Raw genomic sequence first — 57,229 nt, forward strand, 5'->3', positions numbered from 1 at the left:
CCCCCCCCCCCCCCCCCCCCCCCCCCCCCCCCCCCCCCCCCCCCCCCCCCCCCCCACCCCCCCCCCCCCCCCCCCCCCCCCCCCCCCCCCCCCCCACCCCCCCCGCGATCGTCACCGGCCGTTTGCGGCGACGTACCGCTTGCCGGAGTCGCCGGCTCGCCCTCGCTGGCCGGCTTCGCCGGTGAGCAGACCCGGCACCTCCCGCTCACCGGCCCGCAGCCGGGGTCCGCTGCGCCGCGCGCCGTCCCACCGCTCGGATCCGGACACCCCCGTGGGCCGTGCGTGGCGCCTTCCCTGGGGCTGTCGGCTGGGCCATCATGATCCGCCGTCAGCCGTTTGCCGTCGGCGAAGAGGTGAGGCCCATGGACAGGCTCCGCGCGGGTGAGGGGATTCTCCGGCGCAAACCCATCGAGCACATCGAGGAGACGGAGGTCGGCGAGGGCACCCGGCTGGACAAGTCGCTGGGGCTCTGGCAGCTGACCGCGATCGGTGTGGGCGGCATCATCGGCGCGGGCATCTTCACGCTGGCCGGCACGGTGGCGAACGGCACGGCCGGGCCCGCGGTGCTGGTGTCGTTCCTGATCGCCGGTGTCGCGAGCGCGTGCGCGGCGCTGTCGTACGCCGAGTTCGCGGGGATGATCCCGAAGGCCGGGTCGGCCTACACCTACGGGTACGCGGTGCTCGGCGAGTTCGCTGGCTGGTTCATCGGCTGGGACCTGCTGCTGGAGTACACCGCGATCGTGGCCGTGGTGGCCATCGGCATCTCCGGCTACTTCAGCTTCCTGGTTGAGCAGATGGGCGCCGACCTGCCGCAGTGGATGCTGGGCGCGCCCGGCACCGGGGCCGGGCACCGGATCGACCTGTTCGCGGCGCTGCTGTGCCTGCTGATCGCCTGGCTGCTGACCCAGGGCATCCGCAGCGCGGCCCGCTTCGAGACGTTCGTGGTGGCGCTGAAGGTGCTGGTGGTGCTGTTGGTGATCGGCGTGGGCGTGTTCCACATCAACACGGGCAACTACCGGCCGTTCTTCCCGTTCGGCGTGAGCGGGGCGTTCACCGGCGCCGCGACGGTGTTCTTCGCGGTGTTCGGCTACGACGCGATGTCCACGGCGGCCGAGGAGTCGAAGGACGCCCAGCGGCACATGCCGAAGGCGATCATCTACTCGCTGGTGATCTCCATGGTGCTGTACGTTGCGGCCTGTCTGGTGCTGACGGGCATGCAGAACTACAAGGACATCGACAAGGAGAGCGGCTTCTCCACGGCGTTCAAGTCGGTCGGTCTGGGCGCGCTGGCGGACGTGATCGCGGTCGGCGCGATCATCGGCATCCTCACGGTGATGTTCACGTTCATGCTGGGCGTGACCCGGGTGTGGTTCTCGATGTCCCGGGACGGGCTGCTGCCCCGGTGGTTCGCGAAGACGCACCCGACGCGGCACGTGCCGACCCGGGTGACCTGGATCGTCGGGCTGGCCTCGGCCGTCATCGCCGGGTTCGTCCCGATCGGCGAGGCGGCCGAGCTGACCAACATCGGCATCCTGCTGGCGTTCGTCGTGGTGTGCGCGGCGGTGATCGTGCTGCGTTACCGGCAGCCGGAGCTGCCGCGCACCTTCCGGACGCCGGGGATGCCGGTCGTGCCCGCGCTGGGGGTCCTCTTCTCGATCTGGCTGATCACGTTCCTCCAGTGGCAGACCTGGGTGCGGTTCGCGGTGTGGTTCGCGATCGGCTGTGGGATCTACTTCGGCTACTCCTACCGCCGCTCGGTGCTGGCGGAGCGGCCGGCCCCGTAGTCACTCCGCCATGACCAGGCCGTCCTGCCCGGCGCCCCGGCTGAGCACCACGTCCCTGATCCGGTCGCGCACCCCCTCCAGTTCGGCGCCCTGGGCGATGGCCTTGTTGAGGTCGACGACCCGGCCGGCGTCGAGGTCGTACAGCTGCGGGACGAACTCGGCCTTGGTGACCCGCCAGGGCTCGCCCGGGCGGGCCGGCGGGGCGAAGGTGAAGCGGCCGAGGGTGGACTCGTTGCCCCGCGGGTCCTGGGCGCCCTCGCCGTTGTACATCTCGCCGGCGATCTGGTCGCCCATCCCGTAGATCACCCAGGTGCCGTTGACCTTCTCGTAGGCCTGCGGGACGTGGGCGTGGGTGCCGAGGATCAGGTCGATGTCCGGGCGGCCGGCCGTGGCCGAGGCGGTGAGCCGCTGGGCGAGGGTGAGCTGCTGCCGGTCGGGTTCGTCCTGCCATTCGGTGCCCCAGTGCACGGAGACCACGACCACGTCGGCGCCGGCCCGCCGGGCGGCGCGGGCGTCGGCGGCCATCCGGTCGGCGTCGATCAGGTTGACCGCCCAGGGCTGTCCGGGCGGCAGCGCGTTGCCGTTGGTGCCGAAGGTGTACGACAGATGGGCGACCTTGGCGGAGCCCGCCCGCAGGAGCGTGACCGAGCGGGCCTCGGCCTCGTCGCGGGCGGTCCCGGCGTGCCGGAGGCCGACCCGGTCCATGGCGTCGAGGGTGCGCCGGATGCCGGCGGCGCCGTCGTCCAGGGCGTGGTTGGAGGCGGTGGAGCAGCCGTCGTAGCCGGTGGCGGCGAGGCCCTGGGCGATCTGCGGCGGGGACTTGAAGTCGGGGTAGCCGGCGTAGTCGCCGTCGGCGCCGTAGACGGTCTCCATGTGACACAGCGCCAGGTCGGCGCGGGATACGACCGGTTGGACGCCGGCGAGCATCGGGCGGAAGTCGTGGCCGCTGCCGCCGGCGTCGAAGGAGGCGCGCTCGATGACGGAGGTGTGCGGCAGCACGTCTCCGGAGGCGACGAGGGTGAAGCCGTCGGCGGCGGCGGGCGCCGAGCGTCCCTCCGTGCCGGACTCCCGGTGCTGGTTCTGGCAGGCGGCTCCGGCCGCGAGGACGGCGGTCAGGGCCAGGGCCACCTGCTGTCTGCGTCCGATCATCAACTCACCCCAGGATTGTCGTATATACAGACGAAGCCGTGACGGGCATATGGGTATGAATCTGAAGAGTCGGATAAACAGTCCAGGAGCTGTCCTTAGCCCGTCCGGGGTCCTGACGTACCGCTCGCCCGGGTGCTGACGTACCGCTCGTCCGACCGTTCGCCGACGCGTTCGACCGTCCGTCGCACAACCGGGTCCGCCCTCTGTCCGCCGGCCGCGCCCTGCGCTGCCATACGGCCATGACGGCCGGAACCTCACTCACCCCCGGGACGACGACCGCCGAGCACGAGCTGGCCGCGCTCCAGCGCGAGCACGGCGGACCCCTGTTCGCCCTGCTGTTCAGGCTCTGCGACGGAGACCGGCAGCGCGCCGAGGACCTCGCCCAGGAGACCCTGGTGCGCGCCTGGCAGCATCCCGAGGCCCTGCACGCCGACGGCTTCGACTCGGTACGGCCCTGGCTGCTCACCGTGGCCCGGCGGCTCGCGATCGACGCCCGGCGGGCCCGGCAGGCGCGCCCCCCGGAGATCTGCGACGAGGTCCCCGAGAACGCGCGGGTGACCGCCGACCACGCCGAGCGGGCCGCCGCGATGCTCGACGTCCGGGAGGCTGTGAAGACACTCACGCCGGAACACCGTGACGTGCTGGTACTCGTGTATTTCCGCGGGGCCACTGTGGCGGAAGCGGCGCAGACCCTGGGGATTCCACCCGGTACCGTGAAATCCCGCGCGTACTACGCGTTGCGCGCCCTGCGCCGGGTCCTTCCGGGTTATGCGGCCGACCTGCGCTGAAACCGGAAGCCTGGTCAAACCTCGGTAAAGCGCCTTGCTGTGGGCCCCGTTCGGGCATGGGCTGTCCTCATCCGCGTTCCGGCGGGGACCGGGGCGCAGTCCCGACGGGCTCGGGCGACGCGCACGCACCGGAGGAAGGCAGGAAGGGATGCTGCACAGAGGTCACGAGAGCACGGACGGCGCCGACGGCGGTGAACTGGCCGTTCCGATGGCCTGGTTGTACGCCGAGTACATCGCCGACGAGCTGCTGCGCACCGGCGATCTGATGCCACCGACGTCCTTCGAGTTCCGGGCCGGCCGGGACGCGCTGGCGCTGACCGTCTTCCTGTCCGACACCGACGGGGAGCTGTCCGGCATCCGGGTGATCTCCCAGCTGGAGAACTGGCTGTCGCTGACCGCCTACGACCAGCCGTGGCAGGACTGGGTGCGCGAGCGCATGGCCGAGCTGACCGAGCGGGCGGCCGGCTCCCGCGCGCCCTGCCCGGACCTGGCGCTGGCCGAGGACGCCTGGCGCTGGCTGGAGGAGACCGAACTGCTCGCGCCGGACCTGGACGCGGTGCCGGGCGGCGGAGCGGTGTTCGGGGAGGACGACGGGCCGAAGGTGTGGACCCCGGCCTGGCGGCTGGGGCTGCCTCTCGGGCACCTCGCGATCCACCTCTTCTGAACCTTCCGGAATTCACACCAATCCGCGGGCCGGGCCGCTCCGAATCTCTTGTCCGCGATTCTGTGCGCGGCTTGAGTGATTCGGCGGTCGGCTGCGTACGGGTGGGAGCAAGGAGTAACCCCACCCGCACCCATCGGCACGAGGATTCGGCATGAGGTCCCTGGAAAGGCATCGCGACGTCGGCGCGTACGCGCTCGGCGTGCTGGACGAGGCGGAGGCCTTCCGCTTCGAGGACCACCTCATGGAGTGCCCTCAGTGCGCGGCACACGTGACCGAATTCGGGGCCACGACCCGGCAGTTGATGCTGTACCGCCGCGCCACGCCGCGCTTCGTGCACCCCATGGCACAGCCCGGCCCACGGCTGCTGGACCGACTGCTCGGCGAGCTGGCGCGCCTGCGGCGGACGCGGCGCCGCCGGACGCTGTACGGCCTGGCCGCCTCGGTGGTGCTGGCCGTGGCGGGTCCCGGGATCGTGGCGTTCGCCGGCCACACCGACCCGGCCGCGCAGGTCGCCGCGGCGACCGATCCGGACACCGGGGTGTGGGCGCGGGTCACCTCGGCGGACCAGGACTGGGGCAGCGATCTGCGACTGGAGGTCAAGGACGCCTCCGGGGCGCACACCTGCCGGCTGGTCGCGGTCGGCCGCGACGGCACGGAACAGGTCGTCGCCGGCTGGACCAACGCGGACGACGGCACCCGGGCCACCACCACGATGGGCGCCGCAGCGATGCACCCGGACCAGATCGCCCGCTTCGAGATCCGGACCACGGACGGGAAACGGCTGGTCACGGTACGGGCACGGTAACCGCACCCCCTGCACACCGCGGCGCTCTTCGTCCACCTCGCCTCCCTGGTGCTCGGCTTCGGCGCCGTCCTGGCCGCCGACTTACCACGCCCTGCTCTGGCTGACCGGCCGGTGCTCCCTGACGGAGGCCCTGAACGGCACCCACCGGCCGCACGTGCCGATCTGGTCCGGACTCGCCGGGCTGGTGGCCAGCGGCGTCCTGCTCCACCCCGACCTGGGCGCCACCCTCACCCGGATCAAGCTCGCCCTGGTGCTCGGGCTCACCCTCAACGGCCTCCAGGCCGGACTGCTCGCCCGGCGCATGCGGGCGCGGCGGGGCGGGTCGGTCGCGCCGCGCCTGCTCGCCTGGGGCGTCGCCACGGCTCTCGTGTCCCAGGTGTGCTGGTGGGGAGCGGTGGTCATCGGCTTCCGCGACAGCCAGCGCTGAGCGCGGCGCTCATCTCAGCAGCTCAGCCCTGGTCATTTCAGCAGGCGGGACAGCCGGCGGTCGGCCAGGGGCTTGCCGCCCGTCTGGCAGGTGGGGCAGTACTGGAGCGAGGAGTCACTGAAGGAGACCTCGCGGATGGTGTCACCGCACACCGGGCAGGGATCGCCCGTGCGGCCGTGGACACGCAGGCCGCTCTTCTTCTCCGCCTTCAGCCGTCCGGCGGCCACCCCCCGGGAGCGCTCGACCGCCTCGGTGAGCGTGTCGCGCAGCGCCTCGTACAGGCGGTGGGTCTCCTCCGGGGTGAGGGAGGCGGCGAGCTTGAACGGGGACATCTTCGCGGCGTGCAGGATCTCGTCGCTGTAGGCGTTGCCGACGCCCGCGATCAGCGACTGGTCGCGCAGGGCACCCTTCAGCTGCCGCCGTTCACCCTGGAGCAGGGCGGCGAAGCGGTCCTCGTCGAAGTCGCCGGCGAGCGGATCGGGGCCGAGACGGGCGACGCCGGGCACCTCCTCCGGGTCGCGGACGACGTACACGGCGAGGCGTTTCTGGGTGCCGGCCTCGGTCAGGTCGAAGCCCTCGCCGGTCTCCAGCGCCACCCGCAGCGCCAGCGGGCCCTTGCCGGGCTTCGGCGGGCCGTCCGGCAGCCGGTCCTTCCACTGGAGCCAGCCCGCGCGGGCCAGATGGGCCACCAGATGCAGCCCGGCGTCCGTCTCGACGTCCAGGAACTTGCCGTGCCGGCGCACGGCCGTCACCTCCGCTCCCTCGATGGCGGTGACCGGAGGGTCGTACGTCTTCAGGACGCTGATGGCCACGGGCAGCACCCGCACCACCCGCCGTCCGACCAGGTGCTCGGTGAGGAAGTCCGTCAGCGCTGCTACCTCGGGCAGTTCGGGCATACGTCCAGAGTGCCATCCGGCACCGACAACGCCTCCCCCGCCGTCCCGCCCGGACCGGTGGCTACGGCACCCGGAACTCGCACCACACCGCCTTGCCGCCGCCCCGCGCCTCCACGCCCCAGCTGTCGGAGAGCCGTTCCACCAGGACCAGACCGCGGCCGGACGCGCCGATCTCGCCCGCGTCGCGGCGCCGCGGCAGGGCGCTGGAGCAGTCCTCGACCTCGATGCGCAGCCTGTGGTCGCCGCCGTCCAGGGCCCGCAGGGTGACGATCGCGGAGCCCTCGGTGTGCATCAGCGCGTTGGTGATCAGCTCGTCGGCGACCAGCTCGATCTCGTCGGCGAGGTCGTGGGCGCCCCAGGCGCGGACCGCGCCCTGGATCATGTGCCGGGCCTGGGTCAGGGCTTCCGGGTCACCGGGCACCACATGCTGCCGGAGCCGGCCGCCGGCCCGCGTGGCCTCCGGGGCGCGGCGGCGCAGCAGGAGCAGGGCCACGTCGTCGTCGCCACCCCGCTCCTCGGCCAGCTGGATCAGCCGGTCGGCGAGATCGCGCACCTCGTGAGGGCCGTCGCAGACGAGCGCCACCAGGCCGCGCATGCCGTCGTCCAGGTCGGCGCCGGGCTGTTCGACCAGCCCGTCGGTGCACAGCAGCAGGGTGTCGCCGGGATCGAGCTCGAGGGTGGCGACGGGATACTCCAGCCGCCCGAACTCGGCGGACAGGCCGAGCGGCAGCCCGCCCTCGACGGGGACCCGGGTACAGCTGCCGTCGCTGTGCCGCACCAGCGGGTCGATGTGCCCGGCGCGGACCACCTGGACGACTCCGGTGGACAGGTCCGCCTCGGCGTACAGGCAGGTGGCGAACCGGTCGGTGTCGAGTTCGTGCAGGAAGACGGAGGCGCGGGCCATCACGGTGGCCGGGGTGTGGCCCTCGGCGGCGTAGGCGCGCAGCACGATCCGCAGCTGGCCCATGACGGCCGCCGCGTGCGTGTCGTGGCCCTGCACGTCCCCGATGACCGCGCCGACCCGGCCTCCCCCGGAGGGGCTGCCGCCAGGCAGCGGGATCAGGTCGTACCAGTCGCCGCCGACGTCCCGGCCCAGGGCGGCCGAGCGGTAGCGGACCGCGACGTCGGCACCGCGGACGCTGGGGATGGTGCGGGGCAGCATGGCCTGCTGGAGGCCCTGGGCGAGGTCCTTCTCCTCTTCGTAGAGCATGGCCCGCATGAGGCTCTGCGCGATGCTGCTGCCCAGCGCGACCAGGACGGCGCGCTCCTCGGCGGAGAAGCCGCGCCGGTCGTCGTAGAGCAGGCCCATCGCGCCGATCGGGCGGGCCTGGGCGATCAGGGGCAGGTAGGCGGCCGAGGTGATGTGCAGGTCGGTGAGGTGCGGCCAGAGGATCGGGTAGCCGTCGGCGAACTCCTGGGGCGATTCGATGAACCGGGGGCTGAGCGTGCGGACGACCTCGCTCATCGGGTACGGCTCGTCGATCCGGGTGACGCGGGTCCCCGGGACGAAGCTGCCCACTGGGCCCTCGGCCACCAGCCGGATCCGGCCCGCCTCCACCAGGCCCATCACCAGGCTGGCCGCGCCGAGATGCCGGATGCCGTGGGTGTCCTTGAGGACGTCGATGACGTCCTGGACGCTGCGGGCGTGCGCGAGCGCGGCGGAGATGACCTGGACGACGCTGGTCTGCTGCCGGAAGGCCTCGTCCTGGGCGGCCCGGAGACTGCGGGCCGCGCCGTCGGCGAGTTCCTCGGTGGCGTCGCGGACGATGCCGACGACCCGGCGGGGGCGGCCGGTGTCGTCGCGCCGGATGTAGCCCTGGGTGTGCGTCCAGCGCATGGTGCCGTCGCGGCAGCGGATGCGGAAGTAGGCGCCGTAGTTCTCGCTGCCGTCCTTGATCGCCCGGGCGACCTCCGCGTCGAGCCGGGCGGCCTCCGGCGGCGGCACCCGGACGGCCAGGGTCTCCGGGCGCCCGTCGTACTCCTCGGGCAGCAGGTCGAACACCTCGAAGGCCTGGGCGTCCATGTGGAACAGACCGACGTCCAGGTCCCAGTCGAAGCTGCCCATGCGGTTCAGCGCGAGGATCGGGTCCGGGTGTGCGGGCCAGTCCTCCGGGAGTGACAGGGCGCTCGCTCCCCGATCGGCCATGGGCCCACCTTGCCAGGAACCGGCCGATTCTTCGACTTGATCGGTGACACGAGGGGCCGCTGGGGGCGGCTGGTCTCCCCGGCGACGGTCCCGGCGACACCGGGTCCGCGCTCAGCCGCCGGGTTCTCCGGAGGGGCGGGCGGGGACGGTACCGGGCGTGCCCGGCGCGGTGCCGGACCGGGCGGCGGGCGGGCCGTCCGGGATCATGCCGCCACCGTCGGGGAGGTCCGGGAGGTCGGGCACGCTGGGCGGTCCGGTGTCGGCGGAGGCGTCCAGGTCGCTCAGGCCGGTGAGGCTCAGGCCGGTGAGGCTCAGGTCGGAGGTGTCTGGATCAGAGGTGCCCGGATTGGACGCCCTCGGGTCGGAGCCGGCCGAATCGGAAGCGCCCGGATCGTAGGCGCCCAGGTTGAAGGCGCTCGGATCGTAGGCGCTGGGATCAAAGGCCCCCGGATCGGAGGCGCTCGGATCGTAGGTGCTGGGATCAAAGGCCCCCGGATCGGAGGCGCTGGGGTCGGAGGCCCCCGGATCAGAGGTACCTGGATCGGAGGCCACCGGATCAGAGGTACCTGGATCGGAAGCCCTCGGATCGGAAGCCCTCGGATCGGCGGCCCTCGGATCGGCGGCGCCCGAGTCGGAGCCGCCCGGTTCCGAGGGGGCCACCGAGAGGTCGAGGGAGAGATCGCGGGCCAGATCGGGAACGGGATCGGGATCGGGGGCGTCCTCGGCGGGCGGCGGCTCCTGCGCCGTCGTCCCGGGGTTCCGGTCCGCGAGCCCGCTGGCGCCGTCCGGGGGATCGCTACGGGCGTCCGGCACCGCGGAGCCGGGCGGGGACGGCTGCGTGCCGGCCGGGGACCGCTGCGTGCCGGGCGGGGACGGCGACGCGGCCGGGGCGTTCTCGCGCGGGCTGGGCCGGCCGGTGACCCGCGGTCCGGCGTCCGGCGGGTCGGACGGGGCCGGGCTGGGGGCGGTCTGCGCGGGCGGGGACACGACCCGGTCCCGGCGGACGTCGTGGCCGACCCGGCGCTCGATCCAGGTACGGGTCGCCGCGTCGACGATCGTGATGCTCGTGACGGCCCGGGGCGCCGGGGCCACCACGATCACCTGGTTCGGCTGGTAGCCGGCCCAGGGGGTGCCACGGGCCCCGGCCCCGCCACGGGTCGGCGCGGGCGGCTTGAGCGGGTTGCCGCAGGCGCAGCGCACCCGGGGCACGCCCCGGTCGTCGACGAGGACGGCGGTGCCGGCCTGGAGCACGGCCTGGTAGCGGGCCGCCCGACGGTCGCGGTAGCCGTGGTTGGTGACGCGGGTGTCGGCGCCCAGGACGACCGGGGTCAGGCCGCGCAGATAGCCGGGGAGCGCCGACCGGCTGACGCCGGCCACCTGGGCGAAGGCGTCGGCCTTGGCCTCGTCCGCCGCCAGATGGCCGATGTGCCGCTCGACGTCACAGGCGGCGACGTGCGAGGTGCCCCGGTACAGGCCGGGTGTGGCGCCGGACACGGTACGGGCCGCGCGCAGGGGTGCCTCGACGTCGCCGGGCTGGACCCTGGCGGTGCCATGGGGGGACTCCGGCCTGGGGGTGCCGGTGTCCGTGGCGGCGGTGAAGGGCTCGGGCCCCCGGTCGGTGGCGGCCTCCAGGAGGACCATCTCGCCCGCCCTGTCCTGCTTGACACCGGCGCCCGCGCAGCCCCCGGCGAGGAGCGCCACCGAGAGCGCCCAGGCCGCGACGATGGATCGGGTGGGTATCCGCACCGCACACTCCGCATCACTGTGGGTGATTACGCCCTATTGTTGGCATTGCTCAGGTTTGGCTGGCAACTCGGGGAACGCCGTGACGACAGCGGCGCCGGTGTCGCCGCACAGGAGGGCGCGCACAGCCGTGGACTGGTTCACCGCACCCGACTACTGGCTGAGCCGGCTGGTCTTCCAGCGGGCTCTGGCCGCCGTGTACCTGGTCGCGTTCCTGACGGCGGCCCTCCAGTTCCGGGCCCTGCTGGGCGAGCGCGGGATGCTGCCGATCCCCCGCTTCCTCGCCCGGGCGCGGTTCCGGTACGCCCCGAGCCTGTTCCATCTGCACTACTCCGACCGCTTCTTCGCGGCCTGCGCCTGGACGGGCTGCGGGGTCTCCGCGGCCCTGCTGGCCGGGGCGGACTCGGTGCTGCCGCTGTGGGCCGGGATCCTGCTGTGGCTGGTGCCGTGGGCGCTGTATCTGTCGATCGTCAACGTGGGCCAGACGTGGTACGCGTTCGGCTGGGAGTCGCTGCTGCTGGAGACGGGTTTCCTGGCCGTGTTCCTCGGCAACGGCGAGGTGGCGCCGCCGGTCGTCGTGCTGTTCCTGCTGCGCTGGGTCCTGTTCCGGGTGGAGTTCGGCGCCGGGCTGATCAAGATGCGGGGCGACGCCTGCTGGCGGCAGCTGACCTGCCTGGACTACCACCACGAGACCCAGCCGATGCCGGGCCCGCTGAGCTGGTTCTTCCACCATCTGCCGAAACCGCTGCACCGGGCGGAGGTGGCCGCCAACCACGTCACCCAGCTGGTCGTGCCGGTTCTGCTGTTCACCCCGCAGCCGATCGCGTCGGCCGCCGCCGCGCTGACGATCGTCACCCAGCTGTGGCTGGTGCTCTCCGGCAACTTCTCCTGGCTGAACTGGATCACCATCGTGCTGGCCCTGCCCGCGCTCCAGTTGCCGACGACCGCGCCGTCGGTGCCGTCGGCGCCGCTGTGGTACGAGGTGCTGGTGCTCGCGGTCGCCGCGCTGCTGCTCTTCCTGAGCTACCGCCCGGTGGTGAACATGATCTCCCGCCGCCAGGTGATGAACCGCTCGTTCGACCCGCTGCACCTGGTGAACACCTACGGCGCGTTCGGCAGCGTCAGCCGGGTCCGCTACGAGGTGGTGGTGGAGGGCACGCTGGACGACACGCCGCACGCGGACTCGGACTGGCGGGAGTACGCCTTCAAGGGCAAGCCCGGCGATCCCCGGCGCTGGCCGCGCCAGTTCGCCCCCTACCATCTGCGCCTGGACTGGCTGATGTGGTTCGCGGCGCTGTCGCCGGCCTATGCCGGGGAGTGGTTCGGCGGCCTGGTGGAGCGCCTGCTGGAGAACGACCGGGACACGCTGCGGCTGCTGCGCCGCTGCCCGTTCCCGCCGGACACCCCGCCGAGGTATGTGCGGGCCCGGCTGTTCCGGTACCGGTTCACGACCTGGCGGGAGCTGCGGGAGACGGGGGCGTGCTGGGAGCGGACGTTCGTGCGGGAGTATCTGCCGCCGACGCGGCTCGCGGGCGTGGTTCAGAGGTCGTAGACACGGGTCGCGGTGGTTTCGAACAGCGCCGTGCGCTCCGCCTCGCCGAGCCCTGCCGTCACCTCCCGGGTGAGCGCGTGGACGTCGGTGTACGTCATGGCCAGGGTGCACACCGGCCAGTCCGAGCCGGTCATCAGCCGGTCGGGGCCGAAGGCGTCCAGGGCGGTGTCGACGTACGGGCGCAGGCCGGCGGGGTTCCGGGTGTCCGGGCCGGCCTCGGTGACCAGGCCGGAGAGTTTGGCGACGGTGTTGGGCAGCGCGGCGAGGGCCCGCAGGCCGGCGGTCCAGGACGCGCGGTCCCCGGAGGCGATGGGCGGCTTGCCCAGGTGGTCGAGGACGAAGGTGAGCTGTGGCAGGGCCCGGGCCGCCGCCGCGCAGGCCGGGAGCTGGTGGGGCTGGACCACGAGGTCGTAGACCAGGCCGGCGTCGGCCACGGCGGTCAGGCCGCGCAGGACGTCGGGCCGCAGCAGCCACTCGGGGTCGGGTTCGCTCTGCACCTGGTGCCGGATGCCCTTCAGGAAGGAGCCTCCGGGGAGCGCGCGCAGCCGGGCGAGTTCGTCGGCGATGTCGGGGCGGGTGAGGTCGGTCCAGCCGACGACTCCGGCGATCAGGTCGTGTCCGGCGGCGAGGGCGAGGAACTCGGGGGTCTCCTCGGGCACGGTGATCGTCTGAACGAGGACGGTACGGTCGACTCCGACGGCCCGGGCCTCGGGTTCCAGGTCGGCGAGGGCGAAGTTCCGGCGCAGCGGCTGGAGTTCGGGGCCCTGGATCCAGTCCTGGTCGCGGACGGTGAGGTCCCAGACGTGGTGGTGGGCGTCCACGCTCATGGCAGCTCCCACACGATCGGCAGGGTCGCGGCCGCACCCTCGTCGGAGTAGTCGTGCGTCACGTCGAGCAGGTCCGCCATCCGGGTCTGCCAGGCCATGTTGACCGGGAGCCGTTCCAGCTCGGCGAGGAGGCGGGCGTAGTCCGCGCACTCCAGGACGTGGAACAGGTCCGTGCCGCTGCGCCAGATGGTCCAGGAGGTGGCTCCGGCGGCGCGGACGGCGTCGGTGAGGTCCTTCGGGACCGCGCGGTGGGCGGCCTCGTACTCCTCGATCCGGTCCGCGCGGACCTTGGTGTGCAGGGCGACTCTCATGACGGTTCCTCCGGGGGCAGCAGACCGGTCGCGCGCAGTTCCCGCCAGAAGGCGTCCGGCACCGGCGCGGCGAACTGGTCGGCGCAGTCGTGGACTTCGGCCGCCGAGCGGGCGCCGGCCAGGACGCTCGCCACGGCCGGGTGGGCGGAGCAGAAGGCCAGGGCGGCGGCCCGCAGGGTGGTGCCGTGGCGCTCGGCGACCTCCTTGATACGCAGCGCCCGGTCCAGCAACTCCGCAGGTGCCTGGGCGTAGTTGTACGTCGGGTGGCGTGTCGGATCGGCCAGCAGGCCGGAGTTGAAGGCGCCGCCGATGACCACCGACACGCCCCGCCGTACCGCCTCGGGCAGCAGCTCGACGGCCGCGCTCTGGTCGAGGAGGGTGTACCGGCCCGCGCAGAGCACCACGTCGACGTCCGTGTCACGGACGAACCGGGCCAGCATCTCCGCCTGGTTCATGCCCGCGCCGATGGCGCCCACCACGCCCTCCGAGCGGAGCTTCTCCAAAGCCGGGTAGCCCTCGCGGAAGGCCTCTTCGGCGTGGTCGTCGGGGTCGTGGAGGTAGACGACGTCGACCCGGTCGAGGCCGAGACGTTCCAGGCTCGCCTCCAGGGTGCGGCGGATGCCGTCGGCGGTGAAGTCCCAGACGCGGCGCCGGGTGGCGGGTACGGCGAAGCCGTGGGCCAGGTCGTCGCCGGTGCCGTCGGCCGGCTCCAGGCGGCGGCCGACCTTGGTGGAGACCGTGTAGTCGCCGCGGTCGTACTCCCGCAGGGCCGCGCCGAGGCGGCGTTCCGACAGGCCGAGGCCGTAGTGGGGTGCGGTGTCGAAGTAGCGGATGCCACGCTCCCAGGCCGCCCGTACGGCCGCGTGCGCCTGCTCGTCGCTGACCGGGGTGTAGAGGTTGCCGAGGGCGGCGACGCCGAGGCCCAGGGAGGTGACCTCGACGCCGCCGCGGCCCAGGGGGGTCACCGGTCCGCCGCCGGCCGCAGCCGCAGGCCCTGCATGCCGCCGTCGACGGCGAGGGCGGTGCCGGTGGTGGCGCCGGAGAGCGGGCTGGCCAAGTAGGCGATGGCGCCCGCGACTTCGGCGGCGGAGACCAGCCTTCCGGTGGGCTGGCGGGCCTCCAGGGCGGCGCGTTCGGCGGCCGGGTCGTCGGCCGCGTCCAGCAGCCGGCCGATCCAGGGGGTGTCCGCCGTACCGGGGTTGACGCAGTTGACGCGGATGCCCTCGCGGACGTGGTCGGCGGCCATGGCGAGGGTCAGGGAGTACACGGCGCCCTTGGTGGCGCTGTAGAGGGCGCGCTGGGGCAGGCCCGCGGTGGCCGCGATGGAGCAGGTGTTGACGATCGCCGCGGTGCCCGGACGGGCGGTGGCGGCGCGGCGCAGGTACGGCAGGCAGGCGCGGGCGGTGCGGACCATGCCGAGGACGTTGACGTCGAAGACGTGCCGCCACTCGGCGTCGTCGTTGTCCTCGACGGTGCCCTGGGCGCCGACGCCCGCGTTGTTCACGAGGATGTCGATCCCGCCCAGCGCCTCGGCCGCGTCCTGTACGGCCGTACGCACCGAGGTGTCGTCGGTGACGTCGGCGCGCAGCCCGAGGAGCGGCTTCTCCACCGTGGACGGGTCCAGGTCGAGGACGGCGACCTGGGCGCCCCGAGCGGCGAGGAGGTCGGCGGTGGCCCGGCCGATGCCGGACGCACCGCCGGTCACCAGGGCCCTCAGTCCCGCGAAGTCGCTCATGCGGCCTGTCCCTTCTGGGTGTCGGGGTCGGCGGCCCAGTAGGTGCCGCCGGGGAACGTGTACCGCGCGAGGGACTCCGGGCGCAGGGCGGCGGAGAAGCCGGGCGCGGTGGGTGCCGTGTAGTGGCCGTCGCGGATGACGACCGGGGTGACGAAGTGCTCGTGGAGATGGTCGACGTACTCGATGACCCGGTCCTCGGTGCTGCCGGAGACCGCCAGGTAGTCGAACATCGACAGGTGCTGGACGAGTTCGCACAGGCCGACCCCGCCCGCGTGCGGGCAGACGGGGACGCCGAACTTGGCCGCGAGCAGCAGGATGGCCAGGTTCTCGTTGACCCCGCCGACGCGGGCCGCGTCGATCTGCACGATGTCGAGGGCGCCGGCCTGGAGCATCTGCTTGAACACGATCCGGTTCTGTACGTGTTCGCCGGTGGCGACCTTCACGGGGCCGACCGCGCGGCGGATCGCGGCGTGGCCGAGGACGTCGTCGGGGCTGGTGGGCTCCTCGATCCAGTACGGGCCGAACTCGGCCAGGGCGTTGGTCCAGCGGATCGCCTCGTCCACGTTCCAGCGCTGGTTGGCGTCGATCGCCAGGCGGATCTCCGGTCCGACGACGGCGCGGGCCACCCGGCAGCGGCGGATGTCGTCGTCGAGGTCGGCGCCGACCTTCAGCTTGATCTGCCGGAAGCCGTCGGCGACGGCCTGGGCCGCGAGCCGGCCGAGCTTGTCGTCGTCGTAGCCGAGCCAGCCCGGGGAGGTGGTGTAGGCGGGGAAGCCGCGTTCCAGGAGCCGGGCCCGGCGCTCCTCGGCGCCCGCTCTGCCGCGCCTGAGCAGGTCGAGGGCCTCCTCGGGGGTGAGGGCGTCGGTGATGTACCGGAAGTCGATCTGCCGGACCAGCCACTCGGGTTCGGCGTCGGCGAGCAGCTGCCACAGCGGCTTGCCGGCCCGCCGGGCGGCGAGGTCCCAGGCGGCGTTGACGACGGCCCCGATCGCCATGTGCATCACGCCCTTCTCGGGGCCGAGCCAGCGCAGTTGGCTGTCGGCGATCAGGTCCCGGAAGAGCGAGCCGGGGTCGGCACACAGTTCCTCGACGTCGCGGCCCAGCACATGGCCCCGCAGCGCGTCGATCGCGGCGACCTGGACGTCGTTGCCCCGCCCGATGGTGAAGGTGAATCCGTGTCCCTCCAGCCCGTCGGCGGCGTCGGTGCGCAGGACGACGTAGGCCGCCGAGTAGTCGGGGTCCGGGTTCATCGCGTCGGAGCCGTCCAGCTCGCGCGAGGTGGGAAAGCGGATGTCGTGGGTGTCGACCGCGATGACACGGGCGGGGGCGTCGGACACGGATGCCCTTTCTGCTGAAGGAAGGTGACGGTTCATCAGTCCTGGGCGCGGCCCGTCGTCACACGGGCGATCATCAGGGCGACGAGGATGATGCCGCCGTAGATGGCCTGGATCCAGAACGACGGCACCTGGGCGAGGGTGAGCAGGTTCTGCACGACGCCCAGGAGGAGGACGCCGGTCAGGGCACCGAACATGGTGCCCTTGCCGCCGTCCAGACTGATGCCGCCGATCACCGCCGCCGCGAACACGGTGAAGATCATGTTCTGGCCCTGGTTGGCGCTGATCGCGCCGACGTAGCCCGTCTGCATGATGCCGCCGACGGAGGCGAGGACACCGGCGACGACGAACACCCCGAGCATCACGCGCTCCACGCGGATGCCCGCGGCGCGGGCGGCCTCCGCGTTGCCGCCGATGGCGTACAGGGCGCGGCCGACGCGGTGGTACTTGAGCACGCCCCCGGTGACGGCGAAGGCGACCGCGGCGAGCCACACGGACATCGGGATGTTCAGGAAGGTGGTGGTGGCCAGCGAGGAGAAGCTGTCGGGCATGCCGAACAGGGTCTTGCCCTTGGTGGCACCGACCAGCAGCCCGCGCAGCACGATGAGCATCGCCAGGGTCACGATGAACGCGTTGAGCTTGAACTTCACGACCAGAACGCCGTTGAAGGCACCGACGGCCGCGCCGGCGACGAGGATCGCGAGCAGGGCGACCGGGGCCGGGAACTCGGTGCCCCAGCCGGCCTGCGCCGAGGGCAGGACGAGGAGCGCCCCGACGGCGGGCGCGATGCCGACGACCGACTCCAGCGACAGGTCGAACTTGCCGGTGATGAGCACCAGCGACTCGGCGAGCACCACCATGGCGAGGGCGGCCGAGGCGCCCAGGATCGAGATCAGGTTCCGCTCGGTGAGGAACGAGTCGTTGACCACGGCGCCCAGCACCATGAGCAGCAACAGGGCTGGTACGAGGGCGAGTTCACGGGCGCGGCGGAGCAGCACCGCCCGGGCCGCCCGCTGGTCGGGAAGGCGGGGCGAGGTGAGCGGCGGGGCCTTGGTGTCAGCCATGGTCCACTCCTTCGATGGAGGCGATCAGCTCGTGGTCGCGCCAGCCGGCCGGGTGCTCGGCGACGATGCGGCCGTGGAAGAGGACGAGGACGCGATCGCAGCGGCGCAGATCGTCGAGTTCGTCGGAGACGACGAGCACGGCCGTGCCGTCCTCGCGGGCGCTGTCCATGCGGGCCAGCAGGGACTCCTTGGACTTCACGTCGACACCCGCCGTGGGGTTGATCAGGATGAGCAGGCGGGGGTCGGAGGCCAGCGCGCGGGCCATGACGACCTTCTGCGCGTTGCCGCCGGACAGGTCGGAGACGGGCTGTCCGGGGCCCTCGGTGCGGATGTCGAGGCGCTCGATCAGCTCGGTGGCGAAGCCGCGTCTGCGGTCGGTGCCGACGAAGCCGAAGCGGCCGAGCCGGTCCAGGACGCTGAGGGTGGTGTTGTCGCCGACGGTCATGCCGGGGACCAGGCCCTGCTCGTGCCGGTCGCGGGGCACACAGCCGACGCCCGCGTCCAGCGCCGCCCGCACGTCGCCGAACGGCAGCCGCTCGCCTTCCAGCAGGGCCGATCCGCCGGCCGGGGTGTGCAGTCCGGCGAGGGTCTCGGCCAGCTCGATCTTGCCGCTGCCGCTGATCCCGGCGAGTCCGACGACCTCACCGCGGCGGACGGTGAGGTCGATGCCGTCGTACGCGGTGGAGGTGAGGCCGCGGACGTCGAGCACGACCGGGGCGGCGTCGGTCACCGTGGCGCGGGACTGCGCGTGCTCGGCGATCGACTCCCCCGCCATGGCCTCCACCAGCGCCGCCCTGGGCAGCTCGGCGACGGGAGCCGTCGTGATCCAGCGGGCGTCCCGCAACACGGTGACGGTCTGGCAGACCTCGTACACCTCTTGCAGATGGTGGGAGATGAACAGAAAGGTCACTCCGGAGTCCTGGAGCGCGCGCATCCGGCTGAACAGCCGCTCGATCTCCCGGTTGTCGAGCTGGGCGGTGGGTTCGTCCAGCACGATGAACCGGGCGCCGAAGCTCAGCGCGCGGGCGATCTCCACCATCTGGCGGTCCTCGACCTTGAGGTCGGCGGTACGGGTCTCCGGGTCGACGTGGACGTCCCAGGTGGCGAGGAGGCCGGCGGCCTCGGTGCGCAGCCGGCGCCAGCTGATCAACCCCCGTGCCTGCGGCTGCCGGTTGAGGAACAGGTTCTCCGCGACCGTCAGCTCCGGTACGACCGTGGGCTTCTGGTACACACAGGCGACCTTGCGGCGCCAGGCGTCCCGGTCGGCGAGCGGGGGCGCGGGCTCGCCGTCGAAGCGGACGGTGCCCGCGTCCGGTGCCTGGAGGCCGGTGAGGATGTTCACCAGGGTGGACTTGCCGGCGCCGTTGCGGCCGACGAGGGCGTGGGACTCGCCGGGCAGTACGGTCAGCCGGCCGTCGGCGAGGGCGACCGTGGGACCGTACCGCTTGACGATGTCCGTGGCTTCGACCAGGGGCGTGGCTTCGGCCAGTGACGTCGTGCCGACCGGTGGGGTGCTCATCGGACCGTGACTCATCGGACCGTGTTGCCCCACAGCTCGGGGTCGTCGACGTTGTCCTTGGTGACCAGCGGGGCGGGCAGCTGGTCCTCCAGGATGCCGCTGGGCAGCTTGACGATCGTGGAGTCGTGGTCGGTCGGGCCGGGCTTGAACTTCTTCCCCTCCATCGCCGCCTTGATGTAGTACAGGCCGTACTTGGCGTAGGCGTCGGCAGGCTGTGAGACGGTGGCGTCGATCTGGCCCTTGCGGATGGCCTCGTACTCCTGCGGGATGCCGTCGTTGGACACGATCGCGATGTGCCCCTTCTGCCCGGCCGTCCTGAGCATGTTCTTCGACTTCAGGGTCTGAAGGGTCGGGGCGAGATAGACACCGCCCGCCTGGAGGTAGATGCCCTTGATGTCGGGGTTGGCGTTGAGGAGGGTGTCGAGCTTGGCGGCGGCGGTGTCGGACTCCCACTTGGCGGGGATCTCCAGCACCTTGAGCTTCGGGTACTTCTCCTTCACGCAGGACCGGAACGCCTCGGAGCGGTCGCGGCCGTTGACCGAGGCCAGGTCGCCCATGATCTGTACGACCTTGCCGCTGCTCACGTGCTGCCCGAGGTAGTCGCAGGCCTTCTTGCCGTAGGCGACGTTGTCGGCGCGCACCACCATGGCGACCTTGCCCTTGTCGGGCGCGACGTCCACGGCGACGACCGGCACGCCCTTGCGTTCGGCCTGGTCGAGTCCGGCCTGGATGGCGGCGCTGTCCAGCGGGGCGACGACCAACCCCTTGACGCCCTGGTTGAGTTCGTTGTCGATGTCGGTGATCTGCTGCGAGGGGTCGCTGTTGGAGTTGACCGTCTTCAGCACCTCGACGCCCTCGGACTTGGCCATCTTGGGCACGTAGTCGTTGTACGACTGCCAGAACGGGGAGGTCAGCAGCGGCAGGATCACGCCGACCTTGCCGGTGCCGCCGCTTCCCGTGCTCGCGGTGTCCTTGGTGCTGCCGCAGGCGGCGAGCACGAGCGAGGCGCCGACGGCCAGGGCCGCCACGCCGATGATCCGGGACCTGCTGCGTTCGCTCACTGTGCTGGCGGGCATCTCGCGGCTCCTCGGGGAGGGGGTTCGAGCAGACGACCGCATACTTATCAGACCACTCCGGGGGCAGAACACCCTCGTGCAGCGAAAATTCCGGCTGCGGACGCATAGTGGTCGGACCACTCGGCTGGCTAGACTGCGACGCACCCGGTGACTGGAGGAGTGGCGTGGACGAGGCAGCCCCGCAGAAGGGCACGGTGACCCAGCGCGCCATCGAGGAGATCAAGGCGCTGATCGCCGGGGGCCGGCTGGAGCCGGGCGAGCGGCTGCCCACCGAGCGGGAACTCGCGGCTCAGCTGGGCATCTCGCGCAGCTCGATGCGGGAGGCGATCCGCGCGCTGACGGTCATGGGCGTCCTCGAGGCCCGGCACGGCTCCGGGATCTACGTCACCGCGCTGGAGGCCGGCGACCTGCTGGAGAGCTTCGGCGTGGTCGCCGACCTGTCCCGGGGCCCGCGTCTGGTGGAACTGCTGGAGGTGCGCCGCATCCTGGAGTCGACGGCGACCGCGCTGGCCGCCGCACGCATCACCGACGACCAACTGACCGCCGTGGAGAAGCACTTGGCGGCCATGAACGCCACCGACGACCCCGAGGAGATCCTCGCCCACGACCTCGCCTTCCACCGGGAGATCGCGTCCGCCGCCGGCAACGAGACCATGGCCGCCATCCTGGACGGTCTGTCCTCGCGCACCTTCCGGGCCCGCGTCTGGCGCGGCTACCAGGAGGAGGGCGCCTTCGCCCGCACCCGCCGCGAACACGCCGCCATCCACCGCGCCCTCGCCGCCCACGACCCGGAGGCGGCCCGGGCGGCGGCAGCGGCCCACGTGGGCGAGGTGGAGGAGTGGCTGCGGGCCCAACTCGGCGGCTAGCCCGCACCCCCACTCCGTTCAGGCCCTCCGGAGCCGCAGTGTCATCAGCCCGCCTGAAGCGTGTCGTGGACGAACATGTCCGCCCCGCCGTGTACCCGGGTCGGTGCCGCTGGAGGTCGCGGTGCGGCATGCGCCGGGCGAGCCGGCCCCGGTCGAGGAGGGCCTGGCCGCCGAGCCCCTCGCGGACGCGGCGACCGGATCACCGTCCGCCTGCGCCCCTTCCCGCTCGGGCGCTCCCTGCGGTCCCGGGTGACTACCAGGGATGGGTCACGGTCACGGGGGTCGAGGCGTTGTACAGCTCCCCCACCGCGCGCAGTTCGAATCGTGCGGCCGTCTCCCCCTGTTCGGGCCGCTGGCCGGCGAGGAAGTAGGCGCGCTGGCCGGTGGCGCCGAGGAAGCGGCGGGTGCCGTCGGGGAGGAGGCGGTGGACGGTGTAGTGGCGGACGGCGCCGGGGGCGGCGGTCCAGGCGAGGCGGAGGTCGCCGCCGTTCGCCGCGGTGACGCGGGCGCCGGAGGGGGCGGCGGGGGCGGTGACGGTGTCCCGTACGGCCAGGCCGCCCAGCCGCCAGCGGACCGGGCCCTCGGTCGCGGTGAGCCGGATGCCGAGGGCGTGGACGGTGCCGGAAACACCTGTGAGCGGCACGGTCACGGTCTGCCAGCCGTTGACCGACCGCACCCGCGCTCCGTTGTTGACCGGGTTCACAGCCAGATATGTGTACGGCGGTGTCGCCCCCGGCGCGCTCGGTTCGGCTGTCGCCACCGCCAGCTCGACGTTCACCTCCCCAGACTCGCTCCGGGACGTCAGCTCGACAACCGTGTTCACACCGATCGGCAGCCTGGTCGCGTACAGATCCACGACCGCTGGTTGATCCAGTTCACCCGCGACCAGCACACTGCTCCCGCCCCGCCAGGCGTCGGCGAAGTCGAAGGAGACCGCAGGCCGCTCCCCCGCCGTGCGGACCGCCCACCGCCGCGACGGCAGCCGGTCCTGGAGCCCGAGGTGGTTCCAGGGTGCCTCCGAGGTGACGGCCCCCTCCTCGTACCACCGCAGTCCGTGCCCGGTGTTGAACACGCTCGCGAACGGCACCGAGGTCACCGTCGACCGGTCCGCCACGGACACCGCCGGCGCCCGCCATGGATCGCTCGTGTCCGGCCGTGACGGGTCCAGCGACCGCCCGGTCCAGAACCTGTCGTCGGCCGCGTGGAAGTTCTCGGGGGCGCGCTGGTCGGCGGGCAGGTGGTTGCGGGTCCACTCGGGCCGGTAGAGGCCGATCGAGGTGACGTGCGGCTTGCCGGTCGGCACGATCGCGTCCCAGTTCACGGACGTACCGGACCCGTTGGACTCGACGTCGACGCCCGCCCACAACTCGTAGCGGCTGCGCCCCAGTTGGTCCGCCTTCGTGCCGGAGGCGGCGAGGGTGGCCGCGCTCCACCGGAAGTCCACGAACATGTCGTCGGCGGCCTGGAAGAACGCCTGGTTCTGGCTGTCGAGGGCGCCCTGCCAGCTGACGGTGCCGTTCACGGTCATCGCGTCGTACCAGGTCACCCGTTGCCCCTTGGCCGCCGCGAGTGCCTTCAGCTCCTTGACGAAGCCCAGCATGGCCGTGCCGAGCGCGGTGTTGCCGCCGCTGGTCTCGGCGTTGACGAACCAGCCGTCGAAGCCGTACGCCGCCGCGACGGCGACGAGTTGAGCGGCGAGCGGGTAGTGGCCGGTGGCGTCCTTCTGCACCAGGTCCCGGGTCCACTGGAGTTGTCCGCCGTAGGCCACGGGGGGCAGGAAGATGTTTCCGAGGACGGGGACGCCGTGCCGGTGGGCCGCGTCCACGATGGGCGCGTTCGGGGCGAGGATCAGGCCTTCGCCGGCCGAGCCGCCCCAGAACACGAGTTCGTCGATGTAGGCCCAGTGGGTCAGGGCGTAGTAGTCGGCGGTGGCCGAGCCCTGGGAGGGGTTGGCGGAGGTGGGCCCGAAGGAGACGAGGGCCTGGACGCGGGCCTGTCCGGAGCGGGCGGTGGTGTTCGCCGGGGTCGGGGTGAAGCGGGCGGCGAGGGGTACGGAGGCGGCGTTGAACGCGAGGTCGGGGTCGTCGGCGGCGCGCCAGCTCTTCAGGCTGCGCCAGGTGATGCCGGGGCCGGGACTGCCGGCGGGCAGCGAGTCCGGGTACCAGTAGGAGGCGTACGGCGGGGTCGCGGCGGCGGCTCGCGGGGCCGCCTGCGCGGGCAGCGCGGGGGTCAGGGCGGCGGTGCCGGCGGCGATCAGGACCGTGCGTCTGGTGGGGTTCACGAGCGGAGGCCTCCATGAGGGATGGGATGTACCTGCTGTGACGGCGTCGCCGTGACATCGTTGTCGGGGCCTTCCGCGGAAGTCAATGACGGTGCACGGCCTCTCGACGTGCGGCCTCCCGAGCGGGCACAGTTCTCCCTGCCCGTCTTCCGTACCGATGAGTAACGAGGAGCGCCCGTGAGCAGCTGGGCCGGCCGGAGTGCCGCCGAGATCGCCGCCGCCGTCCGCGAGAAGCGGGTGACACCGAGGGAGGTGGTGGCCGGGCACCTCGCGCGGATCGAGCGGTCCGACGGCCGGATCGGGGCGTTCCGGAAGGTCCGGGCGGAGGCGGCGCTCGCCGAGGCCGACGAGCTGGCGTCCCGGTCCGATCTGACCGAACTACCGCTCGCGGGCGTGCCGTTGGCGGTGAAGGACAATCTGGCGGTGCGCGGCGAGTCGTGCCGCAACGGCTCCGCCGCCACCTCGGACGTCCCGGCCGCCGAGGACCATGTGACGGTGGCGCGGCTGCGGGCGGCGGGCGCGGTGGTCGTCGGGCTGACGAACGTGCCCGAGCTGTGTGTCTTCGGCACCACGGAGGGCCCGTACGGCATCGCCCGCAATCCGTGGGACCTCTCCCGCACGGCGGGCGGCTCCTCCGGGGGCAGCGCGGCGGCGGTGGCCGCGGGGCTCGTGCCGCTCGCGCTGGGCAACGACGGGATGGGCTCGCTGCGCATCCCGGCCGCGAACTGCGGTCTGGTCACGCTGAAGCCGGGGCACGGGGTGGTGCCGGCGGGGATCGGCGACGGCGACTGGTTCGGCATGTCGGAGAACGGCCCGCTGGCCACGACGGTCGAGGATCTGCGGCTGATGCTGGCGGTCCTCGCGGACACGGAGTTCGTACGGCCACGGGAAGGGGCGCGCCGGAAGATCGCCGTCGGTCTGCGCAGTCCGCTCGCCGGGGTGAGCGTGAACCGGTCGTATACGGCCGCGGTACGGCAGGCGGCCGGGGTGCTGGCGCGGGCCGGTCATCAGGTGCGGCGGGCCGAGCCGCCGTACCCGCTCTCCCTGGGCGTGACCGCGCTCCGGCACTGGACGGCGGGTACGGCGGTGGACGCCGGGAGTCTGGACCGGGCGCGGCTGGCCCGCCGGACCCGGGTGCACGCGGCCGTGGGCCGCCGGTTCGTCCGGCCGGTTCGCACCGGCGCCGCGCGCGAGCGGCTGCGCGCCCGGCTGACGCCGTTCCTCACCGAGTACGACGTGCTGCTCACCCCGGCCCTGGCCCGCCGCTCCCCCGAGGCCGGCCCGTGGCACGAGCGCGGCTGGCTGCGCAACGTGCTGGCCAACACCGCCTACTCGCCCTTCACCCCGCCGTGGAACCTGACGGGCTGGCCTGCGATGTCCGTGCCGGCCGGCAGCCTGCCCTCGGGCGCCCCCTGTGCCGTACAGCTCGTGGGGCGGCCGGGCACGGAGGCGATGCTGCTGGAACTGGCGCGGGAGTTGGAGGAGCTGAGCCCGTGGCGGCGCACGGCACCGGCGGCGGATCAGGGCTAGGCCCTGTCGTTCGGATCATCCCGGCGTCGCGGGGCCCAGGGGCCGACGCCCGGTGGATGCTGCGCGGTAGGTGAGGCCCGCGGCCGTCCCTCGGCCGCGGCTTCTCCGATCCGCGTGGGCGTGCGGCTGTCACGCCCACGCGGGCGGCGATCGCGACGGAACCGACCCGGGGGGTCAGTCCACGCTCGGCAGGATGTGGGGCTCGGCGAGGTCGTCCTCGTAACCCGCGAGGCGGATCGGGGCGGACCGGGCCCACACGTCGAGGCTGCCGAGTTCTCCGGGCCGGCGGCCCCCGCGCTCCGTGCGTTCCTTGGGGCGCTGCTCGCGATTCGTCTTCTCCGGTGTCACCGCGCACTCCTTATGTGTCGGGTCACCCTCGGGGCGTACCGGACAGTCTGCGCTCCGGCGCTCGACGCCCGCTCGGGTCTGGATGGAAGGCCAGTTCGGACGCGGTGGCGCCGGTTCCTCTGTCAGAGCAGGCCGTTGTCCGGCGGCTCGCCCCAGGACGGACGGTGGGTGTGGGTGGAACCCCGGTGCTGGTGTCCGTCAGCACCAGATTAACCAAATGAGCGGGCATCCGCTCGATAGGGAGTGCAAACAAGCTGTAACCGATACGCTTCCTGCGGCTCCTCAATACCCACCAATATGGGGCCTTTTGAAACAAGACGCTCACTCGGACGACACCGTGAATCACCCATGCGGCCTACAGGAGCGAACACCTCTTCAAGTCCCGTTGGCCCGGCGGCAAGCTCGTCATGTTCTGCTGACGAGGCAACGGCTGACTCGCGGAAGGACTGACGCGTGGAACTGCGCAGCGTCGAGGAGCTGATGGATCTGCTGTACGCCGGCCGGCGCCAGCACGCGCTGCGGACCGCGGCGCTGCTGCGCCGCAGCCGTCCCGCGGACAAGGAACTCCAGGTGGCGGGGCTGGTCCAGGGCATCGGGCCGGTGCTCTGCCCGGGGGACGAGGCGGCCCGGGCGCGCGGCGCGGCCGAGGCGGTGCGCGCCCTGCTCGGGGAGCGGGTGTTCCGGCTGGTCCGCGGGGACGCGGACCCGGCCGACGACGACGATGTGCTGCGGCTGCGCCAGGCCGGCGAGGAGGGCCGTACGGCCGGCTTCGACGCGGGCGTGCTGGAGGACTGGCGCACGGTGCTGGAACTGGTGGCGGCCCGCCACGCGCGGCTCGGCGCGGTCGACTGAGGTCCGGCGGTCGACTGAGGTCCGCGGTCGACTGAGGTCCGGCCGCCGCCGTAGCACGCTCCAGGGCCCCGGAGCCGCCGTAGCACGCACCCCGGCCCGCGCCGTACCCCGCTCCCGCGCTGCGTCACGCGCGCGGCGGCTCTACCGTGTGTCTACCACTTGCCGGGCGCGTAGTCCTTGAGGAAGACGCCGTACAGGTCCTCGCCCGCCTCGCCGCGCACGACCGGGTCGTAGACGCGGGCCGCGCCGTCGACCAGGTCGAGCGGTGCGTGGAAGCCGGCCTCGGCGAGGCGCAGCTTGTCGTAGTGGGGACGCTCGTCGGTGATCCAGCCGGTGTCGACCGAGGTCATCAGGATGCGGTCGGTCTCGAACATCTCGGGGGCGCTGGTCCGCGTCACCATGTTCATGGCGGCCTTGGCGGCGTTGGTGTTCGGGTGGCCCGCGCCCTTGTAGCCGCGGCTGAAGACGCCCTCCATGGCCGAGACGTTCACGATGTACGCCCGTCCGCTCGCCGCCTTCCTGGCGGCGTCGGCCATGGCCGGGCGGAGCTTGCTGATCAGGATGAACGGCGCCGTGTAGTTGCACAGCTGGGTCTCCAGCAGCTCCACCGGGGAGATCTGCTCGATGGTCTGCACCCAGGTGTTGGACTCCACGACGTCGGGGAGCAGGCCGCCCGCGTCGATGGCGGTGCCGTCGAGGTGCCGGGCGACGCTGGCGTTGCCCGCCACGAGGGCGAGGTCGGCGACCTTCTGCGCGTCGAGGCCGCTGGTGCCGAGGGGCAGCGCGGCCAGGCCGTCGACCGCGCCGGAGTTGAAGGCGCCGATGACGTGGTGGGCGGGCAGCTCACCGGCGGGCAGCGGGGCGGTCTCGCCGTCGACCAGGGCGGCGTAGGCGGAGGGCAGGCGGCGCACGGTCTGTGTGGCGTTGTTGATCAGGATGTCCAGCGGGCCGGCCTCGGCCATCTGATCGGCCAGCGCGACGACCTGGGCCGGGTCGCGCAGGTCGATGCCGACGACCTCCAGGCGGTGGATCCAGTCCGCCGAGTCCTCCATCGCCTTGAAACGGCGGATGGCGTCCTTGGGGAACCGCGTGGTGATGGTGGTGTGCGCGCCGTCACGCAGCAGGCGCAGCGCGATGTACATGCCGATCTTGGCCCGGCCGCCGGTGAGCAGGGCGCGCTTGCCGGTGAGGTCGGCGCGGGCGTCCCGCTTGGCGCGGTTCTCGTCGGCGCACTTCTGGCACAGCTGGTGGTAGAAGTAGTCGACCTCGACGTAGCGCTGCTTGCAGATGTAGCAGGAGCGGGGGCGCTGGAGTATGCCCGCGATCCGGCCGGACTCGACCTTGGAGGAGGGCAGGATGCCCTCGGTCTCGTCGTCGATGCGCTCGGCGGAGCCGGTGGCGGTGGCCTCGGTGACGGCGCGGTCGTGCGCGGTCTTGGCGGCCCGGCGCTCCTGGCGGCGGCGCTGCTTCACCGTCCGGTAGATGTGCGAGGTGGCCCGGCGGACCGCGATCGCGTCGGGGTGGTCGACGTCGAGCCGGTCCAGTTCCTCCAGCACGCTCAGGCAGACGGCAAGCCGCTCCGGGTCGATACCGGGCCCGTAGACCGCCTCGTCCATGGCGGCGTCCGTGGGCACGTCCATCGCCGCCGAGCCGTCCTCTGTCACCGTCATCGCGCTGCCGCTTCCCTGATCACCCGCGCAGCGCTCCGACTCGCGCCCGCCTTCGAACAGCGAATTTTACGGAGCACCGCCCAGGTCACCAAACCGCTGCCCTGACGAGCGCGAGCCGATCACAGCCGACGGGTCGGGCCGACCGCCGCGGGGAGTGCGCGCGCTGGGCGGCATGCGGGCGCGTACCGATCACGGACGACGGGCGGGGCGGCTCCGTGGGGAGTGCGCGCGTTGAGCGGCATGCGCGCACGTATCGATCAGGGACGACGGGTCGGCCCCGTGGAGAGTGCGCGCGCTGGTCCGCATGCGGGCGCGTACCGATCACGGACGACGGGCGGGGCAGCCTACGTGGAGAGTGCGCGCGTTGGGCGACAGGCGGATGCGGGCATGGCGCGGACGGCGGACGGGGCAGCCTACGTGGAGAGTGCGCGCGTTGGGCGACAGGCGGGTGCGGGGCGGCACGGACGGCAGGGCGTGGAAAAACGGCTCGCAGCGCCGGGAGAAGCGACGGCCGTGGCCGTGGGCGGGGCGCTGGTCCTCGCGGGACGGCTGCGGCGCACGGGCGAGGGCGGCGACCCGGGGGGCTGGCCGCGGCGTGTGGGCGAAGGCGGCGATCCTCATGGGACGGCTGCGGCGCACGGGCCAGGGCGGCGATCCTCCTGGCACGGCTGCGGCGCTTGGCGGGGCCGGTGGCCGTGGTGGGAGGCTGCGGCGCACGGGTGAGGGCGGCGACCCGGTGGGACAGGCTGCGGCGTGTGGGCGGGGCTCGGTGGCCTGGCGGTGCGGGTCGGGGGGCTGGTGGTCTCGCGGTGGGCGTTCACAGGCGGGTGGGCCGGCGGTTCGGGCTGACGAGCCGGTGGTCTCGCGGTGGGGGGCTGACAGGCGGGCGGACTGGCCGTGCGGACTGAAAGGCCGCTGATCTCGCAGTGGGGGCTGACAGACGGGCGGACTGGCCGTGCGGACTGAAAGGCCGCTGATCTCGCAGTGGGGGCTGACAGCCCACCCGCACCGCCGACTGTTCCATCCCGTCCGCCGAGCGCCCACCACCCACCCGCAGCCGCCGGCGGCGCGTATGCCCCGCGGGGGCCACCCGCACCCGGCGACGAGAGTTGCACGGGTGGGCGGGTGGGCACGTCTCCCCGGTGCTCAGCCGTCGCAGACGGCCAGGAGTGTCCGCACCTCCGCCGACACCGCGCGAGCGAACCGGTCCAGGTCCGGCACGGCCTCCGCGTCGGCGACCAGCCCGTAGTGCACGCGCCCCCGATACGTCGAGATCGCGACCGCCAGTGCCTGGCCGGGCGCGAGCGGGGCCAGTGGATACACCTCGGTCAGCTCGTGGCCGCCGAGCCGGAGCCCGAGCCCGGGCAGCGGCACGCTGGTGACCAGGATGTCGAACCACAGCCGGGCCGCCTGACCGACCAGCGGCCCGCCCAGCCGGTGCCCGAGCGCCGGAACGTGGTCGGCGAGCAGCGCGACCGCGCCGGCACCCCGGTTGGGACCCGCGTCCTTGTTGCGGACCATCGCGGTCCGCACCGTTTCCAGACGGCCGAGCGGGTCGGGCTCGTTCACCGGAAGCCGTATCAGGTACCCGGAGAGCCGGTTGCCCTGCGGCTGGGCGGTGTGCGGACGACGCCGGGAGACGGGGATCAGGGCGCGGGGCGCCACACCCTTGCTGCCGTCGCCGCGCTCGTCCAGCCAGCGGCGCAGCGCGCCGGCGACGACGGCGATGAGGACGTCGTTCACGGTGCCGCCGGCGCTCTTGCGCACCCGGTGCACGTCGTCGATGTCGAGGACGACCCCGGCGGTGCGGCGGGTGCCGCTGGGCGCGGAGGTCAGCGCGGCGGACGGCCGCATGCCGAGGGTGGACAGGGCGAGCGAGGCGCCGATGTCCAGGGCCCGGCCCACGTCGGACAGCGCACCCCGGACCAGCTCGGGCACCCGCGCGGGGAGCCGGCGTACATCGGAGAGCAGGCCGCGCGGCGGCTCGACGGCGCGGGGGGCGCGCTCGGGCAGGTCGACGGGGTCGAGGACGCCGGCGGCTAGCTTCAGCGCGCGCAGCCCGTCGGCGAGGGCGTGGTGGAACTTGAAGAGCACGGCGAAGGACACCCCGTCCTCGCCGGGCAGCACATGCGCCTCCCACGGCGGCCGGCCGCGTTCCAGCGGGCGCTCCATCAGCCGCCCGGCGGCCGCGTGGAAGTCGTCGGTCGGGGCGTGCAGCCGTACGTGGTTCAGCGGGTCGAAGTCCGGGTCGGTCTCGCGGGCGGCGCCGCCGAAGGCGAGCGGCTGCCAGAGGTCGCGGATGCGCATGCGCAGGCCGGGTACGGCGGCGGCCCGGGCGGCGAGCAGGTCGGCGGCGTGGGCCCCGGCGGTGGGCGAGTGCGCGGCGAAGACGCCGAGCGCGCCGAGGTGCATCGGGTGCCGGTCGGACTCCATGTTCCAGAAAGCCAGGTCTAGTGGAGCGAGCAGGTCGGAAGTCAAGGGCTTGCCTCACGCGTCGACGACGGGTGGATCAGCAGTCAATCCCTGCTGAGCGATTACGGTCAAGTACGATCACGCTACGCACAGTTAACGCCAGGTTAAGTCCCGCCTCTGGCGAAAGGGACGGGACACAGGCGACAGCCGAGGTCACCTCAGGACGGGCGGCGCCGCTTCGGGTGACGTACCCCACTCCGACGGGCGCGGGCCGACCGTGAAGGCGAGGGAGCGCAGGGAGCGCAGCGCGCCGGTCGTCAGATAGGTCCGGCCGTGCGGCCTGCCGTCCGTGCGCACGGCCTGGACGTAGCGGTCGGCGGCCGAGGTGCCGGGGGCGGTCACCGTCAGCCGGCCGGCGGGCCAGTGGCGGCGGTCCAGGGTGAGGTCGACGCGGTCGAAGACCGGGGTGGTCAGGCCCCAGGTGTCGTAGCCGGGCTGGACCGGGAAGAGGCCGATGGACGACAGGACGTTCCAGGCGGACATCGTGCCGAGGTCGTCGTTGCCGGTCATGCCGGTGGGGCTGTCGGTGAACAGGGTCAGCGCGGCGTGCACCACGTCCGTGGTCTTCCAGGGCTGGCCGGTGGAGAGGTAGGTGTAGGGCGCGATGAGGTCCGGCTCGTTCATCGGGTTGTAGACGGCGGCGTTGTAGTACGCGTACGGGTCGCCGTGCACCCACACCTCGCGGGCGGTCCCCTCCGGGTCCGCGAGCAGCCGGTCGTAGGCGAAGAAGGCGTCCAGGCGGGCGTTGGCCGCACGCGTCCCGCCGATCAACCCGACCATGCCCGGGACGTCCTGCGGGACGAGCCACTGGTACTGCCAGGCCGTGCCCTCGTGGAAGCCGGTGCCGCGGGCCGGGTCGGGCGAGCCGGTGAAGGCGCCGGAGGTGTCGCGGGCGCGGAAGAAGCCGGTGCCGGGGTCGAAGACGTTCCGGTAGTTGCGCGAGCGGGCGGCATAGCGGGCGGCGTCGTCCTCGTGGCCGAGACCGCGGGCCATCTGGGCGAGCATGGCGTCGGCGAGCGCGTACTCCAGGGTGACGGAGGCGCCGTGGTGGTAGTCGGAGTCGCCCATCTTGGCGTACGGCCGGCCCTTGACGTAGGGCGCGAAACCGTCGGCGACGTACTCGGCGTTGGCCTCCCGGCCGATGCCCGGGTGCTCGGCGGGCGGCACGCCGTCGGCGTTCTTCTTCAACGCGCGGTAGGCCCGCTCCTCGAAGCCCTTCAGGAGCCCCATCCGGTAGGCGGTGGTCAGGAACGGGGTGACCGGGTCACCGCTCATGATGTTCGTCTCGACCGGGCCGTAGCCCCACTTGGGCAGCCACCCGCCGTCCTCGTCGATCGCGACCACCGACCGGGCCATGTCCCGTGCCTCGCGCGGGGCGAGCAGCGCGAGCAGCTGGGCCTGGGTGCGGTAGGTGTCCCACAGCGACCAGTTCTGGTAGTAGGTGAAGCCGCGGGCGCGGTGGGTACGGCGGTCCCAGCCGAAGTAGCGACCGTCGGCGTCGCTGCCGATGTTGGGCGCGAGGTGGGAGCGGTAGAGCGAGGAGTAGAAGGTCCGGCGGAGCGTGGGGGTGCCGCCGCGCACCCGTACGGCGGCGAGCCGCCGCTCCCACTCCTCGCGGGCCCGGTGGCGTACGGCGTCGAACGGCTGGCCGCCCTCTGCCCGCAGATTGCCGGCGGCGCCGCGCGAGTCGACGTACGACAGGGCGGTGGTCGCTTCGACCGTGCGGTTCCGGGTGGTGTCGAAGCGTACGTAGGCGCCGCCCGGTCCGCTCCGGGCGCCCGGGGTGACGGTCCCGCCGTCCCAGGTGCCGTAGGCGGTGAAGGGCCGGCTGAAGCGGGTGATCGTGTAGACCGTGTAGGGGCCGGTGTCCCGGCAGAAGCCGTGGCCGGTGATCTCCGTGCGCACGGTGCGGTCGTCCAGGATCTGTACCGCGCTACTCACCGGCTTGTGCAGCGACTGGGCCGCGTTCAGCAGGACGTTGGCCTTGTCGGTGGCCGGGAAGGTGTAGCGCTGCACGCCGGTTCGGGCGGTGGCGGTGAGTTCGGCGCGGATGCCGGAGGCGAGGCCCACCCGGTAGTAGCCGGGGCTCGCCTCCTCGTCGTCGTGCGAGAAGGCCGCCGCGTACTGAGCGTCATCCGTCTGGGTGACGTCGCCGGTGGTGGGCAGCACGGGCAGGTCGCCGCCGATCCGGCATCCGACGCCCGAGAGGTGGACCAGCGAGAAGCCGCGGATACGGTTCTGCGCGTAGTCGTAGCCGGTGCTGTGCCCGGTGTCCGGGGAGAGCTGCACCATGCCGAAGGGCACGGCCGCGCCGGGGAAGGTGTTGCCCTCGTTCTGGCTCCCGATGAACGGGTTGACCAGGTCGGTGAGGTGGCCGTCGGTCCGCTCGGCGGCGCGTGCGGCGGGGGTGGCGATCAGCGTGGACGCTGCCATCACCCCGGCCAGGCACAGCCGCGTGCGCCGGGTCCCTCTCATGTCGGATGACCTCCGCAGGTTGGACATCGTTGCCTGCATCCTGAACGGCGAACGGTGCAAACCCGGGCATTCCGAGAGGGTGATGTGGAACGCGTCGCGCCCGGAGGGTCGCTGACGCCCTGTCCGTCAGGGCACCCGCTGCCCCTTCCCCAACGCGATGACCCCGCCCTTGGACACGGTGTACAGCTCGGCGTCCCGCTCCGGGTTGACGCCGATCGTCGCGCCGGGCGGCACCTCGACGTTCTTGTCCAGCACGGCGCCGCGGACCACCGCGCCCCGGCCGACGTGGACGTTGTCGTGCAGGACCGAGCCCTGGACGACCGCCCCGGGGTCGACGCGGACGCCCGGCGAGAGCACGGACCGGGTGACCTGGCCGCGGATCAGGCAGCCCGCGCTGATGATGGACTCGCTCGCGATGCCGCCCGCGTTGAAGCGGGCCGGCGACAGCTGGTAGGAGTGCGTGTAGATGGGCCACTGCCGGTTGTAGAGGTTGAAGGCCGGGCGCTCGGCGATCAGGTCCATGTGCGCCTCGTAGTAGGCGTCCAGGGTGCCCACGTCCCGCCAGTAGCCCTGGTCGCGGCTGGTCTCGCCGGGGACGTGGTTGTCGCTGAAGTCGTACAGCTGCGCATCGCCGCGCGCGGTCAGCTGGGGCAGGATCGAGCCGCCCATGTCGTGCACGGACTGGCTGTCCTCGGCGTCCCGCTGCAACGCCTCGATCAGGGCCTTGGTGGTGAAGACGTAGTTGCCCATCGAGGCGAAGACCCTCTCCGGGTCGTCCGGGAGCCCCGGCGGGTCCGCCGGCTTCTCCAGGAAGCGCTCGACACTACGGCCGTCCGCTCCCGGTGTGATCACGCCGAAGGAGGAGGACTCCGCACGCGGTACCCGGATGCCGGCCACCGTCACCCCCGCGCCGCCCTCGACGTGCTGCCGGAGCATCTGCCCCGGGTCCATGCGGTAGACGTGGTCGGCGCCGAACACGGCCACGTACTCCGGCTGTTCGTCGTGGACGAGGTTCAGCGACTGGAGGATCGCGTCGGCGCTGCCCAGGTACCAGCGCGGGCCGAGGCGCTGCTGGGCCGGGACCGGGGTGACGTAGTTGCCGAGCAGGCTGGACATCCGCCAGGTGGTGGTGATGTGCCGGTCCAGCGAGTGCGACTTGTACTGGGTCAGCACACAGATGCGCAGCACGTCGGCGTTGACGAGATTGGACAGGACGAAGTCGACGAGGCGGTAGGTGCCGCCGAAGGTCACGGCTGGTTTGGCGCGGTCCGCGGTCAGCGGCATCAGGCGTTTGCCCTCGCCGCCGGCCAGCACGATCCCGAGTACGGAAGGCCCTCCACGACGCATGGCCGCTCCCCTCACCCTGGTTGAACCATGGCTGCCCCGAGCAGGCCGGACTAAGCCTGCTTGACGATCTCCTCGTAGAGCCCCGCCGTACGGCGGGCCACCGCGTCCCAGCCGAACTCCCCCACCGCGCGGGCCCGTCCGGCCTCTCCCATCCGCCGGGCCGCGTCCGGATCGCCGAGGACGGTGTCCAGCGCCCGGCCGAGCGCGGACTCGAAGCCGTCGTCCACGTCGACCAGGAGGCCGGTACGGCCGTCGTCCACGACCTCGGGGATGCCGCCCACCCGGGACGCGACGACCGGCGTGCCGCAGGCCATCGCCTCCAGGTTGACGATGCCGAGCGGCTCGTACACCGACGGGCAGGCGAACACCGTGGCGTGCGTGAGGAGTTGGATCACCTCCGTGCGCGGCAGCATCTGCGGGATCCAGAACACGCCCGCCCGCACCCGGCGCAGCTCCTCGAACAGCTCCTGGAACTCGCGGTCGATCTCGGGGGTGTCGGGCGCGCCCGCGCACAGCACGACCTGGGCGCCGGGGTCGATGTCCCGTACGGCGCGCAGCAGATGGGGCACGCCCTTCTGCCGGGTGATGCGTCCGACGAACAGGACGTACGGGCGGGCCGGGTCGATGCCGTGCCGGGCGAGCGCGTCGGTGCCGTGATCGGGCCGGTACAGGCGCGTGTCGATGCCGTTGTGGACGACGTGGACGCGGGCCGGGTCGAGGGCCGGGTAGCAGGCGAGGATGTCGTCGCGCATGGCGCCGGAGACGGCGATCACCGCGTCGGCGGCCTCGATCGCGGTGCGCTCGGACCAGCCCGACAGCGCGTAGCCGCCGCCGAGTTGCTCGGCCTTCCAGGGGCGGAGCGGCTCCAGCGAGTGCGCGGTGACCACGTGCGGAATGCCGTACAGCAGCTTGGCGACATGGCCGGCGAGATTGGCGTACCAGGTGTGGGAGTGGACGAGTTCGCGGCCTTCGAGGGCGGCGGCCATGGCGAGGTCCACGGAGAAGGTGCGCAGCGCGTCGTTGGAGCCGTCGAGGACGGACCAGGGCCGGTGGCGTACGACACCGACGCCACGCCCCTCGCCCCAGCAGTGCACCTCCAGGTCCACCAGGGCGGTCAACTCACGGGCGAGGAACTCCACATGGACACCGGCGCCGCCGTACACATCCGGGGGGTACTCCCGGGTCAGCAGTCCCACTCGCACCCGACAACCCCCTGGTCTCGGTGGCAGGTTCCCCTCATGGTCACCCAGATGCGGCGCCCGGGGAAGAGCGCGGGGACGAGCGCGGCGGGCGGGTGAGGCAGCAGTCGCCGCAGAGCCCGCCGCCGGGCACCCGGTAGTACAGGCAGCAGCTGCGGCGCCGGAACGCCGTTCCGGTGCGGGTGCCGGTGGCGCTCAGCAGAGGATGGGCGAAGAGTTCGCCGGTGAGCGCGCGGGTGCGGGCCGCGACGTCGGTACGACCGTGGGCGCGGGCCCAGCGGCTCAGCTCCCGGGCCGTCGCGGCGAGCGCGGAGCCCGCGTTGCCCCACAGCAGGCCCGGCGCGACGCCGTAGCGGACCCGCAGCACCGCTGTCAGGGGCTCCAGATGGCCGTGCAGCACGGTGCCGGCGAGCGTGGCCGCGTCCCCGGGCAGCGGCCGCAGCTCGGTGAGCCACAGATCGTCGGGGACGGCCGCGCGGGCGTCCCAGCGCAGCAGGCGCGGATCGAGGTCGGGCAGCCGGCCGTACAGGACGGCACAGCCGAGGGCCGCCGACCACAGCCGGGCGGCCAGCCCCTGCTGGGCGAGGGAGGCGGCGACCCGGGTCTCACCGGTCCGGAGCCGGTCCGCGACCGTGGCGACGCGCAGCATCACCGGATCGCGGCCGGCCTCCTCGGTCGCCGCCGCGTAGCCCTCCGCGAGGGTCGGCAGCCGTTGTACGTCGGTGCCGCCGACGGCTCCCGGGAGGGTGCGCAGGGCGAAGAAGCCGCCGAGCGGGCGCAGCGCTGCGAGATCGGGGTCCAGGTCCACGACAGACACTCGTACCAGGCCCGGCGCAGGGGTGATCGGGCGGGTGTCCACCCGCCATCACCCCTCCCAAGGATGATCACACGGCTGGTGTACTCCATCGGCAGTAGGACGCATTGCGTGCTCAGGTACGACGACGGGAAGGGAGCGGGCGGGCAGAGTGTTGGCCATGGAAGCCGACCGTATGCCGCGCCGGGCCCAGGACGCCCGTCGCCCGCAGAGGAGACACCGATGAGCGCCCTGGCGTTGTCCGTGCTCCTGTCGGTCGTCTCCGCCCTCGCCTACGCGGGCGGAGCGATCGTGCAGGAGCAGGTCGCGGTGTCCTCTCCCGACAGCGGGTACCTCCCGCTGCGCCGGCCGGGCTGGTGGGGTGCGCTGGCGCTCAACGGTCTCGGCGGCGTGCTGCACGTCGTGGCGCTGGCCTACGGGCCACTCAGCCTGGTCCAGCCGCTCGGCGCGCTGACCATCGTCTTCGCGCTGCCCATGGCGGCGCTGTGCGTCGGCCGCCGGGCCGGCGCGACCGCCTGGCGCGGCGCCCTCATGGCCACGGTGGGCCTCGCCGGTCTGCTCTCCCTGGTCGGCTCCTCCTCCGCGCACTCCCTCACCCCGGCCCAGCGGCTGGCGGTCGCGCTGGTCACCGGCGGGGCGGTGGTGGCGCTGATGTTCGCGGGCCTGGCCGCGCACCGGCATCCCGCCGTGCGCAGCGTGCTGCTCGCCACCGCCTCCGGCATCGCGTTCGGCATGTCTTCGGTGTTCACCAAGACGGTGGCCGTCGACTGGAGCCACGGCATCGAGCTGGGCGACCTGCCCTCGCTCGCGGTGATCGGCCTGTTCGCGGTCGCCGGCGTCCTCTTGTCCCAGGCCTCCTACCGGGGCGGCGGCCTCGCCGCACCGCTGGCCACGCTGACGGTGGTCAATCCGGTGCTGGCCGCCGCGGTCGGCATCCTGATGTTCGGCGAGACGTTCCGCTACGGCACCATGGGCACCGCGCTCGCCCTGGGCTGCGGGGTGGTGGCGGCGGGCGGCCTGATCATGCTGACGACGGAGCGGATGACAGGCGAGACGGCACCGGCTGTTCCGTCGCCGGCTGTCCTGCCGTCAGCGGAGGTGCCCTCCGCACAGGGTGTGCCGGTCGCCGCGTCGGCGTGCGCCGCCGAGGACACCCGCCTCGCCATGCCGCAGCAGCGCGTGGGCGCGGACGCGGCGCCAGACCGGGGCAAGCCCACCGAGACCGACCCAGGGCCGACCGAGCCGCTGGTGAGCGCTGGGACGGCCGAGTCGGGCGTCCACGCCGGGTCGGTCGAGCGGGTGGTGCTCGCCGCGTCGGCCGAGCCCCTGGTACGCGCCGGGTCGGTCGTGCACGCCGTGTCGGCTGAGCCCTTGGCACGCGCCGGATCGGCCGAGTCCTTTGTACTCGCCGGGTCGGCCGAGCCGGGCGTCCACGCCGGGCCCATCGAGCAAGTGGCGCACGCGGGTCCGGCCGAGCCCTCGGCACGCGCCGGATCGGCCGGGTCGGTCGTGCTCGCCGGGTCGGCCGAGCCAGCCGTCCACGCCGGGCCCATCGAGCGGGTGGCGCACGCCGGTCCGGCCGAGCCCTTGGCGCGCGCCGAGTCGGGCGAGTCCGTTGCACTCGCCGGGTCGGCCGAGCCAGGCGTCCACGCCGGGCCCATCGAGCAAGTGGCGCACGCCGGTCCGGCCGAGCCCTCGGCACGCGCCGAGTCGGTCATGCTCGCCGGGTCGGCCGAGCCAGGCGTCCACGCCGGGCCCATCGAGCAGGTGGTGCACGCCGGTCCGGCCGAGCCTGGGCTGCGCGCCGGATCGGCCGAGTCCGTCGTGCTCGCCGGAGCGGCCGAGTCGGGCGTCCGTGGCGGGTCGGTCGAGCCGGGTGTGGCCGAGTTGCTGGTGTCCGGCCCGCCGGGAAGCGGGGCGGACGCCGAGGGCGCCGGGCCGTCGGCCGGTGGTGTGCTCCCGGCGTCGTACACCCCGCTGCCCGCAGGCGTCGTCGTGCCGCTGCCGGTCGTGGACCGGCACCGCACCCGCGTCAGATCCTGACGCCGCCGGCCCGCAGATAGGCGAGCGGGTCGACGTCCGAGCCGAACCCGGGCCCCGTCCGCACCTCGAAGTGCAGATGCGGGCCCGTGACGTTCCCCGTGGCACCGGAGCGGCCGATGCGCTGGCCCGCGGTGACGGTCTGGCCGTTCCGCACGGCGATGGCCGACAGGTGGGCGTACTGGGTGTAGCGGCCGTCGGCGTGCCGGATGACCACCTGATAGCCGTACGAGCCGCCCCAGCCCGCCGCCACCACCCGCCCGGCCGCCGCCGCCTTCACGGAGGTGCCGGTCGGCACGAGGAAGTCGACGCCGGTGTGGTAGCCCTTCGACCAGTGCGAGCCCGCCACGTGGTAGCCGGTGCCGACGGACGCGGTCACCGGGGCGACGAGCGCGTGCCGGGCCGGCGGCGTCGTGCGGTGTGTGGTGGGGCGCTCCGAAGGGGTCTTCTTCTTCGGAGCCTTGGGGGGCGCGGAGCGGGTCGGGGTGCCGTTCAGGCTGAGCCGCTGCCCCGGCATGATCAGGTCGGGATCGGCGCCGATCGTGGCGCGGTTGCCCGCGTACAACGTGCGCCAGCCGCCCGTCACGTGGTGGTCGCCGGCGATGCCGGAGAGGGTGTCGCCGTGCACCACCGTGTACATCTCGGCCCGGCCGGCCCGGGACTGCGGGGTGGTCTGCGGCTGCACGTCCTTGACGGAGCCGGAGTGCTCGGAGCCGGAGTGCGCGGAGCCGGACTTCGCCGAGCCGGTTTGCGCGGGACGCGTGGAGCTGGTCTCGGTGTGCACGTCGGGGGCGGCTCCGCCCCGGGTGAGCCCGGCCCGTACCGAGCACACCGGCCAGGCGCCCGGCCCCTGCCCGTCGAGGACCTTCTCGGCGACGGCGATCTGCTCGGCCCGGGTGGCCAGGTCGGCGCGCGCCGCGAACCGGGTGCCGCCGTAGGCCTCCCAGGTGGACTGGGTGAACTGCAACCCGCCGAAGTAGCCGTTGCCCGTGTTGATGCCCCAGTTGCCGCTGGACTCGCAGGCGGCGACCTTGTTCCAGGTGGCCACGTCGGCGGCGTCCGCGGTGCCGACGGCGACCAGCGGGATCGCGAGGCCGGCGCCGCCCGCCGTGACGGTGAGTGAGGCGCGGTTGATCCTGTTCGGCTGGTACCGGCGGTGCCGACCGCGTACGGCCATGTCCGAATTCCCCTCGGCATGCGTCAGGAGCGGCAAAGGTAAGCGCCACGAACAGGCCATGACAAGACAGGAAATCGGCCTCCCGTGCGGCTCAAGTGGCCGGGAACGGCCCCTGCTTGATCCGAGGGGCCGGTGAGTGAGGCGGACGGCGGCCCCGCTGCGTACACATGCGTGGCGGGTCGGATGTGCGCTCGCCGTAGCGGCACGCAAGGATGGGCAGGGACCCGTACTGACGGAGCCGTAGTACACGAGGCAACCAGGGAGCAGGCGGTATGAGCACTTCAGCGCAGATCGGTGTCACGGGCCTCGCGGTCATGGGCCGCAACCTCGCCCGGAACTTCGCGCGCAACGGCTACACGGTCGCCGTGCACAACCGTACGGTGTCGCGCACGAAGGCGCTGGTGGAGGAGTTCGGGGACGAGGGCGACTTCGTCGCGGCCGAGACCGCCGAGGAGTTCGTGGCGGCCCTGGAGCGCCCTCGCCGGCTGGTCATCATGGTCAAGGCGGGCGAGCCGACGGACGCGGTGATCGAGGAGTTCGCCCCGCTGCTCGAGCCCGGCGACATGATCATCGACGGCGGCAACGCGCACTTCGCGGACACGCGGCGCCGGGAGCGGGAGCTGCGCGAGCGGGGCATCCACTTCGTCGGCACGGGCATCTCCGGCGGCGAGGAGGGCGCGCTGCACGGCCCGAGCATCATGCCGGGCGGTTCGAAGGAGTCGTACGAGTCGCTGGGCCCGATGCTGGAGAAGATCTCCGCGAAGGCGGCGGACGGGGCGCCGTGCGTGACGCACGTGGGTCCCGACGGTGCCGGGCACTTCGTGAAGATGGTCCACAACGGCATCGAGTACGCCGACATGCAGCTGATCGGCGAGGCGTACCAGTTGCTGCGCGATGTCGCCGGGTACTCCCCCGCGCAGATCGCGGACATCTTCCGCACCTGGAACACCGGCCGGCTGGACTCCTACCTGATCGAGATCACCGCCGAGGTGCTGTCCCACGTGGACGCGGCCACCGGCAAGCCGTTCGTGGACCTGGTCGTGGACCAGGCCGAGCAGAAGGGCACCGGCCGCTGGACCGTGCAGATCGCGCTGGACCTGGGCGTACCGGTGTCCGGCATCGCCGAGGCGGTCTTCGCCCGCTCGCTGTCCGGCCACGCGCCGCTGCGGGCCGCTTCGCGGCACCTGTCCGGCCCGAAGCCGTCCCCGCTGAGCGAGTCGGAGGCGGCCGCCTTCGCCGACCGGGTGGAGCAGGCGCTGTACGCGTCCAAGATCGTGTCGTACACGCAGGGCTTCCATGAGATCGCCGCGGGCAGCGAGGAGTACGGCTGGGACATCGACCTCGGTGCGGTGGCCTCGATCTGGCGGGGCGGCTGCATCATCCGGGCCGCGTTCCTGGACCGCATCCGCGCCGCGTACGACGCCCGGGCCGACCTGCCGAGCCTGCTGTCGGACGAGACGTTCGCACGCGAGATCGCCGAGGCGCAGGACGACTGGCGGGAGGTGCTGATCGCGGCGACCCGGCAGGGCGTGCCGACGCCCGGCTTCGCGGCGGCACTGGCGTACTACGACGCGCTGCGGGCGGAGCGGCTGCCGGCCGCGCTGACGCAGGGGCAGCGGGACTTCTTCGGGGCGCACACGTATCGGCGGGTGGACCGGGAGGGGTCGTTCCACACGCTGTGGGGCGGAGACCGGAGCGAGGTGACCGCGTAGCGCGGTTCGGCTCGGAAGGGCTCGGCGCCCGGTCGTCTCGGTCGGGGCGCGGGTGCGGGTGCGGGCCGTGCGTGGCTGGTCGCGCCCACGCGGAGCCGCAGCCGGCACCGCCCCGCGCCCCCTCGCAGGAACCTGGCCCCTCTCATGTTCCAGGTGCCCGGCCCCTCCCGTGCCTCAGGTGAGCGGGGGTCCCGGCTCCGGGTTCGGTACGGGTTCCGGGCCCGGAGGGATGGGGGACGGGGACGGCTCCGGGGGGCCCGGGTGGGGCGGCGGCGGGGTCGGGTCGGGGCCCGGTGGGGGCGGGGTGGGCTGCGGGACCGGTTCCGGAGTCGGGACCGGGCTGGGATACGGATCCGGCGGGGTCGGGCCCGGACCCGGTGTGGGGCCCGGCGGTACCGGGTCGGGGTGCGGGTTCGTCATGGTGTCCTCCGGGCAGTCACGGGACGTCGCCTCTGGACTACTCCCCCGCCTACCCGACGGCCGCGCGGCCACTCACCCGACGGCAGCACCGAACGGGTCCGGGTGGGTGGCCGACGGGATGACGAGCGGGCGCTCGACCAGGCGGGCGGCCTCAGAAACGGTCCGGGTGGGCGCGCAGCCAGTCCTTCGCGGCCGACAGCAGCCGGGGGTCGGCGGGCGGGGCCGCCTCGGGGTGGCGTTCGGCCCACTTCACGACGTACGAGCAGAGCGGGGCCACCGGGACGCCCTCGCGCTCGGCGAGGTCGTACAGCTCGCGGGCGAGCGATCCGGCGATGCCCTTGCCCTCATGGGCGGGCTCCACGATCGTGTGGACGGGGACCAGGGCGCGCTCGGGCGCCTCCAGGACGAAGTACTCGATGTGACCGACGACTTCACCGTCGCCGACGGCCTCCAGGCGGCCCGCCGCCCGGTCGTGGCGGATCTCGGTCTCGCTCATGGGCACGCACGCTCCTGGTCCTCGTCCTGATCCTGGCCCTGATCCTGCTCAGCCGGTCAGGCCCCTACGGCCTGCGGGCTGCGCTGCTGGTCCGAGCCGGGCACCGGTTCGGACGGGTCGGCGCCGAGGGACACGATCCGGTTGCCGGCGTCGACGTGCACGACCCGGGGCCGCAGCGCGCGGGCCTCCGCGTCGGTGACCTGAGCGTAACTGATGATGATCACAAGGTCGCCGGGGTGGACGAGGTGGGCCGCGGCCCCGTTGATCCCGATGACCCCGGACCCACGCTCGCCCTCGATGACGTACGTCTCCAGCCGGGCGCCGTTGGTGACGTCCACGATGTGCACCAGTTCCCCGGGCAACAGGTCGGCGGCGTCGAGAAGATCGGCGTCGATGGTCACCGATCCCACGTAGTGCAGGTCGGCCTGGGTGACGGTGGCTCGGTGGATCTTGGACTTGAACATGGTACGCAACATTGGGGCACTCCCACGAGTAGGCTCCCTGCCTGCGTTTTTGCAGGTCAAGGGCTGTTCAACACCCTACAACGAGTCGCACGTTCGGGCAGCTGACGCGCCGTCAGACCACTGGAGGAGGGGGCGAGCGCTCCCCCGCCGCGACGGCAGCACAAGCCTACGCAGCACCCCCTCAGAGGCATCCGTGATGACCGTCACTCGGGCGGTCTGGACGGCAGTCAGAGGCAGCGACGCTCGACCGGGAACCGGACCGCGCACCGCCGTGGGTCAGCTGGCCCGAGCGCCTCCATGCAGCTCACAGCTACTTCGGGCGGCAGGACACCGAGCTGGCTGTGCCTCCATCGGGAAGAACGGGGGGCCGGGCCTCTTGGGCCATCAGGCGTCGTGGTCGATCGTCCCGAAGCAGTCCCGGATATCGACCTCGAACACCGTTCCCGCCGCTGGTTCGGGGCAACGCGCACGGCCTCGCACGCGTCGATCGCGGACCGCTTGGGCCGGATTTCGTTGCTCGCCTCGGTGAACGGGGCCTCGAAGACCGGTTCCAGGACCAGCTTCGCGGCCGTCATCAGCACCCGGTCCGCCGCCGTGGGAATCGACAGCGGCCGCAACTCCCCCGGGCGCCCCGGTTTGGGGATCTGGACCCGCCGCAACACCGACGGACGATACGTATGCGTCCGCGGTTTCTCCGACAGGTCCTGGAGCCACCCCGAGGACTCCACCGCGTCGACGGTCACGCCGTCCACTCCAGGGGCTCCCCGGTTCGCACACACCGGCCCATGCCCGCCGACACGATGGCCGGTGCCGACACCGAGCCGTCAGACGGGCACGCCTGCCCAGGCGGATTCGTCGGGGTCCAGGATCTGCTCTGCCCAGATGGTCTTGCCTGCGGGGGTGTGCCGGGTGCCCCAGCGCTGGGAGCATTGAGCGACCAGGAAGAGTCCACGGCCCCCTTCGTCCGTGGTGGCCGCTCGGCGGATATGGGGAGCGGTGCTCGCGGTGTCGCTGACCTCACAGATCAGTGTCCGGTCACGAACCAACCGGAGCTGTATCGGATCACGGCCGTAGCGGATGGCATTGGTGACGAGTTCGCTGACGATGATTTCCGTGGTGAAAGCCAGGGGTGCCAGGTCCCACCGGTCGAGTTGCCGTAGGACGAGCGAGCGCATGTCGCCAACGGCTGCCGGGACAGGGGGCACGGTCCATGTGGCCACCTTCTCGGAGTCCAGGAAGTGCGTCCGGGCGAGGAGGACGGCCAGGCCCTGCTCCGCGGTGAGATGGGGAGCGACCAGATCGGCTATGGAGCGGCACGTTTCGTCAAGGGGGCGGCTGTCACCGGCGACAACGGTGCCGAGTCGGTCGGCGACTGCGTCGGGCGTGTCCGCGCCGAGCAGGAGGCCCTGGCTGGAGAGGACGAGGGTACTGCCTTCGGCGAGCTCCACGTCCCACGGCTCGAAAACCGGGTCGCCGAGGCCGAGCGGCTCGTTGGCCGGCAGGTCGGGAACGGTCACCTCCCCGTCGCGGCCGACGATCGCGGGTGAGGGATGACCGGCGCTCGCCATCACGCAGCGCCGCGAGACGGGGTCGTAGACGGCGTATAGGCAGGTCGATCCCATCAGCGCCGCCACGACGGGCGCGGACCGGCTGGCGTGCTCGCGCGCCAGCAGCCGCGGCACCATGTCGTCTATCTGACCGAGCAGCTCATCGGGTGCGAGGTCCAGCTGAGCCAGTGTGCGTACCGCGGAGCTGATGTGTCCCATGCAGGCGGCCGCCTGGAAGCCCGTGCCGGGTACCGCGCCGACGACGAGGGCGACCCGGGCGCCGGAGAGGGGGATCACGTCGAACCAGTCGCCGCTCACCTCCGCGTGCACGTGTGAGGGCTGGTAGTGGTGCGCTGTCTCGACTGCGCTCTGATCCGCGACGCTGCGGGGCAGCATGCTCGCATGGAGGGTGAGGGCCGCCCGGTGTTCGTTGGTGTAGCGGCGAGCGTTGTCCACGCAGACGGCGGCCCGCCCGACGATGTCCTGGGCGAGAACGAGATCGTCGGGTTCGAAGGGTTCCCCAGGACGCGTCCTGTACAGATGTACGAAGCCCAGGGTCGTCCCCCTGGCGCTCAGCGGTACGAGCATCAAGGAGTCGACGCCGTATGTGCGCATGGCCTGGATCCGCGGGTCGGAAGAGTCCCGCATCCACGAAGTGTCGGGGTCGATGACAGGGATCAGCCTCGGCCGGCCGTCGGCGAGGGTCTGCACGTGAGGTGAGTCGGGAGGGTAGTTCTGCACTTCGCCGGGCGGCGGGACCCCGCCGACGATCACCGAGTCGTCGGCTTTGCGGGCGAGGCAGCGCAGCGCGACCGGATCCTTGCCCATCGGCTCAGGTTCCGCGCCCGCCATCACCTTGTCCAGGAGGTCTATCGTCGCGACATCGGCGAGCCGCGGAACCAGCATGTCCACCAGTTCCTCCGCGGTGCGCTCTACGTCAAGGGTCGTGCCGATACGAGCTGTGGCCTCGCTGACAAGGGAAAGACGTTCACGCGAACGGTGGCGTTCCGTGATGTCAATGATCAGATCAGTCACCCCGAGGACGCCGCCATCCGGTCCGGTCAGGACCACGGAGGACACATTCCACACGTGGTCTCTGCCCGGGTCGGCGGGGGTGCGCCCGTGATGGACGGCATTGATGACCGGCTGCCCGGTCTCCATCACCCTCCTGAGCCTCGACTCGATCGCGCTGGTATCGAGCCCCGGAAGGACATCGCCGACGGAACGGCCGAGGGCCTGCTCTTTGGGGAAGCCGTGGATACGCTCCAAGGCGGCGTTGACCCTTGCGAAGTGCAGATCCCGGTCGTAGACGGCGATACCGACCGGCGCCTGGGCGAAGAGCGCCTCCTGGATCGCCTGCCCCTCCGCCGCCGCCGATAGAGAGGCGGGGACCGCGATGACCAGGGAGACCTCGCCCGGAGAGCCGCTGGGTCCGAGCAGTCGTGAGCTGTGAAAGACGAACTGGGCGGGTTGCCCCGCCCGGCGGTCGCCCACGGTGCCGTGGCCCGCGACTGCCGCCTGTGCCGAACCGGCGGAGTTCGAGGAGCGTTCGGTGAACGCCTCCGGCCACAACTCAGCCGCCGGCCAGCCGATGGCATTATCGGCGCCGCGCCCGAACAGCTCCTCCGCCGCGACGCTCCACGCCGAGATCACGCCGTGGCCATCGACGACGAAGCCGGCGATGCCCTCACCGCCGGCTGCTCCTGAGAGACAGTGCGCGGGAGAGTCCTCAGAGGGATTGCCCATCATCAGTCCCGTCACGCGAAGTGACGCCCACGGGCCCGGCGTCGCCTGCAAGTCGGATGACCGGGTGGTTCGTCGTGTGGCAGGACCACCGGCTCGTCCCTGGCCAGCCTAGCCAGAGTTCCAGGGTTGCGCCTGGTCGTCGTCGGCCCGGCGTTTCCGCTCGCCTCGGCCCGAGGGGCCAGGCCCCCGGGCTCGGCCGCGTGGGCTCAGACCAGTCGCTCGTGTCCCCAGAGCAAGGCGAACACGGCGGGGCCCCCGAATTTGGCCGTGGGCAGCCGGTCCCCGGGCACCAGCATGCCCGACCGCAACGCCTGTTTGGCCTGCTGGACGAACTGCTGGTACGCAGCGATGCCGCTCTGCCGGTCGATGCGGAATTCCACGCTCCCCATCACCACCATTTCAGTAATTCGCCAGTCAAGCGCTGATGGCGGGGGCGCCACGGCGGTCTCAACTTGCCCCGGCCGCCCCGCAGTGGGCGGCACCGCAGGTATCAGGCAGGCAGTGTGAAAAGCCGGTACTCGGACACCCTCGCGAATCCGAAACGCCGGTACAGCGGCTCGCCTGCGGGACTGGCAAGGAGGGCGGCCAGGCCCATCCCGCGCTCCTGTCCGGTCCGCAGCGCGGCTGCTGTCAGTGCTGCTCCGATGCCCCGTCGGCGGTGCTGCTCCGCGACGTGGACGAGGAAGATACCGGCGACTCCGTGTGCCGTGACGACCACCGTCGTCCCGACCACGCGCCCCTCGGCAACGGCGGCGAGCCGTACGATGTCGGCGTTGTCCGGGTGCTGGGCCTCGATCCGCACGATGCCCGGCTCCACGCCGGGCGTGACGCCCATGGAGGTGCTGTAGACGCCGACCAGCTCCGTCAGCCGGCCCCCCGCCTGGGCTGCCTCGATGCTCAGGCCAGGGGGAGGTCCTTCCAGGTCGGCGACGTGGTCCAGCGACCGGGTCATCAGGGGCAGCACCCCGAGCTGTACCGCCCCGCGGGCGACGAGGGCGGTGGAGGTGCCCTCGGGACTGTCCGGACCGGCCCACCACCACCAGGGGACGTCTGCCAGCCGGGTCCGCGCGGTCGCCACGGCCTGGTCGATCGCGTCCAGGGACCGCACCCGCACCACACCGTTGAACTGCGGTTGCGCGAGCCCGCTGCGGTAGTAGTCAAAGTCGCCTGTGGAACGATCCGCCTGGCCCCAGCCCATGAGGTACTGCCGGAAGTTCGCAGTCACCCGCGACGTCTCAGCGCTCGGAGCGCCTGCCGATTCCATATGTCGGTGATCTCCATATCCCGGGCGCCGTCATTCTCTCTATTGCGGACCCGGCTCGTCCGCCGGGAGCGGTGGCGGTCATTCCTTGGGGCCTTTCCTGGCGGGGAGTGGCGATACGGCGGTCTGTCGCGGCCTGCGGCAGCGGACAGCTCGTCGGGCCGTCTCCCGGCACTGCCCTTGTTCCGCCTCCAACCTTCCCGACCGAGTCCCGTGCGTGGCAGTACCCTCGTGTTCCTGGGAACGACAGGGACAGTCACCCCGCCGAGAACGGAACCAGCCTGCGAGAGCGGAACCAACCTGCTTGGTGGACGGCTCCCGGCTCCCGGCGGGGCAGGGTCACTGGGGACCTCGGCCCGACAGGGGAGCCTCCTGCCCACTGCCGTGCCCGTCTGACCAGCGTCTTCCCGCTCACCTCACGAGCTGTACATCACCGACGTTGACCATACTCCCCTCCTCCATCCGAGCTGAGGACCGCCTCCGGCGCCCGGGATTGGATGCGCCGATTGCGAGCTCATGCATTTCAATGAGGAGTGCGGGCCCATCATGGGCGGGCCGTTCCGCCCGTGTGCGGCGCGGGTTTTGGGCAGTGGAAGCACGTGGAGTACAGGGAAATACGAGAAGGGGGAGGGATACTGTGACGGCGACACTGATCACCGGGGCGAACAAGGGCCTGGGGTTCGAGACCGCCCGCCGGCTCGTGGCCGCGGGACACACCGTCTACGTCGGCGCCCGGGCCCCAGAACGCGGGCAGAGGGCCGCCGAGGAGCTGGGCGCCCGCTTTATCCAGCTCGACGTCACCGAGGACCCCTCCGTCAGCGCCGCGGCTCAGTTGATCAAGGACTACGGCGGCCTGGACGTACTGGTCAACTGCGCGGGCATCGAGCCCCGCACGGCGGACGGCGGCTTCGTTCCCGCCTCCGAGGTGACCGCCGACTCGATGCGGACCGTGTTCGAGACGAACGTCTTCGGACAGGTCCGGATGCTCCACGCCTTCCTGCCCCTGCTCGAGCAGTCGGACGCCCCGGTCGTGGTCAACGTCAGCAGCGGCACCTCGCTGATGCGCGACCTGGTGAATCCCGACTCGCCCGGCCACTTCTACCCCGACATCGCGTACCCATCCTCCAAAGCCGCGGTCAACATGCTCACCGTCCAGTACTCCAAAGCCTATCCGGGCATCAGGATCAACGCCGTGGATCCCGGATTCACCGCTACCGACCTGAACCGGCACGCCGGTACCCAGACCGTCGAGGAAGGCGCGGAGATCATCGTCCGGATGGCCCAGATCGGCCCGGACGGCCCCACCGGGGGCTTCTTCGACGCAGCCGGAACCATCCCCTGGTAGCCGACAGCCCTCCCTCAGGCGTGGCCGCTCCCGTCAGACCCCGCCGGACTCGTTCCGGCCGCCACTCCGCTGCGGACCGGTGGCGTCAGGCCCCTGATCGCCGCGCTCGGGGCGGGAGGCCGCCGCCTGGCCGGACGCACTCAGGCTGCCCAGCAGACCGAGCAGCTCGCACTCCGGCTGCCCGGCTCGGCGTGGAACACCACCAGGATCATCTCGTCGGTGCCGCCGATGGTGAGCTTGTCCGACCGCAGGTCGAGATCCCCGACCTGCGGATGGCTCAGCCGGCTCACCCGGCCGACCTTCGGGCGTACGTCGTGGCGGCCCCACAGATGCCGGAACCGGTCGCTGCGCACCGACAACTCTCCCACCAGTTCCACCAGCCTCGGATCATCCGCATCCGGTCCGGCATGAGCCCGCAGGCTCGCCACTCCCTCGCGGGTGGCCTCCTCCCAGTCCCGTCGAAGCTCGCGCTCCGCGGGATCCAGGAACACCAAGGTGTTGACGGCGAGCAAGTCGCAGAACTTGTTCTGCACGTACGCGGGGTGAGCCGGCGGATGCTGACCGGCACCCGTTCCGGCCGCGCGGCTCGGCGGCGGCGCGGTACGGGCTGCGCCAGCCGGTGCAGGTAGGCCGTGGCGTCGGAGTCCAGCCGGAGCACCTCGGCCAGCGCGTCGTCCCGACATCCTGCGGCCCCACCAGTTCGCGGCGTGCCCTGAGGAAGTCACCGAGCGCGTTCGCGCCTTCCATGACTCCCACCGTAGTTCCGGTCCGGCCGGATGTGGGTGTCCCTGTCATTCCCAGGAGCCAGGGGGTACTGCCGCCTGCGCCGACGGGCGCGCACGGTGGAGATCAGTCCCTCTGTGGCACCCCCACCGAGGGCATCGCCATCACTGCGTAAGGATCACGCTCATGAGTATCGCGCTCGTCACCGGCGGTAACAAGGGACTCGGTCGCGAGGTCGCGCACCGCCTGATCAAGCTCGGCCACACCGTCTACATCGGTGCCCGCGACGCCGAACGCGGCCGGGCGACCGCCGACGAGATCGGCGCGGAAATGCTCCTGCTCGACGTCACCGACGACGCCTCCGTCGCCGCGGCGGAGGCGTCGTCGGTGACGGAGGCGTCGACGCCTCCGTCGCCGCGGCGGCCGAGGACCTGCGCCGCCGCGAGGGCCGACTCGACGTGCTGGTCAACAACGCCGGCGTCTTCGAGGGCATGGTCAGCGCCACAGCCGCCACGGCAGCCCACTTGCGGACCGTACTCGACGTGAACGTCGTCGGCCTCATGGGCGTGACACACGCCTTTCTGCCGCTGCTCCAGGAATCTGCGTCGCCGGTCATCGTGAACGTCAGCAGCGGACTGGGTTCATTCGGTGTCGTCACTGACAGCGAAAGGCCCGAGTCGCACTACGTCACCCCGGTGTACTCCGCCTCGAAGGCGGCGGTGAACATGCTCACCGTCCAGTACGCCAAGGGCCTGCCGCACATGCGCGTCAACGCCGTGGAACCCGGATTCAGCGCCACCGACCTCCACGGCATGACCGGACAGGGAATCCAGTCCCCCGAGGAAGGCGCTGAGGCCATCGTGCAGTACGCCACGATCGGCCCCGACGGTCCGACCGGCACCTTCGCCGACCGCACAACCCCCCTGCCCTGGTAAAGGCCCGAATCCCTACCAGCCCCCAGCGGCGAAGTCACCCCCGAGCGCAGCCGGTGCGGCGCAAGCCGCAGGCACACTTGCCGCGTCCGGCCGCAAGGCCTTCGCGACGATCCGGGATAGCGGGCATGGCCGCCGGCCTACGACGCCGGCGGCGCCGAGCGGCAAGGTGCCCGCGTCGCGGAGCAGCACCGGCACACGATTTCCCGTAACTACTGGCTCGGCTCCGCGTTTGTTACAGCATGGGTTCCGCAAGCCGGTCGCGTTGGACCTCGGCGACGGTCACGTCCAGCGCGGGCGGTGGCGGGGCGGCTGAGGTCAGAGGAGCGGGTGTCGGTGGTGTCCGCCTGCCGCAGGGCCAATCTGACGTCGCGGCAGGTCGGCCCAATGTTCGGGATCTCGAAGTCCCAAGAGCCACTGGTTCTCCAACCAACCAGCGCAGTTCGTGATCGGCGCCGATAGCCGGCTTGTGATCGCCGTGTCGGCTATGCCGGCGTTCCTGACAGCGGCGGGGCGACTGCCTGGCGTCGGCGGCGCCCGTTCGACGCCGGTGCGTACGTCCTGACCGACGACCTCGGAGTCGTGGACACCGTGACGGGCCGCCTGCAAGCCGAACTCAAACGCCACCGGTGGCACTACATCAACCCCGATCACGTTTGCCACCAGCGCCACCGTTGGACCAGCCGCAATCCCGGGGCACGCTCCACTGGCGGCAGTAAGGGCCTGGGAAGGCAGTAGCACCCTGATCCGGCTCATGCCGAGGGAGGTGCCTACGGCGAAGTCTTGCCATACCGCAGAGAACCCTTCGCCCCAAGCGGCTGCACCCATGAACGCCGGTCCGGCCGGCCCGGAGGCGACCGGATACAGTGCGCGAGACGGCAGCCTGGTCAGGGAGGGGAAGCGTGACCGACACCAGTAACACCCGGCCCGCCGAGGGTGAAGCGCAAGCTCCGCGGCAGAGCCGACTGCACCGCCTGATGCGCCACATCCCCCTGATCGCCCCTGTCCTGCTGTGGGCCGTGCCCTGCTGGGTGCTGCTGTACACCGGCCAGCACTGGCCGCTGCCCGCCACACTGATCTGCACCGCCCTGTTCGTCCTCGGCCTGATATGCATGCCGCTCGCGATGGTGCGCGGCCACGGCAGGTGCCAGCAGGACCGGGCGGCGATCATCGGTGACACCCTGCTGGGCACCAGCTGGATTCTGTTCACCTGGTCCGTTCTGCTCGGTGTCCTGCTGCGGCTCGCCCTGACCGTGGCCGACGTCGAGGACGGTCAGGACCGGGCCCGCATCGTCACGTGGGCCGTCCTCGGCGTGACCGCCGTACTGCTCGCCTGGGGGTACGCCGAGGCCCGCCGCGTGCCCCGCGTGCGCCGACTCGACGTACGACTCCCGCGACTGGGTGCCGGGCTCGACGGCCTCCGCGTCGTCCTCATCACCGACACCCACTACGGCCCACTCGACCGCGCCCGCTGGTCGGCACGGGTGTGCGAGACCGTGAACACCCTGGAAGCCGACCTGGTCTGCCACACCGGCGACATCGCGGACGGCACGGCCGAACGCCGCCGCGCCCAGGCCGTCCCGCTCGGTACCGTGCGGGCCACCCGGGCCCGTGTGTACGTCACCGGCAACCACGAGTACTACAGCGAGGCCCAGGGCTGGGTGAACCTGATGAACGAACTGGGCTGGGAGCCGCTGCGCAACCGCCATCTGCTGATCGAACGCGGGGGCGACACCCTCGTGGTCGCCGGCGTGGACGACGTCACCGCCGAGTCCTCCGGCCTGGCAGGCCACCGCGCCCACCTCGCCGGAGCCCTGGACGGCGCCGACCCCGACCTGCCCGTCCTGCTCCTGGCGCACCAGCCCAAGTTCATCGACCGGGCGGCAGCCGTCGGCATCGACCTCCAGCTCTCCGGCCACACCCACGGCGGGCAGATCTGGCCCTTCCACCACCTGGTCCGCCTCGACCAGCCCGCCGTCGCCGGCCTCAGCCACCACGGCACCCGCACCCTCCTCTACACCAGCCGTGGCACCGGCTTCTGGGGCCCGCCGTTCCGCGTCTTCGCCCCCAGCGAGATCACCCTGCTCATGCTCCGCTCCCCACACCGGTCCACCACGCCGTAGCACTAGGCGGGCCGACACATCCGCTTGGAAGTGCGCCACCGACGCTTGACGCGTGTACCGCCAGCAGACAAACCTGCTGACCTCAGCATCGAATCAGGCCGCTTCCCACAAGCCTGCGTCCAAAATGCGAGCCGCCTTGGCGATGCTCCCAGGCACTTAGAGGCGAAGTAGTGCCGGAAGCTGAACATGCCGACACCCTCCTCCGCGGGGAGGTCCTTGAAGAGCTTCTGCACACGGCGGCGTTCCATCGGCTCGGTGTAGTAGCCGCTTGGGCCGCGCAGGAGACAGCCATCCTGCGTGGTGCCGTGCTTCTCCTCAAACCACTCCATCGCTTCCGCACCGAGCGCGGCAGGGGGACCTCCCGGAACTCCCCCGCCTTGCGGTGCTTTGGTAGACGTCATCCGCCACAACATTGTTGATGATCACTGCCCGGGCTTCCCCGTTTCGCAAGCCACAGCCCACCATCATGACGGTCTCAAGCGCGAGACGTAGGCGAGCGGCGGGATAACACCTAGCTGTCGAGCCACGCATCAAGCCTTCCGAGCAGGGCGCCGGGCGGGGCAGTAGGTCCCAACCGCGGGTGCAGGTCAGCAAGCCGGACACCGTCTGGCCTGATGCTGACCATTTGCTGACTCGGAGGCGGCAATCAAGGCCCTGACCAGGGGAACACCCAAACTCCTGAAAGACGGCTCCCTGCCTGCTTTGTGCAGGTCAAGGGCGGTGTTCACTGTACAACTGGCACGTGCCTGACTCGAAGATTGTGAGGAACATCGCTTCACTCCGAGGAGGGGGCGCCTGCCTGAGCTTCCGTGCGGACCAGGCCCTTGTGACGCCACCGCACAAGCGCCTGTTCGAACGCCCGTCGCACGCGTCCCGGGAGCGCTTGGAAGTGAGCGAATACCGGTACCACCGCATCCACGGCCTCGTCGCCGAAACCAAGACCCAAGGACCCAAGCGGCGTCTGGGCACCGACGCCCTCGACCTGGTCCCGGGTGCGCCAGGGCACCGTACCGGCGAGCGCGGCGAGCCAATGCCCCGTCCTGGTGGACCACCGAGACGCTGACGATGTCACCGCCGTTGTCGGCGGCGTTGGTACAGCGGTGAAGACTGCCGCGCACGCTGGGGCCAGAGTCTGACCGTGGCTCAGCAACATGGTGGCCGGTGGGCCACGGCCCGCGTTCGCCGGGCCGCGCGCCCGCCGTTCAGAAGGCGGAGTTGGCGAACCAGTGGGCCAGCAGGTGCTCGTCTCCCTCGTGAGTCAGGGACTCGGCGCGGTAGGGAAGGCGGCCGTAGACGAGGAGGAGCATGTCGGCCGCGGTTCCCCGGACGGTCGCGTCAGCGGTGTCCGTGGCCGCGTCGGCCGGGTCCAGGCCGAAGCCGTCGGGCCGCAGGCGGACGAGCCAGGTGTCGTCACCGTCGGTCGTGCGGAAGCGGATGGACCGGTCGGGACCACGCAGGTCGGCCACCTTGGGGGCGAAGGAGGCGGCGAAGGGCAGGTTGACGAGGAACTCGTCGATCCCGTCTACGGCGAGGGAACGATCGATCGCGGGCCGCAGACCGAGGGCGAGTTCGGCGTCGGCCCGGTGCAGCAGTGTCTCGAAGAGCATGCGGCGGGCCCAGAAGCGGGCGTGCTGGTCGACGCCCCACGCCCACATCGGCAGGTCCGGGTCGGTGGCCGCGAAGGCCTGGGCGGCCACGGTCGCGCTCTCGGCCAGCCAGTCGGCGTATGCGTCCTCCCGCTCCGGGAGTTGCAGGTCAACCTCACGGGTGCGCGGGGGCTCCTGGATGCGTGTCCGCAGCAGGACCGAGAACCAGCGCTGGACGCTGCCCGTGTGCTTGACCAGGTCGGCCAGCGTCCAGCCGGAACAGCTGGGCACCGCGGTGGCCAGGTCGGCGTCCCTGACGGTGGCGACGAACCGTGCGGTCTCCGCCGCGACCGCCGCCCGGTGATCGACCGGCGGGACGGCGGAGGCGTGCTGGGTGGGGGCGGAGGTGTTCATCGTGAGATGCCTTTCCAGGAAGGTGCGGGGTCAGCCGGACGGCTGGTCGAGGACGGCCCGGGAACCGCTCTCGGCGGCCTTCCGCACCAAGGGCGCACGAGGGGCGTGCGCCGACTTGATGCCGACGAGCGGAACGGCGACCACCAGGCCGAAGGCCACTCCCGCGATCGTGAAGCCGATCGTGAACTGGCTTTCCTGAGGCAGTGCGGGCATGCCGTCCGGCAGCGGGATGGTCTTCGACGCCAGCAGCGTGGTGATCACCGCACTGGCGATGACGCTGCCGACCGAGCGGGAGATGGAGTTGATGCCGTTGGCGATGCCTGACTGGTGGGCGGGAACGCTCGCCAGAGGGTGAGCCACCCGGCACTCATGGGGCACGTTTTCCGGATGTACGGCGCTCAGACGCCGGCGGGCCTGCCCGGACCGGGCACGTTACGGAAGCGGAACGGCTCCGGGTCGCGGCCGGCCTGGATGAACCAGCACTCCCCCGTGCCCTCCCCGGTGACAATCCGCAGCACCGTGTCCGCCACGAGCTCGGCCGGGATGACCGGCAGCCCCTGCTCGGAGAGCATGCCGCGCAGGTGGTCGATGATGCGCGACTCGGCGAACCCCGGGCAGACCGCGTTGAAGCGCACGTTGTCCGGCGCGAGGGCCGGGCCCAGGGAGCGGGCGAGGCCAACGACCGCGTGCTTGTTGGCCGCGTACAGCGGATCGAACGGCACCGCCGCCAGACCAGCCAGGGACGCGGTCGCCACGATCGAGCCTCTGCCGCGCGCCCGCAGCGCGGGCAGGACCGCGTGAGTGCCGAAGACCACGCCGTCCAGGTTGGCGCCCATCGCCCGCCGGTAGCGCGCCGGGTCGAAGTCGTCGCCGACGCCGCATCCGGTGGCCACGCCGGCGTTGAGGAACGCGATGTCGACACCGCCGTACTGCTCCTGGGCGAAGTCCACCAACGCACGGTTGGCGTCGAGGTCGGAGACGTCGCAGGCACGGAAGTGGCCGTCGATCATCTCGGCCACCTCGCGACCGCCCTGCGCGTCGAGGTCCGCGACCACGACCCGCGCCCCCGCCTTCGCCAGCGCCAGCGCCGTGGCCCGGCCCAGTCCGCTGGCGCCGCCGGTGACGATCGCCACCTTGCCGCGGAGTCCGGCCCCGCTGCCCGCGGCCGTCATGCCAGCTCCAGGACGAGCTTGCCGACGTTCTCGCCACGGAAGAGCATGTGCAGCGTCTCGGGGAAGTCGTCCACGGTGCCCCGCACCACGTGCTCCTTGACCTTGATGCGGCCGGCGCCGATCCAGCCGGAGATCTCCTGTGCGGCCTCCGCATAGCGCTTCGCGTAGTCGAAGACGACGAAGCCCTCCATGCGGGCGCGGCGCACCAGCAGCGAGAGGTAGTTGGAGGGGCCCTTGACCGGGGTGGCGTTGTTGTACTGGCTGATCGCGCCGCAGACCACGACGCGCGCGTGCATCGCCAGCCGGGTCAGGGCTGCGTCGAGGATGTCGCCGCCCACGTTGTCGAAGTAGACGTCGATGCCGTCGGGAGCGTGCTGTCGCAGCGCCTTCCTGACGTCCTCGGCCCGGTAGTCGATCGCCGCGTCGAAGCCCAGTTCATCGGTGAGCAGGGCGCACTTCTCCGGCCCACCGGCGATGCCGACGACCCGGCAGCCCTTGGCCTTCGCGATCTGACCCGCGATGCTGCCGACCGCTCCGGCCGCCCCGGACACCACGACCGTCTCACCATCCTTCAGCGCCCCGACATCCAGAAGGCCGAAGTAGGCGGTCATGCCGGGCATGCCCAGGGCGCCGAGATAGGTCGAGGGCGGGGCAAGGGAGGTGTCGATCTTCATGGCGCCCCGGCCGTCGGAGACCACGTACTCCTGCACGCCGAAGGTGCCGGCCACGTGGTCGCCCGGCTGGAAGTCGGGGTGGTCGGATGCCGTGACCTCGATGACCGATCCGGCGCGCATGACCTCACCGATGCCCACCGGGGGCAGGTAGGAGGGACGGTCGTCCAGCCAGCCCCGCATGGCCGGGTCCAGGGAGATGACGCGGGTCCGGCCCGCGAACTGGCCCGGGCCCGGTTCGTCGACGGGCCTCTCAGCGTGCTCCCAGTCCTCGGGTTTCACCTCGCCCACAGGGCGGGCTGCCAGACGGATCTGGCGATTGGTCGCAGACATAGCGCCTCCTGTCGTCGCGGTTCCCTGCGACCATACCGACCAGTAGGTACGTCAGATGCAGTGACGTTCGCCACAGTTCGATCCGGCCGTCGGACGCCTATGGTTCGCAGGCCGTCGAGCCGCCGGCCGCCACTGCGGTTCAGATGCAATCTCGAGTTCGAAACGTAACGTCCGACTGGCTTATCAGGCATTCCAACCAGTCGGTATCGTGCGCCGCCCACGTTCTTCTCAAGCCCCAACGGTCCCCGCAGATCGGAAGGCCTCGCGATGACACATCCCGACGACGGGCGGTATCCGCAGCCGGCATCGCCGGAATGGACGCAGCCGCGGACCGAGCCGTCCGGCCGCGCCCCACGACATGACGCGTACGGGCGAGCCCCGTGGCAGGAGTCCTCCGCGCCCGGATACGACAACGCTCCGTTCCGGAACGGCAGCCACGGGCACGGCGGCCCTCCGTACGGCAGGTACGGAGCGGCCATCCCGCAGGATCCGTACGCGCACGAGCGGCACGGCGGTGACCTCGTCGCCCTCCGCTCGGCCTACCGTGTGCTCCGCCGGGTCTCCACGTTCACCGCGCTCGGCTCGTTCGTGGTGTACGTGGTGCTGTCCTGCTGCGCACCGGACCTGATGGGGTCCAAGATCACCGGGGAGCTGAGCCTGGGCATGGCCCTGGGGGTCCTGCAGCTCGTCGTCACCTTCTGGGCGGTCTTCTGGTACGGACGCAGCGCGCGACGCTCGGTGGACCCACTGGCCGGCGCCGTCAGGGAGCGGGCGGGCGGCCGGGCCGCGGGGGTGGCGAGATGAACGACTTCGGCTCCGGGACGCAGACCATCGTCCTCGTCCTGTTCACCGCCCTGGTCACCGTCACGCTGCTGATCTGCGTGATGACGGGACCGGACCGCGACGACCTGACGAACTTCTACACCGGCTACCTCTCGCTCACCCCGGTCAAGAACGGCCTGGCCATCGCGGGCGACTACATCTCCGCGGCCACGGTGCTGAGCACCACCGGCATCATCGCGCTCGCCGGATACGACGGCTACGTCCTCGCGGTCAGCACCGCGCTCTCCCTCGTGCTGCTGATGTTCCTGCTGGCGGAACCCCTGCGCAACGCCGGGCGGTTCACCATGGGCGACGTCCTGGTCCGCACCCTGCCCGGGCGTGACGGGGCCGTGCGTGTCGCCGCCTGCCTGGTGACGCTGGCGGCGACCCTGCCCTTCCTGGTCGTCCAGCTCTCCGGTGCCGGGTCGCTGCTCACGTTCATCCTGGACATCCCGCACGGGGAGGGTGCCCGGACCGCGTGCATCGTCATCGTGGGCAGCCTGATGATCATTTACGCGGCGCTCGGCGGGATGAGGGGCACCGCGCTCCTACAGATGATCAAGATCGTCAT

At 72.1% G+C, this 57,229-nt stretch carries 47 protein-coding genes and 2 pseudogenes (1 of these 49 cut by a window edge); 17 read left to right on the top strand and 32 right to left on the bottom strand.

The window, feature by feature from the left end; genetic code table 11:
• Positions 1–111: 111 nt before the first annotated feature.
• Entirely contained in the window at positions 112–267 is a 156-nt protein-coding gene (locus tag ACZ4WH_RS16635) for a hypothetical protein (protein WP_468180928.1), read from the bottom strand.
• Positions 268–362: 95 nt separating this feature from the next.
• Between ACZ4WH_RS16635 and ACZ4WH_RS16640 the strand changes: the two genes are divergently transcribed.
• Positions 363–1,784: an amino acid permease gene (locus ACZ4WH_RS16640; protein ID WP_468180930.1), complete on the top strand. Its 1,422-nt coding sequence runs from the start codon at positions 363–365 to the stop codon at positions 1,782–1,784.
• Here ACZ4WH_RS16640 and ACZ4WH_RS16645 read toward each other — a convergent pair whose 3' ends face one another.
• The gene (locus ACZ4WH_RS16645) at positions 1,785–2,933 is read right to left on the bottom strand and encodes a CapA family protein (RefSeq protein WP_468180932.1); all 1,149 of its coding nucleotides are present in this window, start codon (positions 2,931–2,933) and stop codon (positions 1,785–1,787) included.
• Positions 2,934–3,172: 239 nt separating this feature from the next.
• On the opposite strand from ACZ4WH_RS16645, the gene ACZ4WH_RS16650 reads away from it, so the two are divergent.
• The 4 genes from ACZ4WH_RS16650 (at position 3,173) to ACZ4WH_RS16665 (ending at position 5,617) form a co-directional block, all read left to right on the top strand.
• Positions 3,173–3,721 carry a sigma-70 family RNA polymerase sigma factor gene (locus ACZ4WH_RS16650; protein WP_468180934.1) on the top strand — a complete coding sequence of 183 codons (549 nt, stop codon included), beginning with the start codon at positions 3,173–3,175 and terminating at the stop codon, positions 3,719–3,721.
• A gap of 148 nt (positions 3,722–3,869) precedes the next feature.
• The gene (locus tag ACZ4WH_RS16655; protein ID WP_468180936.1) at positions 3,870–4,385 is read left to right on the top strand and encodes a hypothetical protein; all 516 of its coding nucleotides are present in this window, start codon (positions 3,870–3,872) and stop codon (positions 4,383–4,385) included.
• 151 nt (positions 4,386–4,536) lie between these two features.
• A complete protein-coding gene (locus ACZ4WH_RS16660) occupies positions 4,537–5,190 on the top strand; it encodes a zf-HC2 domain-containing protein (protein WP_468180938.1) in 654 nt (217 codons plus the stop codon).
• Positions 5,191–5,344: 154 nt separating this feature from the next.
• Positions 5,345–5,617: a hypothetical protein gene (locus ACZ4WH_RS16665; RefSeq protein WP_468180940.1), complete on the top strand. Its 273-nt coding sequence runs from the start codon at positions 5,345–5,347 to the stop codon at positions 5,615–5,617.
• A 32-nt stretch (positions 5,618–5,649) separates the two neighbouring features.
• Here ACZ4WH_RS16665 and ACZ4WH_RS16670 read toward each other — a convergent pair whose 3' ends face one another.
• The 3 genes from ACZ4WH_RS16670 to ACZ4WH_RS16680 form a co-directional block, all read right to left on the bottom strand.
• On the bottom strand, positions 5,650–6,513 hold the full coding sequence (locus ACZ4WH_RS16670; protein ID WP_468180942.1) for an Fpg/Nei family DNA glycosylase: 864 nt from the start codon (positions 6,511–6,513) through the stop codon (positions 5,650–5,652).
• Between the two features lie 61 nt (positions 6,514–6,574).
• Positions 6,575–8,659 (bottom strand): SpoIIE family protein phosphatase, encoded by a 2,085-nt coding sequence (locus ACZ4WH_RS16675; protein ID WP_468180944.1) that lies wholly within the window; start codon positions 8,657–8,659, stop codon positions 6,575–6,577.
• Positions 8,660–8,770: 111 nt separating this feature from the next.
• Positions 8,771–10,405: a DUF6777 domain-containing protein gene (locus ACZ4WH_RS16680; RefSeq protein WP_468180946.1), complete on the bottom strand. Its 1,635-nt coding sequence runs from the start codon at positions 10,403–10,405 to the stop codon at positions 8,771–8,773.
• Between the two features lie 127 nt (positions 10,406–10,532).
• On the opposite strand from ACZ4WH_RS16680, the gene ACZ4WH_RS16685 reads away from it, so the two are divergent.
• On the top strand, positions 10,533–11,954 hold the full coding sequence (locus tag ACZ4WH_RS16685; protein WP_468180949.1) for a lipase maturation factor family protein: 1,422 nt from the start codon (positions 10,533–10,535) through the stop codon (positions 11,952–11,954).
• On the opposite strand, the gene ACZ4WH_RS16690 is transcribed toward ACZ4WH_RS16685, so the two are convergent.
• The 8 genes from ACZ4WH_RS16690 to ACZ4WH_RS16725 are packed head-to-tail and all read right to left on the bottom strand — an operon-like array spanning position 11,942 to position 19,820.
• Positions 11,942–12,781, bottom strand: coding sequence for an amidohydrolase family protein (locus ACZ4WH_RS16690; protein ID WP_468180951.1), 840 nt, complete (start codon positions 12,779–12,781; stop codon positions 11,942–11,944). The genes ACZ4WH_RS16685 and ACZ4WH_RS16690 overlap by 13 nt on opposite strands.
• Positions 12,778–13,092 carry an L-rhamnose mutarotase gene (locus ACZ4WH_RS16695; protein WP_468180953.1) on the bottom strand — a complete coding sequence of 105 codons (315 nt, stop codon included), beginning with the start codon at positions 13,090–13,092 and terminating at the stop codon, positions 12,778–12,780. The genes ACZ4WH_RS16690 and ACZ4WH_RS16695 overlap by 4 nt, the downstream gene beginning before the upstream one ends.
• Positions 13,089–14,057, bottom strand: a complete 969-nt coding sequence (locus ACZ4WH_RS16700) for an aldo/keto reductase (RefSeq protein WP_468180955.1) — start codon at positions 14,055–14,057, stop codon at positions 13,089–13,091. The genes ACZ4WH_RS16695 and ACZ4WH_RS16700 overlap by 4 nt, the downstream gene beginning before the upstream one ends.
• Complete coding sequence (locus tag ACZ4WH_RS16705; RefSeq protein ID WP_468180957.1) at positions 14,054–14,827, bottom strand: SDR family NAD(P)-dependent oxidoreductase; 774 nt, start codon at positions 14,825–14,827, stop codon at positions 14,054–14,056. Before ACZ4WH_RS16705 ends, ACZ4WH_RS16700 begins: the two co-directional genes overlap by 4 nt.
• Positions 14,824–16,200: an L-fuconate dehydratase gene (locus tag ACZ4WH_RS16710; protein ID WP_468180959.1), complete on the bottom strand. Its 1,377-nt coding sequence runs from the start codon at positions 16,198–16,200 to the stop codon at positions 14,824–14,826. Before ACZ4WH_RS16710 ends, ACZ4WH_RS16705 begins: the two co-directional genes overlap by 4 nt.
• Positions 16,200–17,225 carry an ABC transporter permease gene (locus tag ACZ4WH_RS16715; RefSeq protein WP_468180961.1) on the bottom strand — a complete coding sequence of 342 codons (1,026 nt, stop codon included), beginning with the start codon at positions 17,223–17,225 and terminating at the stop codon, positions 16,200–16,202. Before ACZ4WH_RS16715 ends, ACZ4WH_RS16710 begins: the two co-directional genes overlap by 1 nt.
• Positions 17,218–18,744, bottom strand: coding sequence for a sugar ABC transporter ATP-binding protein (locus ACZ4WH_RS16720; protein WP_468180963.1), 1,527 nt, complete (start codon positions 18,742–18,744; stop codon positions 17,218–17,220). The genes ACZ4WH_RS16715 and ACZ4WH_RS16720 overlap by 8 nt, the downstream gene beginning before the upstream one ends.
• Positions 18,745–18,755: 11 nt before the next feature.
• Entirely contained in the window at positions 18,756–19,820 is a 1,065-nt protein-coding gene (locus ACZ4WH_RS16725; protein WP_468180965.1) for a sugar ABC transporter substrate-binding protein, read from the bottom strand.
• 164 nt (positions 19,821–19,984) lie between these two features.
• Here ACZ4WH_RS16725 and ACZ4WH_RS16730 point away from each other — a divergent pair, with 164 nt between their 5' ends.
• Positions 19,985–20,686 carry a FadR/GntR family transcriptional regulator gene (locus ACZ4WH_RS16730; RefSeq protein ID WP_468180967.1) on the top strand — a complete coding sequence of 234 codons (702 nt, stop codon included), beginning with the start codon at positions 19,985–19,987 and terminating at the stop codon, positions 20,684–20,686.
• A 253-nt stretch (positions 20,687–20,939) separates the two neighbouring features.
• Here the strand turns inward: ACZ4WH_RS16730 and ACZ4WH_RS16735 are convergent, their stop codons facing one another.
• Positions 20,940–22,967 carry an endo-beta-N-acetylglucosaminidase gene (locus tag ACZ4WH_RS16735; RefSeq protein ID WP_468180969.1) on the bottom strand — a complete coding sequence of 676 codons (2,028 nt, stop codon included), beginning with the start codon at positions 22,965–22,967 and terminating at the stop codon, positions 20,940–20,942.
• Positions 22,968–23,144: 177 nt separating this feature from the next.
• On the opposite strand from ACZ4WH_RS16735, the gene ACZ4WH_RS16740 reads away from it, so the two are divergent.
• Complete coding sequence (locus ACZ4WH_RS16740) at positions 23,145–24,497, top strand: amidase (RefSeq protein WP_468180971.1); 1,353 nt, start codon at positions 23,145–23,147, stop codon at positions 24,495–24,497.
• A gap of 174 nt (positions 24,498–24,671) precedes the next feature.
• Here ACZ4WH_RS16740 and ACZ4WH_RS16745 read toward each other — a convergent pair whose 3' ends face one another.
• Complete coding sequence (locus ACZ4WH_RS16745; RefSeq protein ID WP_133918774.1) at positions 24,672–24,845, bottom strand: hypothetical protein; 174 nt, start codon at positions 24,843–24,845, stop codon at positions 24,672–24,674.
• 453 nt (positions 24,846–25,298) lie between these two features.
• Here ACZ4WH_RS16745 and ACZ4WH_RS16750 point away from each other — a divergent pair, with 453 nt between their 5' ends.
• Positions 25,299–25,697, top strand: coding sequence for a hypothetical protein (locus ACZ4WH_RS16750; protein WP_468180973.1), 399 nt, complete (start codon positions 25,299–25,301; stop codon positions 25,695–25,697).
• 152 nt (positions 25,698–25,849) lie between these two features.
• Here the strand turns inward: ACZ4WH_RS16750 and ACZ4WH_RS16755 are convergent, their stop codons facing one another.
• From ACZ4WH_RS16755 to ACZ4WH_RS16780, 6 genes are all read right to left on the bottom strand, one after another.
• A complete protein-coding gene (locus tag ACZ4WH_RS16755) occupies positions 25,850–27,367 on the bottom strand; it encodes an SDR family NAD(P)-dependent oxidoreductase (protein WP_468180975.1) in 1,518 nt (505 codons plus the stop codon).
• Positions 27,368–28,513: 1,146 nt separating this feature from the next.
• Positions 28,514–29,845, bottom strand: coding sequence for a wax ester/triacylglycerol synthase family O-acyltransferase (locus ACZ4WH_RS16760; RefSeq protein WP_468180977.1), 1,332 nt, complete (start codon positions 29,843–29,845; stop codon positions 28,514–28,516).
• A gap of 147 nt (positions 29,846–29,992) precedes the next feature.
• A complete protein-coding gene (locus tag ACZ4WH_RS16765) occupies positions 29,993–32,314 on the bottom strand; it encodes a GH92 family glycosyl hydrolase (protein WP_468180979.1) in 2,322 nt (773 codons plus the stop codon).
• A gap of 126 nt (positions 32,315–32,440) precedes the next feature.
• A complete protein-coding gene (glgC, locus tag ACZ4WH_RS16770) occupies positions 32,441–33,661 on the bottom strand; it encodes a glucose-1-phosphate adenylyltransferase (protein WP_468180981.1) in 1,221 nt (406 codons plus the stop codon).
• A gap of 50 nt (positions 33,662–33,711) precedes the next feature.
• Positions 33,712–34,863 (bottom strand): glycogen synthase, encoded by a 1,152-nt coding sequence (gene glgA / locus ACZ4WH_RS16775; RefSeq protein WP_468180983.1) that lies wholly within the window; start codon positions 34,861–34,863, stop codon positions 33,712–33,714.
• Between the two features lie 40 nt (positions 34,864–34,903).
• Positions 34,904–35,668 carry a (2Fe-2S)-binding protein gene (locus ACZ4WH_RS16780; protein WP_468180985.1) on the bottom strand — a complete coding sequence of 255 codons (765 nt, stop codon included), beginning with the start codon at positions 35,666–35,668 and terminating at the stop codon, positions 34,904–34,906.
• 228 nt (positions 35,669–35,896) lie between these two features.
• Between ACZ4WH_RS16780 and ACZ4WH_RS16785 the strand changes: the two are divergent.
• Positions 35,897–36,728 (top strand): annotated as a pseudogene (locus ACZ4WH_RS16785) (DMT family transporter); the annotation flags it as partial.
• A 978-nt stretch (positions 36,729–37,706) separates the two neighbouring features.
• On the opposite strand, the gene ACZ4WH_RS16790 reads toward ACZ4WH_RS16785, so the two are convergent.
• Entirely contained in the window at positions 37,707–38,891 is a 1,185-nt protein-coding gene (locus ACZ4WH_RS16790) for a transglycosylase family protein (RefSeq protein ID WP_468180987.1), read from the bottom strand.
• A 272-nt stretch (positions 38,892–39,163) separates the two neighbouring features.
• On the opposite strand from ACZ4WH_RS16790, the gene gndA reads away from it, so the two are divergent.
• Complete coding sequence (gndA, locus tag ACZ4WH_RS16795; protein ID WP_468180988.1) at positions 39,164–40,603, top strand: NADP-dependent phosphogluconate dehydrogenase; 1,440 nt, start codon at positions 39,164–39,166, stop codon at positions 40,601–40,603.
• Positions 40,604–41,174: 571 nt separating this feature from the next.
• Here gndA and ACZ4WH_RS16800 read toward each other — a convergent pair.
• From ACZ4WH_RS16800 to ACZ4WH_RS16820, 5 genes and pseudogenes are all read right to left on the bottom strand, one after another.
• The gene (locus ACZ4WH_RS16800; protein WP_468180990.1) at positions 41,175–41,519 is read right to left on the bottom strand and encodes a GNAT family N-acetyltransferase; all 345 of its coding nucleotides are present in this window, start codon (positions 41,517–41,519) and stop codon (positions 41,175–41,177) included.
• Between the two features lie 56 nt (positions 41,520–41,575).
• The gene (gene panD, locus ACZ4WH_RS16805) at positions 41,576–41,995 is read right to left on the bottom strand and encodes an aspartate 1-decarboxylase (RefSeq protein WP_014676382.1); all 420 of its coding nucleotides are present in this window, start codon (positions 41,993–41,995) and stop codon (positions 41,576–41,578) included.
• An 812-nt stretch (positions 41,996–42,807) separates the two neighbouring features.
• On the bottom strand, positions 42,808–45,291 hold the full coding sequence (locus ACZ4WH_RS16810; protein ID WP_468180993.1) for a SpoIIE family protein phosphatase: 2,484 nt from the start codon (positions 45,289–45,291) through the stop codon (positions 42,808–42,810).
• A gap of 245 nt (positions 45,292–45,536) precedes the next feature.
• Positions 45,537–45,674: pseudogene (locus ACZ4WH_RS16815) on the bottom strand (GntR family transcriptional regulator); the annotation flags it as partial.
• Positions 45,675–45,766: 92 nt separating this feature from the next.
• Positions 45,767–46,501 carry a GNAT family N-acetyltransferase gene (locus ACZ4WH_RS16820; protein WP_468180995.1) on the bottom strand — a complete coding sequence of 245 codons (735 nt, stop codon included), beginning with the start codon at positions 46,499–46,501 and terminating at the stop codon, positions 45,767–45,769.
• Positions 46,502–47,174: 673 nt separating this feature from the next.
• Here ACZ4WH_RS16820 and ACZ4WH_RS16825 point away from each other — a divergent pair.
• Entirely contained in the window at positions 47,175–47,882 is a 708-nt protein-coding gene (locus ACZ4WH_RS16825) for an SDR family NAD(P)-dependent oxidoreductase (RefSeq protein ID WP_468180997.1), read from the top strand.
• 140 nt (positions 47,883–48,022) lie between these two features.
• Here the strand turns inward: ACZ4WH_RS16825 and ACZ4WH_RS16830 are convergent, their stop codons facing one another.
• Positions 48,023–48,415 (bottom strand): MmyB family transcriptional regulator, encoded by a 393-nt coding sequence (locus ACZ4WH_RS16830; protein ID WP_468180999.1) that lies wholly within the window; start codon positions 48,413–48,415, stop codon positions 48,023–48,025.
• Positions 48,416–48,791: 376 nt separating this feature from the next.
• Here ACZ4WH_RS16830 and ACZ4WH_RS16835 point away from each other — a divergent pair, with 376 nt between their 5' ends.
• From ACZ4WH_RS16835 to ACZ4WH_RS16845, 3 genes are all read left to right on the top strand, one after another.
• Positions 48,792–49,151 (top strand): SDR family NAD(P)-dependent oxidoreductase, encoded by a 360-nt coding sequence (locus ACZ4WH_RS16835; RefSeq protein WP_468181001.1) that lies wholly within the window; start codon positions 48,792–48,794, stop codon positions 49,149–49,151.
• Positions 49,037–49,540 (top strand): SDR family NAD(P)-dependent oxidoreductase, encoded by a 504-nt coding sequence (locus ACZ4WH_RS16840; protein WP_468181118.1) that lies wholly within the window; start codon positions 49,037–49,039, stop codon positions 49,538–49,540. The genes ACZ4WH_RS16835 and ACZ4WH_RS16840 overlap by 115 nt, the downstream gene beginning before the upstream one ends.
• 899 nt (positions 49,541–50,439) lie before the next feature.
• Positions 50,440–51,660 carry a metallophosphoesterase gene (locus ACZ4WH_RS16845; protein WP_468181003.1) on the top strand — a complete coding sequence of 407 codons (1,221 nt, stop codon included), beginning with the start codon at positions 50,440–50,442 and terminating at the stop codon, positions 51,658–51,660.
• A gap of 1,202 nt (positions 51,661–52,862) precedes the next feature.
• On the opposite strand, the gene ACZ4WH_RS16850 is transcribed toward ACZ4WH_RS16845, so the two are convergent.
• The 4 genes from ACZ4WH_RS16850 to ACZ4WH_RS16865 are packed head-to-tail and all read right to left on the bottom strand — an operon-like array spanning position 52,863 to position 55,836.
• Positions 52,863–53,660 carry a maleylpyruvate isomerase family mycothiol-dependent enzyme gene (locus ACZ4WH_RS16850; RefSeq protein ID WP_468181005.1) on the bottom strand — a complete coding sequence of 266 codons (798 nt, stop codon included), beginning with the start codon at positions 53,658–53,660 and terminating at the stop codon, positions 52,863–52,865.
• A gap of 30 nt (positions 53,661–53,690) precedes the next feature.
• Complete coding sequence (locus ACZ4WH_RS16855) at positions 53,691–54,020, bottom strand: hypothetical protein (protein WP_468181007.1); 330 nt, start codon at positions 54,018–54,020, stop codon at positions 53,691–53,693.
• 38 nt (positions 54,021–54,058) lie between these two features.
• Entirely contained in the window at positions 54,059–54,832 is a 774-nt protein-coding gene (locus ACZ4WH_RS16860) for an SDR family oxidoreductase (protein WP_468181008.1), read from the bottom strand.
• Entirely contained in the window at positions 54,829–55,836 is a 1,008-nt protein-coding gene (locus ACZ4WH_RS16865; protein WP_468181010.1) for an NADP-dependent oxidoreductase, read from the bottom strand. Before ACZ4WH_RS16865 ends, ACZ4WH_RS16860 begins: the two co-directional genes overlap by 4 nt.
• A 267-nt stretch (positions 55,837–56,103) precedes the next feature.
• Here ACZ4WH_RS16865 and ACZ4WH_RS16870 point away from each other — a divergent pair, with 267 nt between their 5' ends.
• Both ACZ4WH_RS16870 and ACZ4WH_RS16875 read left to right on the top strand, forming a co-directional pair.
• A complete protein-coding gene (locus tag ACZ4WH_RS16870) occupies positions 56,104–56,640 on the top strand; it encodes a DUF485 domain-containing protein (RefSeq protein ID WP_468181012.1) in 537 nt (178 codons plus the stop codon).
• Positions 56,637–57,229: the 5' portion of a sodium/solute symporter gene (locus tag ACZ4WH_RS16875; protein WP_468181014.1), read on the top strand. The gene runs 1,030 nt beyond the window's last position; only the first 593 of its 1,623 coding nucleotides appear in the window; its start codon is at positions 56,637–56,639; its stop codon lies off the right edge, out of view. Before ACZ4WH_RS16870 ends, ACZ4WH_RS16875 begins: the two co-directional genes overlap by 4 nt.

This window comes from Streptomyces sp. NPDC029138, assembly GCF_055564375.1.

Excerpts from the sequence above, each read along its gene's own strand:
- ACZ4WH_RS16640 (WP_468180930.1), top strand. The coding sequence starts at position 363 with ATGGACAGGCTCCGCGCGGGTGAGGGGATTCTCCGGCGCAAACCCATC.
- ACZ4WH_RS16645 (WP_468180932.1), bottom strand. The coding sequence starts at position 2,933 with ATGATCGGACGCAGACAGCAGGTGGCCCTGGCCCTGACCGCCGTCCTC.
- ACZ4WH_RS16650 (WP_468180934.1), top strand. The coding sequence starts at position 3,173 with ATGACGGCCGGAACCTCACTCACCCCCGGGACGACGACCGCCGAGCAC.
- ACZ4WH_RS16655 (WP_468180936.1), top strand. The coding sequence starts at position 3,870 with ATGCTGCACAGAGGTCACGAGAGCACGGACGGCGCCGACGGCGGTGAA.
- ACZ4WH_RS16660 (WP_468180938.1), top strand. The coding sequence starts at position 4,537 with ATGAGGTCCCTGGAAAGGCATCGCGACGTCGGCGCGTACGCGCTCGGC.
- ACZ4WH_RS16670 (WP_468180942.1), bottom strand. The coding sequence starts at position 6,513 with ATGCCCGAACTGCCCGAGGTAGCAGCGCTGACGGACTTCCTCACCGAG.
- ACZ4WH_RS16675 (WP_468180944.1), bottom strand. The coding sequence starts at position 8,659 with ATGGCCGATCGGGGAGCGAGCGCCCTGTCACTCCCGGAGGACTGGCCC.
- ACZ4WH_RS16690 (WP_468180951.1), bottom strand. The coding sequence starts at position 12,781 with ATGAGCGTGGACGCCCACCACCACGTCTGGGACCTCACCGTCCGCGAC.
- ACZ4WH_RS16695 (WP_468180953.1), bottom strand. The coding sequence starts at position 13,092 with ATGAGAGTCGCCCTGCACACCAAGGTCCGCGCGGACCGGATCGAGGAG.
- ACZ4WH_RS16705 (WP_468180957.1), bottom strand. The coding sequence starts at position 14,827 with ATGAGCGACTTCGCGGGACTGAGGGCCCTGGTGACCGGCGGTGCGTCC.
- ACZ4WH_RS16710 (WP_468180959.1), bottom strand. The coding sequence starts at position 16,200 with ATGAACCGTCACCTTCCTTCAGCAGAAAGGGCATCCGTGTCCGACGCC.
- ACZ4WH_RS16715 (WP_468180961.1), bottom strand. The coding sequence starts at position 17,225 with ATGGCTGACACCAAGGCCCCGCCGCTCACCTCGCCCCGCCTTCCCGAC.
- ACZ4WH_RS16720 (WP_468180963.1), bottom strand. The coding sequence starts at position 18,744 with ATGAGCACCCCACCGGTCGGCACGACGTCACTGGCCGAAGCCACGCCC.
- ACZ4WH_RS16725 (WP_468180965.1), bottom strand. The coding sequence starts at position 19,820 with ATGCCCGCCAGCACAGTGAGCGAACGCAGCAGGTCCCGGATCATCGGC.
- ACZ4WH_RS16755 (WP_468180975.1), bottom strand. The coding sequence starts at position 27,367 with ATGACGGTGACAGAGGACGGCTCGGCGGCGATGGACGTGCCCACGGAC.
- ACZ4WH_RS16765 (WP_468180979.1), bottom strand. The coding sequence starts at position 32,314 with ATGAGAGGGACCCGGCGCACGCGGCTGTGCCTGGCCGGGGTGATGGCA.
- glgC (WP_468180981.1), bottom strand. The coding sequence starts at position 33,661 with ATGCGTCGTGGAGGGCCTTCCGTACTCGGGATCGTGCTGGCCGGCGGC.
- ACZ4WH_RS16790 (WP_468180987.1), bottom strand. The coding sequence starts at position 38,891 with ATGGCCGTACGCGGTCGGCACCGCCGGTACCAGCCGAACAGGATCAAC.
- gndA (WP_468180988.1), top strand. The coding sequence starts at position 39,164 with ATGAGCACTTCAGCGCAGATCGGTGTCACGGGCCTCGCGGTCATGGGC.
- ACZ4WH_RS16800 (WP_468180990.1), bottom strand. The coding sequence starts at position 41,519 with ATGAGCGAGACCGAGATCCGCCACGACCGGGCGGCGGGCCGCCTGGAG.
- panD (WP_014676382.1), bottom strand. The coding sequence starts at position 41,995 with ATGTTGCGTACCATGTTCAAGTCCAAGATCCACCGAGCCACCGTCACC.
- ACZ4WH_RS16835 (WP_468181001.1), top strand. The coding sequence starts at position 48,792 with ATGAGTATCGCGCTCGTCACCGGCGGTAACAAGGGACTCGGTCGCGAG.
- ACZ4WH_RS16850 (WP_468181005.1), bottom strand. The coding sequence starts at position 53,660 with ATGAACACCTCCGCCCCCACCCAGCACGCCTCCGCCGTCCCGCCGGTC.
- ACZ4WH_RS16860 (WP_468181008.1), bottom strand. The coding sequence starts at position 54,832 with ATGACGGCCGCGGGCAGCGGGGCCGGACTCCGCGGCAAGGTGGCGATC.
- ACZ4WH_RS16865 (WP_468181010.1), bottom strand. The coding sequence starts at position 55,836 with ATGTCTGCGACCAATCGCCAGATCCGTCTGGCAGCCCGCCCTGTGGGC.
- ACZ4WH_RS16870 (WP_468181012.1), top strand. The coding sequence starts at position 56,104 with ATGACACATCCCGACGACGGGCGGTATCCGCAGCCGGCATCGCCGGAA.